We start from the raw sequence: 55,724 nt of genomic DNA, 5'->3' as shown, positions 1-55,724 counted from the left end.
GGCGGAGTCCTCCTTCGTCGGGTTCGACAACTTCACGGCCGCGTTCCGGGACGACGCCTTCCTCAACGCGGTCCGGCTGACGCTCGTCTTCACGTTCCTGTCGTCGATCATCGGCCAGAACACCCTGGGGCTCGCCCTGGCGGCGCTCATGCAGCGCGCCTCGAAGCCGGTCCGTACGGCCACGGGTGCCGTGGTCGTCACGGCGTGGGTGCTGCCCGAGGTCGTCGCGGGGTTCCTGCTCTACGCGTTCTTCCGCCGGGAGGGCACGCTCAACGCGATCCTCGACTGGCTCCAACTGCCACGGCAGAACTGGCTGTTCACGCTGCCGATCCTCGCCGTGTCGTTCGCGAACGTGTGGCGCGGCACGGCCTTCTCGATGCTGGTCTACTCGGCGGCGCTCTCCGAGATCCCGAAGGAGATCACGGAGGCCGCCGAGGTCGACGGCGCCAACGCCGGGCAGCGCCTGTGGCACGTCATCCTGCCGATGATCCGCCGCTCCATCGGGACGAACCTGATGCTCAACACGTTGCAGACGCTGTCCGTCTTCGGGCTGATCTGGGTGATGACGCGCGGCGGGCCCGGCAACCACAGTCAGACGCTGCCCCTGTTCATGTACGAGCAGGCGTTCCAGAAGAGCATGATCGGCTACGGCACGGCGGTAGCCCTGCTCCTTCTCGTGGTCGGCTCCCTGTTCTCGCTGGTCTACATGCGCCTGCTGCGCTCGGAGGCCTGAATGAGCCGCCGCCGCACCCGGGACCGGCTCACCGCCGATGTGGCCCTGTCCCTCGTCGCCTGTGCCTTCGCGCTGCCGCTCGCCTGGGTCGTCCTGTCGTCCCTCGACGCCGACGCGAACCTCAAGGTGAAGGTCCCGGCGCACGCGACGCTGGACAACTTCGACGCGGTCCTGAAACCGGACATCACCTTCACCCCGCTGCTGAACAGCCTGATCCTGTGCGGCGGCGCGACGGCCCTCACGGTCGTCTGCGCGGCGCTCGCCGCGTATCCGCTGTCCCGGTACCGCTCGCGCCTGAACAATCCGTACCTGACGACGATCCTCTTCGCGACGTGCCTGCCGATCACGGCGATCATGGTCCCGGTCTACGCGCTGTTCGTGCAGGTGGATCTGATCGACACGATGGCGGGCACCATCTACTTCTTCGCCGCGTCCCAACTCCCTTTCGCCGTCTGGCTGATGAAGAACTTCATGGACGGCGTGCCGAAGGAGCTGGAGGAGGCGGCGTGGACCGACGGCGCGGGCACCTTCCAGTCCCTGGTGCGGATCGTGCTGCCGCTGATGGGTCCGGGTGTCGCCGTCGTCACGGTGTTCTGCTTCGCCATGATGTGGGGCAACTTCTTCGTCCCCTTCATGCTGCTGCTCTCCCCCGACCAGATGCCGGCGTCGGTCAGCATCAACGACTTCTTCGGCAACCGGGGCACGGTCGTCTACGGCCAGCTCGCGGCGTTCTCGATCATCTACTCGACGCCGGTGATCCTGTTGTACGTGCTCGTCTCGCGCCGCTTCGGCGGGGGCTTCGCCCTCGGCGGCGCGGTCAAGGGATGAGGCCGCCGGGGCCCGTGCGCTCCCCCGTATTTTCCTACGACATGTGACGTATCACGAACGCACCGTAGCCAAGCGGCGCGTTCCCCCCTACTTTGTGCCCGTGCAGCACACCGCCGCGGCGCATCAGCCCACCCCGCCCTTCAACGCCCCTGCCGCCCGCCGCCTCCGCGAGGCGCTCGGGATGGCACCCGGCCATGTCGCGTACGGCATGCGCGCGTCCTACGGGCTCGCGCACATAACCCCCGAGACGATCATCGCCTGGGAGCGCGGCGACGCGGCGCCCCTGGCGAGTGAGCTGACCGCGCTCGCCGGGGCGCTGTGGTGTTCGCCGGGTGAGCTCATCGGCGTACCGCGGACCCTGCGGGAGCACCGGCTCTCGCTCGGCCTCGCCCCCGAGGACGTGGCGCGCGAGGTCGGCGTCGAGATCCACGCGTACCTGCGGATGGAGGAGACCGGCGAGTGGCGGGGCAACGACCGCCAGTCGAGCGCGCTCGCCGGGGCGCTACGGCTCGCGCCCCGCGCGTTCACGACGGTGACCGGCCGGGACGGACCGCTGACGGAGCTGCTGCGCAGCGCGGCGACCACGCGCTGGCAGGCGTACGTACGACCGCTGACGCGGCTCGTGCCGGTGCAGCGGCGCGAGGCGGAGGACGTGCTGCACGAGATGCACCTGGAGTACCAGGCGCTGATGACGTCCACGCTGAGCTGGGGCGGCGGCGCCTCGGCCGGGTCCGGGGACGCGGGGCGGGACTTCCTGGAGCGGATCCTGGACGAGTTCTGGTCCAGGATCCGCAACCCGTAGGTCCTGGAGGACGGCCCTAGAAGACCGACTCGGCCTCGTCCATCCGGTCCTTCGGGACCGTCTTCAGCTCGGTGACCGCGTCGGCGAGCGGCACCATGGTGATGTCGGTGCCGCGCAGCGCGGTCATCTTGCCGAACTCGCCGCGGTGGGCGGCCTCCACGGCGTGCCAGCCGAAGCGGGTGGCGAGCACCCTGTCGTACGCGGTGGGGGTGCCGCCGCGCTGCACGTGGCCGAGGATGACGGGCCGCGCCTCCTTGCCGAGGCGGGACTCCAGCTCGTAGGCGAGGGCGGTGCCGATGCCCTGGAACCGCTCGTGGCCGAACTGGTCGATGGCGCCCTTGCCGTAGTCCATGGTGCCGTCGGCGGGGTGCGCGCCCTCGGCGACGCAGATGACGGCGAACTTCTTGCCGCGGGCGAACCGCTCCTCGATCATCTTGACCAGGTCGGCCGGGTCGAAGGGGCGCTCGGGCAGGCAGATGCCGTGGGCGCCGCCGGCCATGCCGGACTCCAGGGCGATCCAGCCCGCGTGCCGGCCCATGACCTCGACGACCATCACGCGCTGGTGGGACTCGGCGGTCGTCTTGAGGCGGTCCATGGCCTCGGTGGCGACGCCGACGGCGGTGTCGAAGCCGAAGGTGCGGTCGGTGGAGGAGATGTCGTTGTCGATGGTCTTCGGCACGCCGACGACGGGCAGGCCCGCGTCGGAGAGCATCCGGGCCGCGGTGAGCGTGCCCTCGCCGCCGATCGGGATGAGGACGTCGAAGCCGGCCGCCTCGGTGAGCTGCTTGACGTTCTCGCAGGCCGCGCGGAACTTGTCGCGCTCCAGACGGGACGAGCCGAGGATGGTGCCGCCGCGGGCGAGTATGCCGCTGACCGCGTTGAGGTCGAGGGGGCGGTGGCGGCCGTCGAGCAGTCCGGCGTAGCCGTCCTCGAAGCCGATCACCTCGTCGCCGTAGTGCGTGACGGCTCGGTGCACGACCGACCGGATCACTGCGTTCAGTCCAGGGCAGTCGCCGCCTGCGGTCAGAACTCCGATACGCATCGTGCTGTGTCTCCTGCTCGCTGCCGGTACGTGTGAGCCACTGCGATTCTTCCACGCTCCGGGAGGAGTCGCGTTCGCGCCCCGTCGGGCCGGGGCGCTTCGGCATGCTGTCCGAGGGCACTTGGACCGTGCTGGACAGGGCCTTCGGCCGGGGCGCGGCTTACCCATCGCCGGAGGTATTGTCAAGAGGGCAGGGCTTTCATTACGGCCATTTTTTTCGGCCGTCCGCCGAGGACCACGTCCATCGAGGACCACGAGGGAAACGGAGAGCACGCGTGACGCGCAGCGTGTACGTGACCGGGATCGACCGGGGCGACGGCCGCCAGGTCGTCGAGCTGGGAGTCATGGAGCTCCTGACCCGCCAGGTCGACCGGGTGGGCGTGTTCCGCCCGCTCGTCCACGACGGCCCCGACCGCCTCTTCGACCTGCTGCGGGCCCGCTACCGCCTCTCCCAGGACCCGGCGAGCGTCTACGGCCTCGGCTACCACGAGGCCGCCGCGATCCAGGCCGAACAGGGCACCGACGAGCTGCTGTCGCGCCTTGTCGACCGGTTCCACGCGGTGGCCAAGGACTACGACGTGGTGCTGGTCCTCGGCACCGACTTCGCCGACACCCAGCTCCCCGACGAGCTGGCGCTCAACGCCCGCCTCGCGAACGAGTTCGGCGCGTCCGTGCTGCCCGTCGTCGGCGGCAGGAAGCAGACCGCGGAGTCGGTGGGCGCCGAGGTCCGCAACGCCTACCGCGCCTACGACGGCCTGGGCTGCGACGTCCTCGCGATGATCGCCAACCGGGTCGCCGCCGAGGACCGCGACACGATCCACGAGCAGCTCGCCGCCCACGTCCCGGTGCCCGCCTTCGTCCTGCCCGACGAGCCCGCGCTCTCCGCGCCGACCGTCGCGCAGATCACCCACGCCCTCGGCGGCACGGTGCTGCTCGGCGACGACTCGGGGCTCGCCCGCGACGCCCTGGACTTCGTCTTCGGCGGTGCCATGCTGCCGAACTTCCTGAACGCCCTGACCCCGGGCTGCATGGTCGTCACCCCCGGCGACCGCGCGGACCTGGTCGTCGGCTCGCTCGCCGCGCACAGCGCCGGGACCCCGCCCATCGCGGGCGTGCTGCTCACCCTGAACGAGCGGCCCGGCGAGGAGATCCTGAAGCTCGCCGACCGGCTCGCGCCGGGCACCCCGGTCGTCGCCGTGTCCGGCGGCTCGTTCCCGACGGCGGCCGAACTCTTCGCCCTGGAGGGCAAGCTGAACGCGGCGACGCCCCGTAAGGCCGAGACGGCCCTCGGCCTCTTCGAGCGGTACGTCGACACGGCCGGGCTGCTCCGCACCATCCAGGCACCGGCCAGCGACCGCGTCACGCCGATGATGTTCGAGCACAAGCTCCTGGAGCGGGCCCGCGCCGACAAGCGCCGCGTCGTGCTGCCCGAGGGCACCGAGGAGCGGGTGCTGCGCGCCGCCGAGGTCCTGCTGCGCCGCGGCGTCTGCGACCTGACCCTGCTCGGGCCGGTCGAGCAGATCCGCAAGAAGGCCGCCGACCTGGGCGTCGACCTCGCCGACACCGAACTCATCGACCCGCAGACCAGCGAGTTGCGGGACCGGTTCGCCGCCGCGTACGCGGAGCTGCGCGCCCACAAGGGCGTCACGGTGGAGCTGGCGCACGACGTGGTCGCCGACGTGAACTACTTCGGCACGCTGATGGTCAGGGAGGGCCTGGCCGACGGCATGGTGTCGGGGTCCGTGCACTCCACGGCCGCCACCATCCGGCCCGCCTTCGAAATCATCAAGACCAAGCCGGACGCCGCGATCGTCAGCTCCGTCTTCTTCATGTGCCTGGCCGACAAGGTCCTCGTCTACGGCGACTGCGCCGTCAACCCGGACCCTGACGCCCGCCAGCTCGCCGACATCGCCATGCAGTCCGCGGTCACCGCCGCCCAGTTCGGGGTCGACCCGCGCATCGCGATGCTGTCGTACTCGACGGGCACCTCCGGCTCCGGCGCCGACGTCGACAAGGTCCGCGAGGCCACCGAGCTGGTCCGCGAGGTGCGCGGCGACCTGAGGATCGAGGGGCCGATCCAGTACGACGCCGCGGTCGAGCCGAGCGTCGCGGCCACCAAACTGCCCGGCTCCGAGGTCGCGGGCCAGGCCAGCGTGCTGATCTTCCCCGACCTCAACACCGGCAACAACACGTACAAGGCCGTGCAGCGCTCGGCCGGGGCGATCGCCGTGGGCCCGGTCCTCCAGGGCCTGCGCAAGCCGGTCAACGACCTGTCGCGCGGCGCGCTCGTGCAGGACATCGTGAACACGGTCGCCATCACGGCGATCCAGGCCCAGACGCCGGCCACCTGAACCCTCGTACCCGACGAAAAGGCATTGCTTCCGTGACCGCGACCCGAGTCCTCGTCCTCAACTCCGGCTCCTCGTCGGTGAAGTACCAGCTCCTCGACATGCGCGACGGCACCCGGCTGGCCGCCGGTCTCGTCGAGCGCATCGGTGAGGAGACCTCACGCCTCAAGCACACGCCGCTGAGCGGCGGGGACGAGGAGCCCCGCGAGCAGAGCCGGCCGATCGCCGACCACGAGGAGGCCCTGCGGGCGGTCGCCGACGAGCTGGCCCAGGACGGCCTCGGTCTCGACTCGCCCGAGCTGGCCGCGATCGGCCACCGCGTGGTCCACGGCGGACTGTTCTTCAGCGAGCCGACCGTCATCGACGACGCCGTGCTCAAGGAGGTGGAGCGGCTCATCCCGGTGGCGCCGCTGCACAACCCGGCGAACCTGACCGGCATCCGTACGGCGATGGCGCTGCGCCCCGACCTGCCGCAGGTCGCGGTCTTCGACACGGCGTTCCACACGACGATGCCGGAGTCCGCGGCGCGCTACGCGATCGACGTGAAGACCGCCGACGAGCACCGCATCCGGCGCTACGGCTTCCACGGCACCTCGCACGCGTACGTGTCGCGCAAGACGGCCGAGCTGCTCGGCAAGGAGCCCGAGGAGGTCAACGTCATCGTCCTGCACCTGGGCAACGGCGCCTCGGCGTCCGCGGTGCGCGGCGGCCGGTGCGTGGACACCTCCATGGGGCTCACGCCACTGGAGGGCCTGGTGATGGGTACCCGTTCAGGAGACGTCGACCCGGCCGTCATCTTCCATCTGATGCGGGTGGGCAACATGTCCGCGGACGAGATCGACGTCCTTCTCAACAAGAAGAGCGGTCTGATCGGTCTGTGCGGCGACAACGACATGCGGGAGATACGGCGCCGCGTCGACGAGGGTGACGAGGAGGCGCGGCTCGCCTTCGACATCTACATCCACCGCCTGAAGAAGTACATCGGCGCCTATTACGCGGTGCTCGGCCGGGTGGACGCGATCGCGTTCACCGCGGGGGTCGGTGAGAACGCGGCGCCGGTGCGGGAGGCCGCGGTCGCGGGCCTGGAGGAGCTGGGTCTCGCGGTCGACGGCGAACTGAATTCCGTACGTTCCGACGAAGCCCGGATCATCTCGCCCGAGTACGCCCGGGTCGCCGTCGCGGTGGTCCCCACCGATGAGGAGCTGGAGATCGCGCAGCAGACCTACGCTCTGGTCGCCGGGCCGGAGAATCGCAACGCCTGAGCACCCGCCCGCCCATTTGTAGATTCCACCAGACGGAATATTCCGTAGCGAAACAAACCGATAGGATCGCCCCCATGCGCCGTTCCAAAATCGTCTGCACGCTGGGCCCCGCCGTCGACTCCGAAGAGCAGCTCGTCTCGCTGATCGAAGCCGGTATGAATGTGGCCCGCTTCAACTTCAGCCACGGCACGCACGCCGAGCACCAGGGTCGTTACGACCGGGTCCGCGCCGCTGCCCAGAAGACCGGCCGCGCGGTGGGCGTCCTCGCCGACCTCCAGGGCCCGAAGATCCGCCTGGAGACCTTCGCCGAGGGCCCCGTCGAGCTGGTGCGCGGTGACGAGTTCACCATCACCACCGAGGACGTGCCCGGTGACAAGTCGATCTGCGGCACCACCTACAAGGGGCTGCCGGGCGACGTCTCCAAGGGCGACCAGATCCTGATCAACGACGGCAACGTCGAGCTGCGCGTCGTCGAGGTCGACGGCCCGCGCGTGAAGACGATCGTCGTCGAGGGCGGCGTCATCTCCGACCACAAGGGCATCAACCTGCCCGGCGCGGCCGTCAACGTCCCGGCCCTGTCCGAGAAGGACATCGAGGACCTGCGCTTCGCCCTGCGGATGGGCTGCGACATGGTCGCCCTGTCCTTCGTGCGCGACGCCGGCGACGTGAAGGACGTCCACAAGGTGATGGACGAGGAGGGCCGCCGGGTCCCCGTCATCGCCAAGGTGGAGAAGCCGCAGGCCGTCGCCAACATGGAGGGCGTCGTCGCGGCGTTCGACGCCGTGATGGTGGCCCGTGGCGACCTCGCCGTGGAGTACCCGCTCGAAAAGGTCCCGATGGTGCAGAAGCGCCTCGTGGAGATGTGCCGCCGCAACGCCAAGCCGGTGATCGTCGCGACCCAGATGATGGAGTCGATGATCACCAACTCGCGCCCGACGCGCGCCGAGGCGTCCGACGTCGCCAACGCGATCCTGGACGGTGCCGACGCGGTCATGCTGTCCGCCGAGTCGTCCGTGGGCGCGTACCCGATCGAGACCGTCAAGACGATGTCGAAGATCGTCACGGCGGCCGAGGAGGAGCTGCTCTCCAAAGGCCTCCAGCCGCTCGTGCCGGGCAAGAAGCCGCGCACGCAGGGCGGTTCGGTGGCCCGTGCCGCCGCCGAGATCGCCGACTTCCTGGACGGCAAGGCGCTGGTCGCCTTCACGCAGTCCGGCGACACGGCCCGCCGCCTCTCCCGCTACCGCGCGGCCCAGCCGATCCTGGCGTTCACCACGGACGAGAACACCCGCAACCAGCTCTCGCTGAGCTGGGGCGTCGACTCCTACGTCGTGCCGCACGTGGACTCCACGGACGCCATGGTCGAGCTGGTCGACGCCGAGCTGATCAAGCTCAGCCGCTTCAACGACGGCGACACCGTGGTCATCACGGCCGGTTCGCCCCCCGGCGTCCCCGGCACCACCAACATGGTGCGGGTGCACCACCTGGGCGGCGTCGACCGCGCCTGACGGACCCGGTGAGGAACACGCGCCGAGGGCGCCCCCTGTACGAGACAGGGGGCGCCCTCGGTTTCTTGCTGTGCGGCTCCCGGAACGGGTTCTGGGGGATGCGCGGCTAGCTGTCCTCGATGGTGGACCGCAGACCGGGCACGTGCAGGTTCCCGCCGAACTGCGCGGCCTGCGTGACCTTCACGTTCGTGAAGTACAGGATCGGCAGGTTGATCGGCGGCGGGTTGTCGGCGTTGAACGTCGCGGGGATGAGCCCGAGCAGATTGCCCGACAGCTCCTCCGTGTACATGGTCGTCTTGCCGCCCGTGATGGTGGACGTGGAGCCCTTGTCCGAGCGGATGTGGAAGTCCTTGCCGTTCGGGCCGGGGGCGATCTGGTGCAGATCCCCGATGTCCGTCCCGTTGGAGATGACGTACTTCATGACGCGCTTGGTGGTGCCGTCGGCCATCTTGACGTCCACGAGGCCCTGGTAGTCCGCGCCCTTGAGCAGCAGCGAACTGGCCTCCAGCTTCCACGACTTGTTGGGCAGCCGGACCGGGGTCTGCTCGTCGGCGCCCTCGGCGTCGGTGGCGACCGGGCAGTCCTCGGGGACCCCACTGGCGCTCGGGGACGGGGTCGCCGTCTCCTGCGCCTCCTTCGCGGCGTCCTCGGCGTCCTTGACCGTGTCCCCGGCCTTGTCCGTGGCGTCCTTGGCGGTGTCGCCGACGCCGTCGACGGTGTCCTTGACGGCGGATCCGAGGTCCTTGGGCCCCTTGGCGTCCTTGGTGCCCTCGGAGTCCTGGGGGTCCGTGGCACCGGTCGAGCCCTTGGTCGCGGACGGCGCTGCCGAGGCCGACGCCGACGGGCTCGGAGTCGGGGTGGCCGACTCCTTGTCCTTCGGCGTGAGCAGGTCCTTGAGCGCGTCGCCGACACCCAGCGGGTCGAGCGGGTTCCTGGTCGCGGACGCGGAGGGGGACGGCGTGGCGGTGTCCTGAGCCGCGTCGCTGTCCTTGGTTTCCGTGCTCTCCTTGGTCCCCGCGGACGTGGAGGGCGACTTCGTCGCGGAGGCCGTTGGCTTGGGCGTGGCTTCGTCCTTGCCCTCGCCCTTGTCCGGGGAGGCGGAGGCGGAAGGCGACGGCGTACCGGTCTCCCCGGCCTTGCCCTTGTCCGCGCCCTTGTCGTCGGCGGTCGACTTGCCGTCCTTGGCGTCGCGCTCCGCCTGGACCGCATCGGCGCACGCCTTGTAGTCGTCCACCGAGAACTTGGTGGGGTTGTCCTTGGCCGACGCGAGCGTGGGCGTCAGCCCCATCCCCATCAGTACGGCGGTAGGCATGGCCGCGATGGCCACCGCCTTGCCCGCGGGCATGTGCAGCCTGGTGAAAAGATGCTTTCTCGGTGCTGCATGCCGCGGCCCGGTTCTCGCACGGGACTCCCCCGCGGAGTCCTCGTGGTGCACCTCGTCAGCCGGCACGGTGCCTCCCGTTCGTCCCGTTGTCCGGGCTCGTCCCTGACTCGTCGTGGTGTGCGCCCGCGACCCGGTAGGTGGCACCCATGGTGGGCGGCACACCGGCCGCGTCCTTCGGCTCGGCATCGGCGGCGTCCGCCGTCGGCGCCTTCTCCTGTGGCTTGACCGGGGCCCAGGAGACGGCGAGCGCGCCGCCTACCAGGGCCAGCAGAAAGCCGATGACGAATCCGCCGAAGTTGGAGACGACAAGGGAGACCAGGGCGAGCAGGATCGCCGCGACGCCCGCGAAGACGCGGGACTGGTACTGGAACCACATCGTGAGGCCGAGCACGACGAGCAGGACACCGATGATCAGCGAACCGGCACCGGCCGTGGTGGCCATCCGGATCGTCATCGTGCCGAGCGTCAGGTTCGCGTACGGGAAGTACATGATCGGGATGCCGCCGAGCACGGTCAAGAGGCCTGCCCAGAAGGGGCGTTGCCCGCGCCACGTGCGGAACGTCCGGCGTGCGTGGCCGAACCTGTCGCCCATTCCTGCTTGCGCTTCGGCGCTCATGTCGTACAGCTCCTCAGGACTGGCGTTTTGTTCGGTGGTGATGTGCGCGCTCCGGGCACGGGGACCTCGGCCGAATCATGCGGACCGTGCCCCCGCGCCCTTGCGTGAGACGCGTTACGGCTGAGGGATCGCTAGGCGGTGAGGCCTAGAAGCACTCGATGCCCTTGCCGCTGCCCCTGTGCAGGCTCATGTTCAGCCCGTTGAGCTTGAACGTGCCGGCACTCGTCGCCCAGGCCGTCTGTTCGACGCCCTTCAGGTTGGCGTGCGTCGCCTCCTGGGCGAAGCCGTTCGGGTCGGACTGCTCCTTGCCGCCCTTCATGCCGGGGCCCTTGCTGGAGGACCCGGCGGCGACACCGATGTTGATGTCACTGAACTCGGCATCCGCCTTGAGCTGCGCGACGTCGATGTAGATCGTGTCGGCGTGCGCCGGCTTACCGCCGCCACCGGCCTTCAGCTTCAGCGTGACATCACCGAGACCCGGCACGTGCGTCACCACGGACTGGCACATGTTGGTGAGGTCGGCCGAGTTGAACGCGGAGACCGAGACCGGGTGAGGGGTCCCGTTCTTCTCCGCGTCGATGGCGCCGTACTGGATCATGCCGTCCGCGTCGAGCTCGTCGACCTTCACCTTGAACGACTGACCCGACACACTGAACGATGCCGCAAGCGCACCCTGCGAGAGGGCGACACCTATCGCGGCAGTAGCCGCGACGCTCGGCACCATGACTACGGCGAACCGCTTCCATCTGGTTCCACCACGAGTCACGGAATTCATGACTTTCCTCCTTCTCGGACGTACATCTCCGGCCCTGACTGCCCCTTAAGGCGGCTCAGCCGGGCAGGGATGGGAGAAGTGCTACGTCCTCGGGAAGGAGAGCGCCCGTATCGGAGGCGCGCTTCCGCACCTTTTGATCACCGGCGATCACCCCCGAGCGACAACCACTGGTCGCACCTGAACCGTCACGCGCAACCTGCTGGACAGGCTCAACCAAAAATGGCCGAGACCCCCCTGTCCCAGACCGACGGCGCTCCCCAAGGCTTCACCGCCGACCTGCCCGGTGGGGACCCACGAACCTTCACTGTCCGAGTGGCTGTCGGACGGTGGGGAGTGGACCGAGCGTGCCCGATCGTGGTGCATTCACGGCGCTCGCACAAGAGGGATCGTTACTCACGGGTAACGGACGGATAACCGAACCACGACCGCCCGACATCGGACGGCAACACAGGGTGCCCCCGACACTGCCCTTAAGGTGGTTGATTCAGGTACAAAGCCGGGCAGAAGACAGCCATCGACTTACTACAAGTAACAGCGGCCGCGTTTACCAAGTTTTGGTAAAGCGCAGCCGCTGTGCGTCCCTCAGGACCGAATTTTCACCCCGGCACCACAGCGCGTGGCGTTCAGGAACAGGTCATCAAACGGTCACTATCGGCTCAGAAGAGGACCCGGGCCAGTGCCGTACGCGCGGTGGTCACCCGGGGGTCGTCGGCGCCGACGATCTCGAACAGCTCCAGGAGCCTGACCCGGGCCGCGGTCCTGTCGTCACCCGCCGTGCGCGCCACGGTGTCGACAAGTCGGCCGAAAGCGTCCTGGACATGGCCGCCCACCAGGTCCAGGTCGGCGGCGGCGATCTGCGCCGTCACGTCACCGGGCTTCTCCGCGGCGTCCTTGCGGACCGCCTGCGGGTCCAGACCCTGCACACGCTGGAGCAACTGGGCCTGGGCGAGACCGGCCTTGGCCTCCGTGTTCGCGGGGTCGTCGGAGAGGACGTTCTTGTAGGCCTGGACGGCGCCTGCGAGGTCGCCCGCGTCCAGGGCCCTGACCGCCGCTTCGAGGAGCGCGTCGTAGGGACCGGCCGGGGCCTCCGCCGCCGGAGCGGCGCCCTGCGCGTCGGCGTCGACGGTGATGCCGGTGAGGCCGAAGCGCTCCTCGGCGACCTGGATCAACTGGTCGAGGGTGCCGCGGATCTGGGCCTCGGGGGCCGCGCCCTGGAAGAGGGGCAGCGCCTGTCCGGCGACGACGGCGAAGACCGCCGGAATCCCCTGGACCCCGAACTGCTGCATCAACATCTGGTTGGCGTCTACGTCGATCTTGGCGAGCACGAAGCGGCCGGCGTACTCGGCGGTGAGGCGCTCGAGCAGCGGGCTGAGCTGCTTGCAGGGCTCGCACCACTCGGCCCAGAAGTCGATGACGACGGGCACTTCGGTGGAGCGCTGAAGCACTTCGCGCTCGAAGTCCGCCTCATTGACGTCGATGACGAGGCTCGACGGGGGGACGGCCCCGCCGCCACCCTGGCGGGCCGCTTCGGCACGCGCCTGCTCCGCCTTGGCCTTGGCCTCCTGGGCCGCCTTCACCGCGGCGAGATCGACGACTCCGCTCATGGACATGTTCCGTGGCTGCATGCGTGCATTCTCCCCCTTCCGCGGTCGGTTGTGGGCCGGGTCCCCTCCGTCGCCTCCCGCCGGATTGCGAGACGCAAAAAGAGACACGGAGCGGGCCCGGCCCGATACTTCATCCTGATGCGGTACCGGGTCCCCACCCGGCACCAGTGGTTGCCGCTCGTCGTGGCCGCCCGGGGTGCAGAACCGAGTCGGCGTACGAGATCGAGCTTTCGCTACGAGTCGTAGCGTAACTCTCCGGGGCGGTGCGCTGGGAAGCGCCCCCGAGTGATCTGCCTCACCCGCGCCATGTTCCCTACCGGCCGGTATGGTCGATGACCATGCAGAGCCGCACGCCGTCGTCCCCGCCAGGCCGACTCGGCCGGCCGCGGTCCGCCGCGGCGGACGAGGCGATCCTGGAGGCCACGCGTGCGGCGCTGGTGGATCTCGGCTGGTCGAAGCTGACGCTGGGCGACGTGGCGATGCGGGCCGGTGTCGCGAAGACGACGCTGTACCGGCGCTGGGCGGGCAAGAACGAGCTCGTGGTGGACGCGGTCGCGGTCCTCTTCGACGAACTCGAACTGCCCGACAGAGGTTCCCTCGCCGCCGACATCGAGGGCGTGGTGCTCCAGTTCGCGGCGATCCTGGACCGTCCTGAGACGAAGACGGCGCTGATGGCGGTGGTCGCCGAGTCCACCCGGGACGCCCCGCTGCGCGAGCGGATCCGCACCTCGATCGTGGACCGGCAGAAACGTCTCGTCCTGGAGGGCAGGGCCCGCGCCGAACTACGCGGCGAGCTGCCGGTGGCACCGGACCCGCGGGTCGCGGCGGCGACGGCCGACCTGATCTTCGACGTGGCGGCGGGCGCGGTGGTGCACCGCACGCTGGTGAGCGCGGAGCCGGTGGACGGGGAGTGGGTCCGTCGGTTCACGGCGTTGCTGCTGGGGGGGTTGGCGGCGGCGTCGGGCTGACGCCTGTACCTCGTTCGTGTCAGCACGCCGCACGGCACCGTCGAACTCGTAGTCATCTCTTGCTTGCCGGGCCCGCTCAAGATCGAGGGATGCCCACCACATGCAGAACCGAAGCGACAAGGAGTCAGAGGAGGTTGCCTGACTCCATCGGTAGGTCATCCGGCCATGGACCGTCGTACAGCGACTCCCGGTCTCCCATGAGTGCGTGTTCCGCTTCGCGCCAGTCCGGGGGGCTGGCGACGACGAAGCTGTCGTCGTCAGGGGCCAGCATCCAGGTGTAGGCCTCGTCGTCCGGCTTCAGTCCATGCCGCTCGCTCAGCATCGCGAACTGCTCGGGGCCCGCGCGTCGGATGTGCACACCGTTTCTGTAATAGGGCGTCAGGAGCATCAGCCTGACGTGGCCGATGTGCACGTCGATCTGGGTCGAGATCCCGTCCATCAACTCCGCCGGGCTGCTAAGGAACAGCTGCCGGTGGGTTGTGGTGAAACCGACCACGCGGAACAGCCTGCCGAGACGCATGAATTCCGTCATACCGTAGATCTTCGACGCGGAGTACGGGAATCAAGCTGGAGCAGGCAGGAAGGGGCACTCACAAAACGTGAACGCGGTGCCGCCGGCCTCTGCTCATGGGGTGTGGGCCGGCCGGCGGGCGTAGTGCCGGACCGGGCGAGCACCCGCGACGCACCGGCACACACATTCGTACCCGCTCTCGGCGAACGTCTCAGAACCCCGCCGGCTCCGTATAGACCCCCCACTCCTCGCGGAGCACCCCGCAGATCTCACCCAGCGTCGCCTCGGCCCGCACCGCCTCCAGCATCGGGCCGATCATGTTCGACCCGCCGCGGGCCGCGGCCAGCATCCGGTCCAGCGCGGAGCGCACCGCTGCGTCGTCCCGGGCCGCCTTGCGGGCGGCTAGCACCCGGACCTGCTCGCGCTCCACCTCGTGGCTGACCCGCAGGATCTCCAGGTCGCCGGTGACGGAGCCGTGGTGGACGTTGACGCCGACGACCCGCTTGTCGCCCTTCTCCAGGGACTTCTGGTACTGGAAGGCGGACTCGGCGATCTCACCGGTGAACCAGCCGTCCTCGATGCCGCGCAGGATGCCGGAGGTCATCGGGCCGATGGGGTGCTGTCCGTCGGGGTGGGCGCGCAGGCCGCGCTCCTTGATCTGGTCGAAGATCTTCTCGGCGTCGGCCTCGATGCGGTCCGTGAGCTGTTCGATGTACCAGGATCCGCCCAGGGGGTCGGCGACGTTGGCGACGCCGGTCTCCTCCATCAGTACCTGCTGGGTGCGCAGCGCGATCTCGGCGGCCTGTTCGCTGGGCAGGGCGAGGGTCTCGTCGAGGGCGTTGGTGTGCAGGGAGTTGGTGCCGCCGAGTACGGCGGCGAGGGCCTCGACCGCGGTGCGTACGACGTTGTTGTACGGCTGCTGGGCGGTCAGGGAGACGCCGGCGGTCTGGGTGTGGAAGCGCAGCCACTGCGCCTTGTCGGTCCGCGCCCCGTAGACGTCGCGCATCCAGCGGGCCCAGATCCGGCGGGCCGCGCGGAACTTGGCGATCTCCTCGAAGAAGTCGAGGTGCGCGTCGAAGAAGAAGCTGAGGCCGGGTGCGAAGACGTCCACGTCGAGGCCGCGCGCGAGGCCCAGTTCGACGTAGCCGAACCCGTCGGCGAGGGTGTACGCCAGCTCCTGCGCGGCCGTGGAGCCGGCCTCGCGGATGTGGTAGCCGGAGACCGACAGCGGCTTGTACGCGGGGATGGCCGCGGCGCAGTGCTCCATCAGGTCGCCGATCAGGCGCAGATGCGGCTCGGGCTGGAACAGCCACTCCTTCTGCGCGATGTACTCCTTGAAGATGTCGGTCTGGAGCGTGCCGTTGAGGACGCCCGGGTCGACGCCCTGGCGCTCCGCCGCGACGAGGTACATGCAGAAGACGGGGACCGCGGGGCCGCTGATCGTCATGGAGGTGGTGACGTCGCCGAGCGGGATGTCCTTGAACAGGACCTCCATGTCGGCGGCGGAGTCGATGGCGACGCCGCAGTGCCCGACCTCGCCGAGCGAGCGCAGGTCGTCGGAGTCGCGGCCCATGAGCGTCGGCATGTCGAAGGCGACGGAGAGCCCGCCACCGCCCGCGGCCATGATCATCTTGTAGCGCTCGTTGGTCTGCTCGGCGTTGCCGAACCCGGCGAACTGGCGGATGGTCCAGGTGCGCCCCCGGTACCCGGTCGGGTGGAGGCCGCGCGTGAACGGATACTCGCCGGGCCAGCCGATCCGCTCGAACCCCTCGTACGTGTCCCCGGGCCGCGGCCCGTAGACCGGCTCGACCGGGTCCCCGGAGAGCGTCGTGAAGTCGGCGTCCCGCTTCCGGGCGGCGTCGTACCGGGCCTGCCAGCGACGGCGGCCCTCTGCGATGGCGTCAGCGTCCATGCTTCCCATGCCACCAATTTACTTGGACGTCCTAGTAAATGTCGATGGCGAACCGCTCACACCTCGTGCGAGCGGTGGGTGATACGCCTGCGCTACGCCTGGGCGAACTTCCTGCCGTCGTCGGCGACCCGGGCGTCCAGCTCCGCGGAGACCTTGCGCTCCACGAAGAACGCGGCGGTCGGGATGGTGCCCGCGACGAGGACCCAGATCTGCTTGCCGACCGGCCACTTCGCCTTGGACCCGAGGTCGAAGGCGAACACCAGGTAGATGACGTAGAGCCAGCCGTGCGCGATGGCGATCACGCGGGTGATGTCATCGGCGCCGTCCATCTTGAACGCGTACTTGGCGATCATGCCGAGACACAGGAGAACCAGGAGGACACCGGTCACGTAGGCCATGACGCGATAGCGGGTCAGCACGCTCTTCTTCATAGGTCGAGCGTAACCGCCCGTTTTGCGCGATCTTCAGGCGGCCCCGGGAGGGGTCACTCCTCCTCGAAGTCCTGCGCCGCCACCCGTAGCGGGCGCAGCATCGCGAAGATCTCGGCGCATTCCTCCGCGTCGTAGACCCCGAGCCCGAAGTCCATGGCCATCAGGTCGCGGGTCGCCGATTCGACGACCTCGCGGCCCTTCTCGGTGATGGTGGCCAGCGTGCCGCGGCCGTCGTTGGGGTTGGGGCGTTTGTCGACGAGGCCCGAGCGGACCAGCCGGTCGACCGTGTTCGTCACCGAGGTGGGGTGCACCATCAGGCGCTCGCCGATCTTCGACATGGGCAGCTCGCCCGCCTTGGAGAACGTGAGCAGCACCAGCGCCTCGTAGCGCGCGAAGGTCAGTCCGTACGGCTTGACGACGGCGTCGACCTCGGCGAGGAGGATCTGGTGCGCGCGCATGATCGAGGTGATCGCGCCCATGGAGGGCACGGACCCCCAGCGCTGCTTCCAGAGTTCGTCGGCGCGGGCGATCGGATCGAAGGCAAGACTGAGCGGCTTCGGCACGTCCTCGACCTTACCGGCCGGTCATATGCTGGTCAGCACCGTCTCGCTCTTTGGCCGGTCCGCCCCTCACCACGCGGCTCGGGGCAGCCCGCGGGCGTTCGGCTCAGCCCTCGGCGAGGTAGCGCTCCACCGTCGCCGGCTTCGAGGTGAGGCCGTCGGTGACGCCGGGCCTGATGTCGGCCTTCAGGACCAGGGAGACGCGCGGCGCCCGCGCCTCGACCGCCGCGACGGCGCGCCGGACGACGTCCATGACCTCGTCCCACTCGCCCTCGACAGAGGTGAACATCGCGTCGGTGCGGTGCGGCAGACCGGAGTCGCGGACCACGCGGACCGCGTCGGCCACGTACTCGCCCACGTCCTCGCCGACGCCGAGCGGGGTGACGGAGAAGGCGACGATCACGCGTTCACGATCCCTTCCTGGCGGGCGCGGGCGGCGATCACCGCGTCGACCGCGCTGTCGGCCTCGCGCTTGAGCCTGCGCTCGGCGAAGAAGCCGCCGGTGGGCAGGACGGAGAGGACGAAGTAGAGGGCGGCCCGGCCGAAGCTCCACTTCGTACGGTTCCAGGCGTCCAGCCAGAAGACGACGTAGAGCACGAAGAGGACGCCGTGCACCGCGCCCATCACCGGGACCGCGTTGAACTCGGTCGTCCGCTTCAGCACCGAGCAGACGAGCAGCAGGAGGAAGGAGACGGCCTCCGGCGCGGAGACGAGGCGGAGGCGGCGGAGGGCGGAGGCGGTCTTGATGTCCACGGGGCACCTTCGGCAGAAGCGACGGGCGGGCAGTGAGGTGTGCGGTGGCGCACGCGTTGATCTTGTGAACGTACGCACAAGCGTTTCTCATTGTGGCATCGCCGCCCGCGAAGCCTGTCGGCGGGCTCCCCGGGCCGGTTACCTTCGATCCGTGGCAACGTTCCGGCTCCAGGGCAGCAAGATGCTCGCCGTCTCCATGACCGGCGACAGTGTGAAGGCGAAGAACGGGTCGATGGTCGCGTACGACGGCCGGATGGCGTTCAAGAAGCTGAGCGGCGGGGGTGAGGGGATACGCGGGATGGTGACGCGCCGCGTCACCGGCGAGCAGATGGTGGTGATGGAGGTGAAGGGGCAGGGGACCTGCTGGTTCGCCGACCGGGCCAGTGAGATCAACCTGGTCGAGCTGCGCGGCGACAAGCTCTACGTCGAGTCGAGCAATCTGCTGTGCACGGACGCCGCGCTGCGCACGGGCACGAGCTTCACCGGTATGCGCGGCGCCTCGCAGGGCAACGGGCTGTTCACGACGACCGTGGAGGGGCACGGGCAGGCGGCGATCATGAGCGACGGCCCGGCCGTGGTGCTCCGGGTCAGCCGTGAGTACCCGCTCACCGTCGACCCGGGCGCGTACATCGCGCACCAGGGCAGCCTGCGCCAGTCGTTCCAGTCGGGTGTCACCTTCCGTACGTTTTTCGGGGAGGGCGGCGGCGAGGCGTTCCAGATCCGGTTCGAGGGCGACGGGCTCGTCTACGTGCAGCCCAGTGAGCGCACCACGATCGCCGGGGATGTGTGAGATGCCACCGTCGAACTTCCGTGAGATCAACTCGAAGATGATCGAGGCGACCGTCCTTCCCGGGCAGCGGCTCTACAGCCAGCGCGGCGCGATGCTCGCGTACAAGGGGGACGTCTCCTTCACGCCCAATGTGCAGGGCGGGCAGGGCGGGGTGATGTCCATGCTCGGGCGGCGCGTGGCCAACGAGGCGACACCGCTGATGACCGTCGAGGGCAGCGGGACCGTGCTGTTCGGGCACGGCGGGCACCACGTGCAGGTGATCACGCTGGCGGGCGACACCCTGTACGTGGAGGCGGACCGGCTGCTCGCCTTCGACGGGACGCTCCAGCAGGGGACGATGTTCATGGGCGCGCAGGGCGGCGTCATGGGCATGGTCCGCGGTCAGGTCACCGGGCAGGGGCTGTTCACGACGACGCTCAAGGGGCACGGGTCGGTGGCGGTGATGGCGCACGGAGGTGTCGTCGAGCTGCCGATCACACCGCAGAGCCCGGTGCACGTCGATCCTCAGGCGTACGTCGCCCACCACGGCGACGTCCGCAACAAGCTGTCCACGGCGCTGGGCTGGCGGGACATGGTGGGCCGCGGCAGCGGCGAGGCGTTCCAGTTGGAGCTGAGCGGCAGCGGCGCGGTGTACGTCCAGGCCTCGGAGGAGAAGCTGTGAGCGGCCCTGTGGTCTTCGACCCCCTGACGTTGCCGGTCGACGACAACGTCAACCCGTACACCTTCTGTGTGGAACTCAAGAGCAGTCAGTGGTTCCTCCAGAAGGGCAAGATGATCGCCTACTACGGGCGGATGGAGTTCAACGGCGTCGGGCACGGCCGGCTCGACCGGCTCGTGCGCACCTCGTTCCACTCGCCGCTGCACGCGAGCGACTGGGTGGTGGCGGAGGGCAGCGGCAAGATGCTGCTCGCGGACCGGGCCTTCGACGTGAACTCGTACGACCTGGATGACGGCAATCTGACCATCCGAGCGGGCAATCTGCTCGCTTTTCAGCCAACTCTCGCTCTGAAGCAGTCGATCGTGCCGGGCTTTCTGACACTTATTGGCACCGGCAAATTCGTCGCCGCTTCAAACGGTCCGGTGGTCTTCATGGAACCGCCCGTCCGCGTCGACCCGCAGGCGCTGGTCGGCTGGGCGGACTGCCCGTCGCCGTGCCACCACTACGACCACGCGTACCTGACCGGGGTGATCGGCGGTCTACGTGCGATGACGGGGGTCGGCGGGGTCTCCGGGGAGGAGCATCAGTTCGAGTTCGTGGGCGCCGGGACGGTGCTGCTCCAGTCCAGCGAGGCGCTGATGCCGGAGCGGACGACGGGTGACGTGCCTCACCAGGCAGGCGTTCCGGGTGGCGGGCAGAGCGCGGGCGCGGGCCAGCCACCGGCACCGCGTCTTCCCGGACAGCTCGGAGACCTCCAGCGTCGCTTCGGGCTGTGAGCGGTAGTCTGCGGAGTGTGACGTCGAACGCGTGACCCCTTTTGCGCGATGCATGAGTGCACCGGGGTGTGAGGTGTCACAACCCCCACATTCGTTCACCTTTCAACTTCTTAGGTAGAATCGATTCCATGGAGACCGAAACGGCCACGCGGTGGCTGACCGCCGAGGAACAGTGCGCCTGGCGCACCCACCTGGAGGTCAACAGGCTGCTGAACTACCAACTGGAGAAGGATCTTCAGCCCTTCGGCCTGACGATGAACGACTACGAGATCCTGGTGAACCTCTCCGAGGCCGATGAGCACCGGATGCGGATGAGCGACCTGGCCGCGGCGACCCTGCAGTCCAAGAGCCGGCTCTCGCACCAGATCACCCGCATGGAGAACGCGGGTTTCGTGCGCCGCGAGAACTGCGAGTCGGACCGGCGCGGCCTCTACACCGTGCTCACCGACTTCGGTCTGGAGACCATGCAGAAGGTCGCCCCGCACCATGTGGCGTCCGTGCGCAGCCACTTCGTCGATCTCGTCACACCGGAGGACCTGGGCAACCTCAAGAAGGCCCTCACACCCATCGCCGACCACCTGCGTTCGCAGCGCGGCAAACCGTGACACCTGCGAATCCCACGGGTCACGGAGGACCGCCGACCTTCTCCGCGTCCCCCTGCTACCGCACTGTTTTGCCCAACTGAGCGGCGGGCAGCCCGAGTTCGAACAGGGCCCCGCCGCCGGGCGCGGCACGCACGGTCAACGTGCCGCCGTGCCGCACAGCCACGTCCCGGGCGATGGCGAGGCCCAGACCGGCCCCGCCGCCGTCCCGGGAGCGTGCGTCGTCGAGCCGGACGAACCGCTCGAAGATCCGCTCCCGCTCGCTCTCCGGTACGCCGTCCCCGTCGTCGGCGACAGCCAGGACCACCCGGCCGCCCGCCGCCTCCGGGGCCACCGTGACCCGGACGCCGCCACGGGCGTGCCGCTGCGCGTTGTCCACCAGATTGCCGAGCACCCGCGCCAACTGCCCCCGTGAGCCGGTGACATGGGCGCCGCCCCGCGTCCGCACGGCGACCGGGTGCGGATCGCCGGTCCGCTGCGACAGCTCCTCGCGGACCAGCGCGGCGAGATCGACCTCGGCCCCGCCCGGCTTCTCCCCCGCGTCGAGACGGGCGAGGAGCAGCAGATCAGCGGCCAGTTCCTGCAACCGTACGGTGTCCTCGACGGCGCCCGGCACGTCCAGCAGCTCCGGGTGCGCGGCGCCGACCTCGAGCTGGGTGCGCAGGCTCGCGATCGGGCTGCGCAGCTCGTGCGAGGCGTCCGCGACGAACCGGCGCTGGCGCTCCACGGACGCCTCCAGGGCCGCGAGGGTCTCGTTCGTCGTCCGCGCGAGCCGGGCCACCTCGTCGTGCGTGTCCGGTTCCGGCACCCGGCGCGCCAGGTCCTGGGAGGCGGTGACGGCGGCCATCTCGGCGCGGATGCCCTCGACGGGCCGCAGCGCGCGCCGCGTGACCAGCCAGGTGACACCGCCGACGACCACGAGCAGCACCGGGAACCCGATCAGCATGGCGGTCAACGCCGAGGACACGGCGCCCTGTTCGGCGGTGAGGGGGGCGCCCGCGTGGACGGTCAGCTCGCCGTACGGGGTGTCCTCCACCTCGACGGCGGCGAAGCGGTAGTCGGCGCTGTCGCCGTCGACGGTCGCGCTGCCCGCGCTGTAGTCGGTCGCGTCGGACACCTTGCCGCGCTCCCCCGCGCCGTCGTCCCCGTCGTCGTCGGCGGCGGCCTCGACCGGCTTGACCGTCTGCGTGCCGGTTCCGTCGATCCGCTCCAAATCCTCGGAGGCCGCCAGCAGTCTGCCGTCCTCGTCGACGACCTGCACCGGCCGGTCCTCGTCGTCCAGGTCGAGGGCGTCCGGGGCCGTCCCGGTCGCCAGCGACGTGGCCACGCGGCGCGCGCCCGCGTCGGCCGCGCTGCCCGCCTGCCCGGTGAGGTTGGTGCGCAGGGCGAGCAGCACGGCGGTGCCGGCCGCGACGAGGGCGACCGCGACGACGAGGGTGGCGGCGAGCGCCGCGCGGGCCCGTACCGAGCCGAGGGCCCGTCCCACCCGCCTCACCTGGGGAGCTCAAGGCGGTATCCGGCGCCGCGCACGGTGCGGATGAGGGAGGCGTCGAGCTTGCGGCGCAGGGCGCTGACGTAGACCTCGACGATGTTCGGATCGCCCTCGTAGGCGAAGTCCCACACGTGCTCCAGGATGTCGCCCTTGGACACGACCTCACCGGCGCGCAGCACGAGCTGTTCCAGGACGGAGAACTCCTTGGCGGTCAGGGCGATGTCGCCGTGTTCGGCGTGGGTGACCCGGCGGGCCGCGGTGTCCACCTCGTACGGTCCCAGGGTGTGCAGCGGCGAGGCTTCGCGCGCGCGGCCACGGCGCCGCAGCAGGGCCTTCACGCGGGCGACGAGGACGACGTAGGAGAAGGGCTTCGTCAGGTAGTCGTCGGCGCCCGTGTCGAGCCCCTCGGCCTCGTCGTACTCGCCGTCCTTCGCGGTGAGCATGAGGATCGGCACGTCCTCGCCGGCGGCGCGCAGGGCGGCGCAGACGCGGTAGCCGTTCATGCCCGGCAGCATGATGTCGAGGACGACCAGGTCGTACGTTCCCTCACTCGCGCGGTGCAGCCCTTCCAGGCCGTCATGGACGACATCCACGGCGTAGCCCTCGGCGGTGAGGCCCTTGGCCAGCGACAGGGCGAGCCGCTTTTCGTCCTCGACAATCAGCAAGCGCATGCCGACAAGGGTGGCAGGTCGAACCTGAAGTCTTCTTCAGGCTTCTTCAGCGGGGCTTCAGGGTCGCTCGGGCAGGTTGGTTCCCGTCGGACCACGAACGACGCCGGATCCACGGACGGAGAACCTCATGAAGCGCCGTACGACCACCATCGCCGCCATCGCCGCCGTCGCCCTGCTGGGCGCGGGCACCGCCACCACGGTGGCCGTCGCCGAGAGCGACCCGTCGGGCCCGGCCGCCTCGCAGTCGAGCGTGCGGGTGAAGGACGACGGCGACAGCGACGCGCGGGAGAACGCGGCCGAGGCGAAGGGCGCGAAGATCAGGGCCGAGGACGCGATCGCCGCCGCCCTGAAGCACACGCCGGGCACCGCGACCGGCGCCGACCTCGACTCCGACGACGGCGCCCTGGTCTGGGAGGTCGACGTCGTCAGCGGCGGCGACACCTGGCACGACGTCGACGTCGACCCCGGCACGGGCAAGGTCCTCGGCTCGCACACCGAGAAGGCCGACGGCGACGACGCCGATGCCGCGGCGCGGGTGTCCGCCGCGCTGAAGAACGCCCCGACGTCCGCGGGGGCCGCGGCCCGCGCCGCGGCCGACAAGGGGACGGTGACCTCGGTGGACGCGGACGACGACGGCGCGGTCGGTGCCTGGGAGGTCGAGACGACCTCGGCCGACGGCAAGCAGCGGGACTGGCACGTCGACCTCCGGTCGGGCGCGGTGACGGTGGACCGCTCCGCGGACGACGAGGGTGACGACGGCGACGACGACTGAGCCGTCCCGAGGCTCATTCCGCGCAGCGAACACCGGTGGGGCTCGACGGTGCGACGGGTGCGGGCCGCGGTGCCCGCCGCACCGTCGTCGCCAGCCCCGCCAGCAGGGGGGCCGTCGCCGCCGCCGCGAAGCAGACGGACAGCGGGAGATGGCCCACCAGGAGCCCCACCCCGGCCGTGCCGCCCGAACTCCCCGCGTTCACGGCGGTGTTGACCCAGGCGCCCGCCTGGGTGCGCAGGCCCGGGTCCACCGCCTCGTCCGCGATGAGGTACGCGGTCGTCAGGGCGGGCGCGACGAACAGGCCCACGCACGCCACGGCCGCCGCGAGGGCGAGCAGCCCGGGGGCGAGGGCCGCGGCGCCCAGGGCGGCCGCGAGGCCGAAGGTCAGCAGGGTCAGCCGGGAGCGCGCGGGGATCCGCCACTCGACGGCGCCGTTGACGAGCCCGCCCACCGCGCTGCCCGCCGACAGGGCCGCGAGGATCCAGGCGGCCGTGTCGGCCCGCCCGCGGTCCCCGGCGAAGGCGAGCACGAGCAGATCGGTCGCGCCGAGGGCGACGCCGACCCCGAGCGTCACGGCCACGGGGTGCCCGATCCGGCCCACGACCCGGGCTCGTTCCCGGCGCCGAGGGCCCTCCAGAACCACCGACCCCACCGGGGGCGAGGCCACGAACACCAGCGTCCCGACCGCGACGAGCCCGGCGCTCAGGGCGACCCCGAGCGCGGCCGGCGCGCCCAGGACGAGCACGCCGACGAGCAGCGGCCCGGAGACGAACAGCAGCTCCTCGGCGACTCCATCGAGGCTGTAGGCGCGCTGCAACAGCCGCTTGTCGGGCAGCAGCCGGGACCACACCGCCCGCATCGTCGGGCCCAGCGGCGGGGTCGCGGCCCCGGCGCACAGGGCCAGGGCGACGAGCAGCCACCCGGGCGCCCCGGGCCGCCAGGTCACGGCGGCGACCACCCCGAGCAGGGCGGCGTACCCCAGGGCCATCGGGGTCAGGGCGCGGCGCGGACCGTACCGGTCGACGAACCGGGCGCGCAGCGGCGACAGGAGGACACTGGCGGCGCCGAACACCGCCATGACGGTGCCCGCGACGGCGTAGGAGCCGGTGGTGGCCTCGGCCGCGAGCATCAGGGAGAGGGAGACGGTCCCGTACGACAGCCTGCCGAGCAGGGCGGCGCCAAAGGTGCGCAGGGCATACGGGGTCCGCAGGACAGCGGCGTACATGATGGGTTTCCTCCGGGCGTGCGAAAGAGCTCGACGGGGCGTGGACGCACCGGAGTTCTATGCACGGAGGAAGGTCATGCCGGACACGGTAGCAGCGGCACAGGAGTCCCGGAAGTGCGCGGCGGAAGCCCGGCCCACTCGGCTCCCGGTGGCTCAGCTCCCGGTGACTCCCTCCACCAGTTCGTCGGCGGCCCGGTAGGGATCGAGCTCTCCGGCCACGATCCGCTCGGCCAGCGCGCCGAGGCGCCGGTCCCCCGACAGGTCGCCGATGCGCTCGCGCAGCGCGGTCACCGCGATCGTCTCGACCTCGCGGGCGGCGCGGGCCGCGCGGCGCTCGGCCAGGACCCCGCGCTCCTCCATCCACGCCCGGTGCTTCTCCAGCGCCTCGACGACCTCGTCGACGCCCTCGCCGCGCGCCGCGACGGTCTTCACGATCGGGGGGCGCCAGTCGCCGGGGGCGCGGGCCTCGCCGAGGCCCAGCATGTGGTTCAGCTCGCGGGCGGTGGCGTCGGCGCCGTCCCGGTCGGCCTTGTTGACCACGTAGACGTCGCCGATCTCCAGGATCCCGGCCTTGGCCGCCTGGATGCCGTCGCCCATGCCGGGGGCGAGCAGGACGACGCTGGTGTCGGCCTGGGAGGCGATCTCCACCTCGGACTGGCCCACGCCGACGGTCTCCACCAGGACGATGTCGCAGCCGGCCGCGTCCAGGACCCGGATCGCCTGCGGCGCGGCCCAGGCGAGACCGCCGAGGTGGCCGCGCGTGGCCATGGAGCGGATGTAGACGCCCGGGTCGGAGGCGTGCTCCGACATCCGCACGCGGTCGCCGAGGAGCGCGCCGCCGCTGAACGGGGAGGACGGGTCGACGGCCAGGACGCCGACCCGCTTCCCGGCCCGCCGGTACGCGCTGACCAGCGCCGACGTCGATGTGGACTTGCCGACGCCGGGCGATCCGGTGAGTCCGACCACGTACGCGTTCCCGGTCAGCGGGGCGAGGGCGGCCATGACGTCACGCAGGTGCGGGGACGCCCCCTCCACCAGGGAGATCAGCCGGGCCACGGCGCGCGGCCTGCCCTCTCTCGCCTGGGCGACCAGCGTGGGGACGTCCTGCATCACAGCTCCGTTCACTCAGGCTCGTAGGACTCGTACGGACCGACGTGGGTTACGCCTTGGGGACCCGGACGACCAGCGCGTCGCCCTGGCCGCCGCCGCCGCACAGCGCCGCCGCGCCGACCCCGCCGCCGCGCCGCTTCAGCTCCAGGGCGAGGTGCAGCACGATACGGGCGCCGGACATGCCGATGGGGTGGCCGAGGGCGATCGCGCCGCCGTTGACGTTCACCTTGTCGGCGGAGACGCCGAGGTCCTTCATCGACTGCACGGCGACGGCCGCGAACGCCTCGTTGATCTCGATGAGGTCGAGGTCGGCGACGTCCAGGCCCTCCTTCTTCAGGGCGTGCCGGATCGCGTTCGAGGGCTGCGACTGGAGCGAGTTGTCCGGGCCCGCCACATTGCCGTGCGCGCCGATCTCGGCGATCCACTCCAGGCCGAGCTCCTGCGCCTTGGTCTTGCTCATCACGACCACGGCGGCGGCGCCGTCCGAGATCTGCGACGAGGTGCCGGCGGTGATCGTGCCGTTCTTGTCGAACGCGGGGCGCAGCTTGGCCAGCGACTCGGCCGTGGTCTCGGGGCGGATGCCCTCGTCCTTGCTGAACAGGACCGGGTCGCCCTTGCGCTGCGGGATCTCGACGGGCGTGATCTCGGCCTCGTACAGGCCGTTCTTCTGCGCGGCGGCGGCCCGCTGGTGGGAGAGGGCGGCGATCTCGTCCTGCTCGGGGCGGGCGATGCCGAGGCGGGTGTTGTGCTTCTCCGTCGAGGCGCCCATGGGGATGTTCTCGAAGGAGTCGGTCAGGCCGTCGTACGCCATCGCGTCGAGCATCTCGACGGCGCCGTACTTGTAGCCCTCGCGCGACTTGGGCAGCAGGTGCGGGGCGTTGGTCATGGACTCCTGGCCGCCGGCGACGACGATGTCGAACTCGCCGGCGCGGATGAGCTGGTCGGCGAGGGCGATCGCGTCGAGGCCCGAGAGACAGACCTTGTTGATCGTGAGCGCCGGCACGTTCATCGGGATGCCCGCCTTGACGGCGGCCTGGCGTGCCGGGATCTGCCCTGCCCCGGCCTGGAGCACCTGCCCCATGATCACGTACTGCACCTGGTCGCCACCGATACCCGCACGGTCGAGGGCGGCCTTGATCGCGAATCCGCCGAGATCCGCGCCGGAGAAGGACTTCAGCGAGCCGAGGAGCCGGCCCATGGGCGTTCGCGCGCCCGCGACGATCACTGAGGTGGTACCGGTCGTTCCAGACATGAGGCACGGCCCCTTGAGGGATAGGGAGTGAACGAGGGTTTACCCGAATGTACTGAGCGGTAAGCCGCACGTCATCGCCCGGCGAGTGTGATCGCGCGCACGTTGCGTAACCACCGTGGACCGCGCTGCACTTACAGCATGCTGACGCGAATCGACCACATCGGGATCGCCTGCCACGACCTCGACACGACCGTCGAGTTCTACCGGGCCACGTACGGCTTCGAGGTGTTCCACACCGAGGTCAACGAGGAGCAGGGCGTGCGCGAGGCCATGCTCAAGATCAACGGAACGAGTGACGGGGGCGCCTCCTACCTCCAGCTCCTCGAACCCACCCGCGAGGACTCCGCGGTGGGCAAGTGGCTGGCCAAGAACGGTGAGGGGGTGCATCACATCGCCTTCGGGACCGCCGACGTCGACGCGGACGCCGCGGACATCAGGGGCAAGGGCGTACGCGTCCTGTACGACGAGCCGCGACGGGGCTCGATGGGGTCGCGCATCACGTTCCTGCATCCCAAGGACTGCCACGGTGTGCTGACCGAACTCGTCACCGCGGCCACCGGGGAGACGGCGGAGCACTGACCTTCACATACTTGGGGCCGGTAGGGTTGGGGGGTGGCTGTCGCGTGCACACGGGACGACGGGGCAGCCGCGGGCCGGGGTCCGGGTATCGGGGGACAAGGGTCGGGGCAGTCGGGCTGGCCGTGGGCAAGCCCGGGGCGCCGCCGTTCTCGATCTGACACCATTCCCCGGGAGCCCCCGTTCGGCGGACGGACGGGGCTCGTAAGGAAGTACTTGCGACCAGGGGACGGATGGGACCGCGCAGTGCGGGGCTACGAGAGCCAGGACGGCCACAAGCCGGCTGAGACCGACCATCTCTCGCGGTTCGAAGCCGAGATGGACCGGCTGAAGACCGAGCGGGAGAAGGCCGTCCAGCACGCCGAGGACCTGGGCTACCAGGTGGAGGTGTTGCGCGCCAAGCTGCACGAGGCGCGGCGCAGCCTCGCGACCCGGCCTGCCTATGACGGGGCGGACATCGGCTACCAGGCCGAGCAGTTGCTCCGCAATGCCCAGATCCAGGCCGAGCAGTTGCGCGCCGACGCCGAGCGCGAGCTGCGGGAGGCCCGCGCGCAGACGCAGCGCATCCTCCAGGAGCACGCGGAGCAGCAGTCCCGGCTCCAGGCCGAGCTGCACGCGGAGGCGGTCAGCCGGCGCCAGCAGCTCGACCAGGAGCTGGCCGAGCGCCGCCGCACGGTCGAGAACCACGTCAACGAGAACGTGCAGTGGGCCGAGCAGTTGCGCGCCCGCACCGAGCAGCAGGCCCGCCGCCTCCTCGACGAGTCGCGCGGTGAGGCGGACCAGACGCTGGCCGCCGCCCGCGCCGAGGCCGAGCGGGTCGCCGCGGAGGCGCGCAGGCGGCTGGCCGACGAGGCGGAGAACGCGAGCGCCCAGGCGCAGGCGATCCTGGCCCGCGCCCGCCAGGACGCCGAGCGGCTGCTGAACGCGGCCTCCACGCAGGCGCAGGAGGCCACCGACCACGCCGAGCGGCTGCGCTCGACGACGACCGCCGAGTCGGACGCCGCCCGCCGCCAGGCCACCGAGCTGAGCCGCGCCGCCGAGCAGCGCATCAGCGAGGCCGACACCGCGCTGCGCGAGGCCCGCGCCGAGGCCGAGAAGGTGCTGAGCGAGGCCAAGGAGGCCGCGGCCAAGCAGCTCGCGAACGCCGAATCGGCCAACGAGCAGCGCACGCGTACGGCCAAGGAGCAGGTGGCCCGCCTCGTCGCGGAGGCCACCAAGGAGGCCGAGGCCACCAAGTCGGAGGCCGAGCAGCTCGTCTCCACCGCACGCGCCGAGGCCGAGCAGTTGATCGCGGAGGCCAAGGAGAAGGCCCGCACGGTCACGGCGGAGGAGACGGCGGGCCAGCTCGCGAAGGCCGCCAGGACCGCCGAGGACGTGCTCAACAAGGCGTCCGAGGAAGCGAAGTCGACGACGAAGGCCGCCACCGAGGAGGCCGAGCGCATCCGCGCCGAGGCCGAGGCGGAGGCGGACCGGCTGCGGGCCGAGGCGCACGACATCGCCGAGCAGCTCAAGGGCACGGCGAAGGACGACACCAAGGAGTACCGCGCCAAGACGGTCGAGCTCCAGGAGGAGGCGCGGCGGCTGCGCGGCGAGGCCGAGCAGTTGCGTGCCGAGGCCGTCGAGGAGGGTGACCGGATCCGGGCCGAGGCCCGGCGTGAGGCCGTCCAGCAGATCGAGGAGGCGGCGAAGACCGCCGAGGAGGTGCTGTCCAAGGCGCGCGCGGACGGGGACGAGCTGCGGACCGCGGCGACCGCCGAGAGCGAGCGGGTGCGCACCGAGGCCATCGAGCGGGCCACGGCGCTGCGCAAGCAGGCCGAGGAGACGCTGGAGCGCACGCGCGAGGAGGCCGAGCGGTACCGCGCCGAGGCCGAGGAGCAGGCGGAGAGCGTCCGGACCGAGGCGGAGCGTGCCGCGCAGGCCCTGAAGGACGAGACCGAGCGCGCCCTGAGCGCCCGGCAGGACGAGGCGGCCCGCGAGCTGACCCGGCTGCACACCGAGGCCGAGGAGCGTCTGACCGCGGCCGAGACGGCGCTGGACGACGCGCGCGCCGAGGCCGACCGGCTGCGCAAGGAGGCCGCCGACGAGAGCGAGCGCCTCAGGTCCGAGGCGGCCGAGCGCGTACGCACGCTGCGGGCGCAGGCCGAGACGGAGGCCGAGCGGCTGCGCACGGAGGCCGCGGCGGACGCCTCGACGACGCGTTCCGAGGCGGAGAACATCGCGGTGCGGCTGCGCTCCGACGCCGCCGCCGAGGCCGAGCGCCTCAAGACGGAGGCGCAGGAGTCCGCCGACCGCATCCGTTCCGAGGCGCAGAACGCGGCGGAGCGCATCGCCACGGAGGCCGCCGAGACGCTGGCCGCCGCGCAGGAGGAGGCCGCTCGGCGCCGCCGCGAGGCCGAGGAGACGCTCGGGAGCGCGCGCCAGGAGGCCGACCAGGAGCGCGAGCGGGCCCGCGAGCAGAGCGAGGAGCTGCTCGCGGTGGCGCGGGCCCGGGTCGACGAGGCGCAGGCCGAGGCGAACCGGCTCGTCGAGGAGGCGGACCGCCGGGCGACCGAGATGGTGTCGGCCGCCGAGCAGACCGCGCAGCAGGTGCGCGACTCCGTGGCCGGGCTCCAGGAGCAGGCGCAGGAGGAGATCGCGGGGCTGCGCAGCGCCGCCGAGCACGCGGCGGAGCGCACGAAGCAGGAGGCGCAGGAGGAGGCCGACCGGGTCCGCTCCGACGCCCACGCCGAGCGCGAGCGCGCCACCGAGGACGCCCATCGCGTGCGTGGTGAGGCGAGCGCCGAGGCGGAGGCCGCCAAGTCCCTCGCGGAGCGCACGGTCGCGGAGGCCATCGCCGAGTCGGAGCGGCTGCGCACGGAGGCGTCCGAGCACGCCCAGCGGGTGCGTACGGAGGTCTCGGATCTACGGACGGCCGCCGATCAGGACGCGTCCCGTACGCGTGCGGAGGCGCGCGAGGACGCGAACCGGATCCGGTCGGACGCGGCGGCGCAGGCCGACACGCTGATCACCGAGGCCACCGCCGAGGCCGAGCGCCTGACGACGGAGACGAACGCGGAGGCGGAGCGCGTCCGCGCCGAGTCCACGGCGAAGGCCGAGGAGCTGGTCGCCGCGGCGACCGCGGAGGCCGAGCGGCTGCACGCCGAGTCGACCGCCGCCGCCGAGCGGTTGGCCGACGACACGCGGGCCGAGGCCGAGCGGTTGCGGGCCGAGTCCGTCGCGCAGGCCGAGAAGCTGATCTCGGACGCGACCGGCGACGCGGAGCGGCTGCGCGCCGAGGCGGCCGAGACGGTCGGCTCCGCGCAGCAGCACGCCGAGCGGATCCGCGTCGAGGCCGAGCGGGTCAAGGCGGAGGCGGCGGCGGAGGCCGAGCGGGTGACGGCCGCCGCGCGGGAGGAGTCCGAGCGCACCCTGGACGAGGCCCGCAAGGACGCCAACAAGCGGCGTACGGAGGCCGCGGAGCAGGTCGACAAGCTCATCACGGAGTCCGCCATGGAGGCGGAGAAGCTGACGCGCGAGGCGCAGGAGGCGGCGCAGAAGACGACCGCCGACGCCGAGGCGCAGGCCGACACGATGGTCGGCGCGGCCCGCCAGGAGGCCGAGCGGCTCGTCTCCGAGGGCACGATCGAGGGCAACGCGCGCGTGGAGAAGGCGCGTACGGACGCGGACGAGTTGCTGGTCGGTGCCCGCCGGGACGCGACGCAGATCCGGCAGCGCGCCGAGGAGCTGCGCGACCGCATCACGACCGAGATCGAGGAGTTGCACGAGCACGCCAGGCGCGAGTCGGCGGAGGCCATGAAGAACGCGGGCGAGCGGTGCGACGCCCTGGTCAAGGCGGCGGAGGAGCAGCTCGCGGAGGCGCAGGCCAAGGCGAAGGAGCTGCTGAACGACGCCAATTCCGAGGCCAGCAAGGTGCGTATCGCCGCGGTGAAAAAGGCCGAGGGTCTACTCAAGGAGGCCGAGCAGAAAAAGGCCGAGCTCACGCGCGAGGCGGAAAAGATCAAGGCCGACGCGGTGGCGGAGTCCACGGCCATGATCGAAAAGGGCCGGCGGGAGCTCGACGTCCTGGTCCGGCGCCGCGAGGACATCAATGCCGAGATTTCGCGTGTCCAGGACGTGCTGGAGGCGTTGGAAAGCTTTGAGACGCCGTCCGGCAACGGGGGCAAGGACGGTGGCGTCAAGGCGGGCGCCACAGCGGGGGCCACACGTTCGGGTGGCAAGGGGGCGGAAGGCTAGCCAGGAAGACGATCGTTGTGCTTCGCACGGACCTTCGAGTCGGTATCTGGCAAGCACTCCGCCGTTACGCCACTCAAAAGGAGTGTCATTCTCCAGATCAAACAGGCATCTGCTCGATGACACGCCGCCCGGACCCCTAGGATTCCCTCTATCACCTCACCGGTCTCATTCGACAGGAACCCCATGAGCGACACTTCCCCCTACGGCTTCGAGCTTGTGCGGCGTGGGTACGACCGCGCTCAGGTGGACGAACGCATCTCGAAGCTCGTCTCCGACCGTGACAGCGCTCTGGCCCGTATCACTGCTCTGGAAAAGCGCATCGAGGAACTCCACCTCGAGACGCAGAACGCCCAGGCGCAGGTGAACGACGCGGAGCCGTCGTACGCCGGCCTCGGCGCGCGCGTCGAGAAGATCCTCCGCCTCGCCGAGGAGGAGGCGAAGGACCTGCGCGAGGAGGCCCGCCGGGCCGCCGAGCAGCACCGTGAGCTGGCCGAGTCCGCGGCCCAGCAGGTGCGCAACGACGCGGAGTCGTTCGCCGCCGAGCGCAAGGCCAAGGCCGAGGACGAGGGCGTCCGGATCGTCGAGAAGGCCAAGGGCGAGGCGACCACGCTGCGCTCCGAGGCCCAGAAGGACGCGCAGCAGAAGCGTGAGGAGGCGGACGCCCTCTTCGAGGAGACCCGCGCCAAGGCCGCCCAGGCCGCCGCCGACTTCGAGACGAACCTGGCCAAGCGCCGGGAGCAGTCCGAGCGCGACCTGGCGTCCCGTCAGGCCAAGGCCGAGAAGCGTCTCGCGGAGATCGAGCACCGGGCCGAGCAGTTGCGCCTGGAGGCCGAGAAGCTGCGTACCGACGCCGAGCGCCGGGCCCGCCAGACGGTGGAGACGGCCCAGCGTCAGGCCGAGGACATCGTGGCGGACGCCAACGCGAAGGCGGACCGTATCCGCAGCGAATCGGAGCGCGAGCTCGCGGCGCTGACGAACCGTCGCGACTCGATCAACGCTCAGCTCACGAACGTGCGCGAGATGCTGGCGACGCTCACCGGTGCCGCGGTCGCCGCCGCCGGTACGCCGGCCGAGGACGAGCCGATCTCCCGGGGCGTGCCCGCGCAGCAGTCCCGCTGAGGCGAACCGTCTCCTCAGGACGACGAAGCCCCCTGCCGTGTCCGAGTGGCAGGGGGCTTTCGCGCGCCCTACCGTGACCGCATGATCGAGCTTGAGGGGCTGACCAAGCGGTACGGCGAGAAGACGGCCGTCGACGACCTGACCTTCTCCGTGCGCCCGGGCATCGTGACGGGCTTCCTCGGGCCGAACGGCGCGGGCAAGTCGACCACCATGCGCATGATGCTCGGTCTCGACAACCCGTCCGCCGGCACGGTCCGTATCGACGGCAAGCACTACGCCCAGCTCAGGAACCCCCTCAAACACATCGGTGCGCTCCTGGACGCGAAGGCGATGCACGGTGGTCGCAGCGCCTACAACCATCTCCTCTGTCTGGCGCAGTCGAACGGGATCCCCCGGAGCCGGGTGCACGAGGTCCTGGACACGGTCGGTCTGACGAGCGTGGCGAAGAAGAAGGCCAAGGGCTTCTCGCTCGGCATGGGCCAGCGGCTCGGCATCGCGGGCGCGCTCCTCGGCGACCCCCGGATCCTGATGTTCGACGAGCCGGTCAACGGGCTCGACCCCGAGGGCATCCACTGGATCCGCAACCTCATGAAGTCCCTCGCGTCGGCCGGACGTACGGTCTTCGTCTCCTCGCACCTGATGAGCGAGATGGCGCTCACCGCCGACCATCTGGTGGTCATCGGCCAGGGCCGCCTCCTCGCCGACACGTCCATGGCGGACTTCATCCGGCAGAACTCACGCGCGTACGTCCGGCTGCGCTCACCCCAGCGCGAACGCCTCCTGGACGTGCTCCACGAGGCGAGGATCACGGTCGTCGAGGCGGGCAACGGCACGCTGGAGGTCGACGGGCACTCCGCCGAGGAGGTGGGCGAGCTGGCCGCGGAGCACCACATCGTCCTGCACGAACTCAGCCCGCAGCAGGCCTCGCTGGAGGAGGCGTTCATGCAACTGACGGCGGAGTCGGTCGAGTACCACGCGCATTCCGAGACCTCAGGCCCCCAGTGGGGCACCACCGGGAAGGGGGCCTGAGATGGCCGTGGCCCAGGTCCTCCGGTCGGAGTGGACCAAGATCAGATCGGTCAACTCCACGGCCCTGACCCTCAGCCTCGCCGTCGTCGTCTCCGTCGGTCTCGGCATGCTGATCAGCGCCCTGTCGAAGAACGAGTTCAAGAACCTCTCCGCCGAGGACAAGCTGACCTTCGACGCGACCTTCACCTCGTTCGCCGGTCTCACCCTCGGGCAGCTCGCCCTCGTGGTCTTCGGGGTCCTGGTGGTGGCGAGCGAGTACAGCACGGGCATGATCCGCACCTCGCTGGCCGCGGTCCCGCAGCGCGCCACGTTCCTCTTCTCCAAGGTCGCGGTCGCCGCGCTGCTCGCCCTCGCCACCGCCCTCGTCACCAGCTTCGCCGCGTTCTTCCTCGGCCAGTGGATGCTCGGCACCCACCACACCGACCTGGGCGCCCCCAACGTGCTGCGCGCGGTCATCGGCGCCGCCCTCTACATGACCCTGATGGCGATGTTCGCCATGGGTGTCGCGGCGATCCTGCGCTCCCCCATGCTCTCCCTCGGCATCCTCATGCCGTTCCTCTTCCTGGTCTCCCCCATCCTCGGCAACGTCTCGGCGACGAAGAAGGTGGCCCAGTACTTCCCCGACCAGGCGGGCTCGAAGATCATGCAGGTCGTGCCCCCGCCGGGCGACGACGCCCCGTACGGGCCCTGGGGCGGCCTCGTGATCCTGGTGGTGTGGGTGGTGGCGGCGCTGCTCGTCGGCTACGCGCTGCTGAGGAAGCGCGACGCCTGAGACCGGGCCGGCGCGGGGCCCTCGGGCCCCGCCGATCCCTTTACCCACTCTTGGCCGGAACCGTCAGCCTCCGGATATCCTCCTAACCCTTACGGGGGCGTGCGCCACGACGTCCTGAACCTTTCAGAAACTTCCGATGGGTGCGGAGAATGATCGAGGCAGTCGGCCTGACGAAGCGCTACGGCGCCAAGACAGCCGTGTACAACCTTTCCTTCCAGGTGCGGCCGGGGACCGTCACCGGCTTCCTCGGACCCAACGGTTCGGGCAAGTCGACGACGATGCGCATGATCCTCGGCCTCGACCGGCCGACCACCGGACATGTGACCATCGGCGGCTACCCGTACAACAAGCTGCCCAACGCCCCGCGCCAGGTCGGCGCCCTGCTCGACGCGAAGGCGATGCACGGCGGCCGGGCCGCCCGCAGCCATCTGCTGTGCCTGGCGCAGCTCGCCGGCATCCCGGCCCGCCGCGTCGACGAGGTGCTCGGCGTCGTGGGCCTCCAGGACGTCGCGAAGCGGCGCTCCAAGGGCTTCTCGCTCGGTATGGGGCAGCGGCTCGGCATCGCGGCGGCGCTCCTCGGCGACCCGCAGGTCCTGCTCTTCGACGAGCCGGTCAACGGACTGGACCCCGAGGGCATCCTCTGGGTCAGGAACCTGATGCGATCGCTCGCCGCCGAGGGCCGCACCGTCTTCGTCTCCTCGCACCTGATGAGCGAGATGGCGCTGACCGCGGAGCACCTCATCGTCATCGGGCGCGGGCAACTGCTCGCCGACATGAGCGTCAAGGACTTCATCTCGCACAACTCGGCCGACTTCGCCCGGGTCCGCACCCCCGACTCCGAGCCGCAGCAGCGCGAGAAGCTGACGGCCGCGCTGACCGAGGCCGGCGGCCAGGTGCTGCCCGAGCAGGACGGCGGGCTGCGCGTCACCGGTCTGCCGCTGCCGCGCATCAGCGACCTGGCGCACGAGGCGGACGTCCGGCTGTGGGAGCTGTCGCCGCACCAGGCCTCGCTGGAGGAGGCGTACATGCGGATGACGCAGGGCGCCGTCGACTACCGCTCGACCACCGACCAGCTCGCGGGCTTCCAGCAGCCCCTGCCGCCCGGCGTGCTGCCGCCGCAGCCGCTGCCGGTGGCCGGACAGGGCCAGCCGGGCTGGTACGCCCCGCCGCCGCCCCACGCGCAGCCCCCGCAGGCGCCGCCGGTGCACAACCCGTACGCGGCAGCGCCCCCGCAGCAGCCGCCCACCGCCGCCGCCCCGACGATGGACAAGGACGCCCGATGAGTACGCCGACCACGCCGAGCACACCCTACGCCGCTCCGCAGCAGCCCCCGGCGGCGCACGACCGCCCGGCGGGCCCCGGCGCGTACACCTCGCCGATCCCCGTGCGCCGGGCCCACCTCGGTGACGCGCTGGCCTCGGAGTGGACGAAGATCCGCTCCGTGCGCTCGACGATGTGGACGCTCGGCGTGATGGTCCTGCTGATGGCGGGCATCGGTCTGGCCTCGGCGGCGATCATCGCCTCGTCCGACACCGAGCAGCCCCGTCCCGAGGAGGCGCTGAGCTTCGGTTTCTTCGGCGTGCTCCTCTCGACGATCTGCGTGATCACGCTCGGCGTCCTGACCATCGCGTCGGAGTACGGCACCGGCATGATCCGCACGACGATGACGGCCTGCTCCAGCCGCAACCGGGTGCTCGCCGCCAAGGCCATCGTCTTCTTCGCGCTGGTCCTCGTGCTGACCACCGTGCTCGCGGCGCTGGTGGGCGCGCTCCAGCTCGGCATCCTGGGCATCGACTCGCCCCGTGGTTCGCAGTGGTTCAAGGCGACCGTCGGCGTCGGTCTGTTCGTCGCCCTGCTCGGCCTGGTCGGGCTCGCCGTCGGCACGCTCGTACGGCACTCGGCGGGCGCCATCACCATCATGATCGGCATCGTGCTGCTGCCGCTCGTCCTCGCGATGTTCATGTTCTCGGACTCGCTCAAGGACGTTCAGCAGGCCCTCTTCGAGTACTCCATCCCCAGCCAGCTCGCCGTGCTCTACGACACCTCGGTGGCCGGCGGGTCGGGCCCGTCCGGCTGGGACCCGCTGTGGATCATGGGCCTGATCGCGGCGGTGGCGCTCGGCGGCGCCTTCCTCACGCTCAACAACCGCGACGTGTAGACGTACGGGCGCACAGAGCGGGCCCGCTCAGTACCGCGGCGCGCTCCGGGACCGCTGCACCCTCGTGGTGCGGCGGTCCTTCGCGTTCCAGCACGCCTTGTGCCAGTGCCGCCGGTCGTCCACGCCGCCGTACTCCGGCCACGCCACGACGTGCGCGACACCGGACGGGATCCCCTGGTCGCAGCCCGGGCAGCGGTACGTCTTGCCGGCCGCGCTCGCGCCCGCCACGTTCCGTACGCTCCACTCCTCGCCCTGCCAGCTCTCGGTGGACTGGAATCCGCCGTAGCGCCGCCCCTCGTCCTCGGTGCTGCCTGCGGACCATCCGCCGGCCTTGGGGCGGTTGCGACGCGGGGACACGGCTCACCTCACGAGGACTGTGTACGGGGAGGGGGTTCCCGTCCAGCGTACGCCGAAGGGACCGGGGTACACGCCCGTCACCGCCTCCATGCGCTTTGTCAAGGTTCTCCGGAAAATCTGCCAATCTGCACGCTCAGCCGTGCCTTTGGCACTTGTCACCCGTTAATGCCCTCAGGGGGAGTACCCGCGTCGGCGCCAAGAAAGGCAGGAGTGCGATGCGTGTAGGAACGTTTGTACTGGCCGCTCAGTTCCCGGGCCAGGGGCAGGGGGAGGCGCTGCACCGGGCGGTGCGGTCGGCCGAGGTCGCCGAGGAGGCGGGCCTGGACTCGGCATGGCTCGCCGAACATCACTTCGTGCCGTACGGGACGTGCCCGTCGGCGATCACGCTGGCCGCGCTGCTGCTCGGCCGCACCCGCACCCTGCGGGTCGGCACGGCGGTGAGCGTGCTGCCGACGGCGCATCCGGTGGCCCTGGGCGAGCAGGCCGCCCTGCTGCACCTCACCTCGGGCGGGCGGTTCTCGCTCGGCGTGGGACGCGGCGGGCCCTGGGTCGACCTGGAGGTCTTCGGCGCGGGCCTCGAAGCGTACGAGCAGGGCTTCCCCGGCTCCCTCGACCTGCTGCTGCGCTGGCTGCGCGAGCCCCGGGTGGCGGGCGACGGCGGGCGGTTCGCCTTCCGCGAGGTGCCGGTCGTGCCGCGCCCCGCCGAGGCGATCGGCGAGGCGGATCCGGCGGGCCCCGAGGTCGTCGTGGCCTGTACGTCGCCGGGGAGCGTGCGGCTCGCCGCCGAGCGGGGCCTGCCGATGCTCCTCGGCATGCACATCGGCGACGAGGAGAAGGCGGGCATGGTCGACCTCTGGCGGCGCTCCGCGCGAGAGGCCGGGCACCCCGGCGCCGAGGCGGCCTCGACGGCCCATGTCTCCGCCGGTGTCGCCCAGATCGGCGACCGCCCCGCGGAGGCCAGGGAGGCGCTCCTGAAGGCGATGCCGGGCTGGTTGAAGCAGGGCCTGGACGCGCATGTGACGGTGGACGGGCGCGCGCGGGCCATGCGGGACCCTCTCGCCTACACGGAGCTGCTGTGCGACCTGCATCCGGTCGGTACGCCTCGGATGTGCGCGGACCGGCTCGCGGCCACGGCCGAGCGGACCGGCATCACCCGCTTCGCGCTCCTCGTCGAAGGCTCCGGCGACCTCGCGACGACCGAGGAGAACGTGCGGCGGCTCGGCGCGGAGGTGCTCCCGGCACTCCCCCGGCTCGGCTGAGGCCGACGGATCCCGCCCCACCGTGCCTGTCGGCCCGTACTGATGCACCTCCCGCGTACGGGACGACAGGCATTCCGGTTCAGCCGTCAGCAGTCACGGAGTTCGGGTGACTGGTTGAGCAACTGATTGCGGGCCGAGGTGAAGCGGGCCAGCGTCTCGTCCACCGACGGGTCCTGCGGGAACACCGCGACCCGGTGGCAGTTCTGGAACGCCAGCCGTACACCGAAGTGCCGCTGGAGCGCACCACGTATCGCGTCACTCGCGAGCGCACGCAGTAGCTGTCCACGCGCCTGCTCGTCCGGCGGCGGCGTCTGGTTGTCGGCGAACTCGCCGCCGTCAACCTTCAACTGGGCCACCAGGGAGCTGACCATCTCCCATGCGTAAGGCAGGGAGGTCCGGACGCAGTCGACGAATTCCGCTTCGTCGACCTCGCCTCGCTCGGCCTGTGCCAACAGTGCCGGTGAGACGTCGAGCGACATGGGTTCTCCTCTCGCACCCCCAAGGGAGCGGGGGTTGACGGACAGACCAGGAGCCCACGGACGTACGGCCATTGAACACGCAGCGTGCACGCGCCGCGACCTCCTGCTTCTACGGTAAGCAACGCATCCGGGCGGCAACAGGGCGTGGAGCGCACGGTTCGCACACAACCGGCCAATAACGAACGGGGGAGTTCTGGGGCGAATCGCGTGCACCCGTGGGCGTCGAGTAGCGTTGCCGACCATGCGTCTTGTCATCGCCCGCTGCTCCGTGGATTACGCGGGCAGGCTCACCGCCCATCTCCCTCTCGCCCCCCGCCTGATCCTCGTGAAGGCGGACGGCAGCGTCTCCATCCATGCGGACGACCGGGCCTACAAGCCCCTCAACTGGATGTCGCCCCCGTGCACCCTCAAGGAGGGGACCGGGGACGAGGCCGGCACCTGGACCGTCATCAACAAAGCGGGCGAGAAACTGATCATCACGATGGAGGAGATCCTGCACGACTCCTCGCACGAGCTGGGCGTCGATCCGGGCCTCATCAAGGACGGCGTGGAAGCACACCTTCAGGAGCTGCTCGCCGACCGTATCGACACGCTCGGCGAGGGCTACACGCTGATCCGCCGCGAGTACATGACGGCGATCGGCCCGGTCGACATCCTGTGCCGTGACGCCGACGGGCAGACCGTCGCCGTCGAGATCAAGCGCCGCGGTGAGATCGACGGCGTCGAGCAACTCACGCGCTATCTGGAGCTGTTGAACCGCGACCCGCACCTCGCGCCGGTCCGCGGCATCTTCGCCGCCCAGGAGATCAAGCCGCAGGCGCGGGTGCTGGCGACGGACCGCGGCATCGGCTGCGCCGTCCTCGACTACAACGCCCTGCGCGGCATCGAGGACGACAAGCTCCGCCTGTTCTGACCCGTCCCGGCGCTCCCCTACATCACGGCGCCGCCGCCCCCGGTCCCGCTCGCGCTCACGCTCGGGGAGTTCGCCGCACCGCTACTCACCGGCGCGCCGCTGACAGGGCTGCCGGCCGAGGTGGACGTGCCCGGTGAGGTCGCCGGCGGAGACGCCGGCGGCGGGGACGAGACCGGCGGGTCGGGGCTCTCCGGCGGCTTGGGGGACGTCGACGGCTTGCTGGTGGGCGGCTTCGGCGACGTCGGGGGCCTGCTGGTCGGGGGCTTGGACGTCGTCGGCTTGCCGGGCGACTTCGTCGGGTCGTCCGGCGTCCCGGAACCGCTCGGGGAGTCCGAAGGCCCGCCGCTGCCGCTGCCACTGGCCGACGGTGCCGGATCGTCCGAGGTGCCCGGGATGCCGTCCACGCCGGGATCGGTCGGCCCGGGCAGCGCGCCACCGCCACCGCCGCCCGCGTCACCCTGCTCGGCCTCCTCGGCGCCGAGGCCCCCGCTGTTCTCCCCCGCCGTCGCCGACGGGTTCGTGCCCACCTTGTCGGAGGACGGGTCATCGTTGCCGGACATGGCGCCGAGCGTCACGACCGTGCCGAGCACCGCCACGAGCAGCGCACCGGCACCGGCCGCGACCAGGTTGCGCCGGGTGCCGCTGACGATCGACCTCCGGGTGGGCGCCTTGCCGCCGAGCACCGTCGGGGCGGGCACGGGCGAACCCTGCCGGGTCACCACCGTGTCCGGCTCGCGCGGCGGCTCGGGCAGGGCGAACGCGGCCGGGACGCCTCCGGGCGGCGACGCCGACTCCTCGTACATCGCGTCCGGGACTTCCTCACCGGCCGGTGTGCGCCCGCCGGGCAGGGCGCCGCCCGAGCGGTCAGCGACGAGCGCGAGGGCCCGGCGTCCGGCGATCGTGCCCCGCTTGTCGGCGAGGGCGCCGCGCAGGCCGATGGAGGCCTCCAGCTCGGCGCGGGCCCGGTCGAGGTGCCCGCCGAGCAGCGCGAGGATGCCCAACTCGTGGTGGAAGTAGGCCTCTTCGGATACGTCACCGGCGAGCCGGGCCGCTTCCTGGCCCGAGCGCAGGGCGCGCTCCCAGGCGCCGCGAACCAGCCCGGCGGCGAAGGCGGGCGCGGCCGCGCGGGCCAACTCCACGGAGGCGCTGGTCTCCTCCTCGGCGGGCGGCGTCGTCACCGGGACGAGGACGGAGAGCGCGGCGAGCACGGCGTCGGCCTCGGCGGCGACCCGCTCGGGCCCGACGGAGGGGTGCCCGGCCCACCAGGCGTAGTGCCGGGCGGCGGTGTGGGCGTACTCGACGGTGTCGTCGCCGTATCCAGCGGCCTCCAACTGCACCTGTACGCCGGACGCGAGGCGGTAGTGGCTGCCGACCGGGGTGACGAGGGCGCAGGAGACGAGTTCGGCGAGGGCCGCGTCGGCGTGCGTGTCCCCGACGAGCGCGGGCAGGTGCGCCTGGTGCGGGAGTTCACCGCCGAGCGCGACGGCGAACCGCAGGGTGGCGCGGGCCGATTCGCTCAGCCGGGACGCGAGCAGCGCGGCGGGCGCGGCGGCGTCGGCGAGCGAGGGCAGCGGTATGTCGGGGGCGTCCTCGGCGTCGAGGGCCGCGTCGACCGGATCGGCCTCCGCCCCTTCGTGGGTGCCGAAGGCGTCGAAGGCGCCCTGGTCGGCGCGGAGCACGTCGCGCTGCCGCAGCAGGGCTCCGGCCTGCGCGAACCGCAGCGGCAGCCCCTCGGACTCGAACCAGAGGTCACCGGCCCACTGCGCCTCCTCGTCGGTGAGGACGCGGCCGACGGCGCGCTCCAGGAGTTCCAGGCTGCTGCCGCGGCCGAGCCCGCCGAGGAAGACCTCCTCCACCTGGGAGTCGGCGGACGGCGCGGCGACCTCGGGCGTCGCCGCCAGCAGGAAGGCGCACTCGGGTGTCGCGTCGAGGAGTTCTTCGAGTGCGGCGCCGCCGAACTCCAGGTCGTCGAGGACGACGACGGCGCCGATCTCGTGGACGAGTTCGAGCAGCAGGGCGCGGTCGGGGCGGTACAGCGGCGCGTCGTACACGGCGCCGAACAGCTCGTACAGGAGGTCGTCGGCCGTGCGCCGGTGGCCGGACAGGCGGACGACGCCGTCGGGCGCGATCTCGGCGCAGTCCTCGGCGATCCGGTCGAGGAGCACGGTGCGTCCGGCGCCGGACGGCCCGGTGAGGCGGACGGAACGGCCGCGCGCGAGGAGGCGGACGAGGCGCTCGCGCTCCTCCTGGCGCTCCAGGAGCGGCAGCCGGGGCAGCGTGGGCCCCGGCGGCAGCGGCGGCTGGGCCGCGCGCGCGAGCTCGGCGCGCTCCGTGGCGTCGTACTTGACGGGCCTGCCGGGGCGCTCTCCGGGCGGGCAGGGTTCGATCTCGCTGCCGTCGACCGGGTTGACGGTGAGCAGGTAGTCGCCGGAGACGAGCTGCACGGTGCGGGCGAGCGCGGGCGACGGCTGGCCGAAGTCGGGTGTGAGCGGATCGCGCGGCGGTCGCTGGCGGCCACTGCCGGCGGACATGTCCTCGCGCCGGTCCTGGCTGAAATCTTCCGGTCCCCGGTTGTTCGGGTCCATGGTCAAAGCCCCCCAAAAGCGTGGTGCGCCGCTTGCCCCTCCCGGCCTGTGCACACTGCGCTGTCGCTTCTGGTCCGGTGCCCGCGTGGCGGGTTCGTCATTATCGCGGGCGACCGAACCCTAGACCTTGGCACAGTATCTATGAACAGTCGGGGTCCCGCGCCGTCCGAGACGTCACAGTCTCGTGAGGATTGTGGGCACTTCCCACAGGAATGAATGGTTCATACCCGGGGCAGCGACTCGACGCCGATGCCGCCCTCGATGGCCAGGATGCGGTGCAGCCGGGTGGCGACCAGCAGGCGCTGCATCTGGGGCGGCACCCCGCGCAGCACGAGCCGGCGCCCGCAGCGGCCGGCGCGCCGGTGGGCGCCCATGATGACGCCGAGACCGGTCGCGTCCCACGAATCGAGTTCGGACAGGTCGAGCACGAGGTCGCCGAGGCCGGTGTCGACGGCGGTGTGCAGGACCGTACGGGCGTCCGCCGCGCTGCGGACGTCGAGGCGGCCCCCGACGACCAGCTCGGCGTGGTCGCCCCTGATGTGCATATGCGCTCCCCGTGAAAGGCAGAAGGGTTCGGGTACTCAGGTCATCGCTCAGGTGATCTGGGTATGTCACTGGAACTGACTCACTGGTACCGACTCACTGAGACTGACTCACTGGAACTGACTGGACCGGAGGGCCAGAAGTTGCCGTCTGTAAGCGAACCGATACCCAATTCACCCTGACGGGTGACATGGCGTCAGAGCGCGCCTCAGGCGTGCTTGTAGAAGCCCTGCCCGCTCTTGCGCCCGATGTCACCAGCGTCAACCATCCGGCGCATCAGCTCCGGAGGGGCGAACTTCTCGTCCTGGGACTCGGTGTAGATGTTGCCGGTCGCGTGCAGCAGGATGTCGACGCCCGTGAGGTCGGCGGTGGCCAGCGGTCCCATGGCGTGGCCGAAGCCGAGCTTGCAGGCGGTGTCGATGTCCTCGGCGGTGGCGACGCCCGACTCGTACAGCTTCGCGGCCTCGACGACGAGGGCGGAGATGAGCCGGGTGGTCACGAAACCGGCCACGTCGCGGTTGACGACGATGCAGGTCTTGCCGACGGACTCGGCGAACTCCCGCGTGGTGGCGAGGGTTTCGTCGCTCGTCTTGTAGCCGCGCACGAGTTCGCAGAGCTGCATCATCGGGACCGGCGAGAAGAAGTGCGCCCCGACGACGCGCTCGGGGTGCTCGGTGACCGCCGCGATCTTGGTGATCGGGATGGCGGAGGTGTTGGAGGCGAGCACGGCGTCGGCGCGCACGATCTTGTCGAGCGCGCGGAAGATCTCGTGCTTGACCTCCAGCTTCTCGAAGACGGCCTCGACGACGATGTCGGCGTCGGCGACCGCGTCGAGATCGGTGGTCGTGGTGATGCGGGCGAGCGCGGCCTCGGCGTCCTCGGCCGTCAGCCTGCCCTTGCCCACGAACTTGTCGTACGACGCCTTTATGCCGTCGGTGCCACGGGTGAGGGCTTCGTCGGTGACGTCGCGCAGGACGACGTCCCAGCCCGCCTGGGCGGAGACCTGGGCGATGCCGGACCCCATGAGACCGGCTCCGATGACGGCGAGCTTCCCTGCCACGTGCGACTCCCTCTTACCGCTTACCGCGTACCCACGTACGGCGCGACCGCTGTTCACATTGCTCTTTTGCGGACCCTAGCGTCCGTGAGGGGCGGTGTGACCGCTAAGAGATGCGCGTCACGTCTCGAATGACGGACATCACACCGGTGCGGGCCCGTAAGGCGTCATCAGGCGTCGCGTACGGCGTAGTTGAGCACCTTCTCGCTCAGCAGTTCCTCGATGTCGTCGAGGACGCCGAGCATCTGCCGGGAGACCTCGGCCGGTGTGCCGCCCGCGAGCATGCGGCGGCCGATGGTCGCCATCACGGTCTGGTGGACCCAGCCGATCTGACCGGCGATCAGGTCGGGCAGCGGGTCGTCGGCGTCGGCGCCGGTCTCCTGGCGCAGTGTGTCGGTGAGGTTGTCGTGGACCTCCTGCTGGATGGCCCACAGGCGGGAGCGGAGCGCCGGGGCGCCGTGGACGACGCGCATGAAGTCGCTGTAGCCGTCCATCAGGCCGACGCGCGGCGAGACGGCCTCGATCTCCTCGCGCAGCTCCCGCAGGACGGCGGCGGCGGCCGACTCGCCCGGGCCGCGGCCCCGCACCCAGCGGGACATGCGGTCGACGACGCCCTTGGAGCGGTCGAGGAACAGGTCCTCCTTGGCCGGGAAGTAGTTGTAGACGGTGTTCACGGAGACGTCCGCGGCGTGCGCGACCTCCGCGACGGTCACCGCGTCGAAGCCGCGCTCCAGGAAGAGTCCGGTCGCCACATCCGAGATGTACTGCCTGGTCCGGCGCTTCTTGCGCTCTCTGAGCCCTTCGGCCGGCCCTTCCGCCGACTCCTTCGCCTGTCCCTGTGCCATGGGCCGATCCTAGCCATTCGGTGGCCCTTCTGAAATTTTGGTGACGTTGCAAAATTTCAGTGACTCTGTTTTTCTGGCGGGCATGGCAGTCATCAGCGCGTCCGGCCTCGCCCGGACCTTCCCCACGAAGCAGGGCCCGGTGGACGCCGTCCGCGGCATCGACCTGCGCGTCGAGCCCGGCGAGATCCTCGGCTTCCTCGGCCCGAACGGCGCGGGCAAGACCACGACCCTGCGGATGCTCACGACCCTGCTGCCGCCGACCGGGGGCGCGGCGACCGTCGCGGGCCACGATCTGGTGAGCGACCCGGCCGGGGTCCGGCGCTCCGTCGGTTACGTGGCCCAGTCCGGCGGCGTCGACCCGTCCGTCTCCGTCCGCGAGGAACTGCTCACCCAGGGCCGCCTCTACCGCCTGACGAAGGCGCGGGCGCGCGACCGCGCCGAGGAACTGGCGGCCGACCTCGGCCTCACCGGCCTGCTGGACCGCAGGACCGCCGCGCTCTCCGGCGGCCAGCGGCGCCGCCTCGACATCGCCCTCGGGCCCACACACCGCCCGCAGGTGCTCTTCCTCGACGAGCCGACGACCGGGCTCGACCCCGGCAGCCGTGCCGACCTGTGGGAGCTGGTGCGCGGGCTGCGCGCCGCGCACGGCACGACCGTCTTCCTCACCACGCACTATCTCGACGAGGCCGACGCGCTCGCGGACCGGATCGTCGTCGTGGACAAGGGGGTCGTGGCGGCCGAGGGCACGCCGAGCGCGCTCAAGCTCGCGTACGGCGGCTCGATCGACGCGACGCTCCAGGACACCTTCCTGGCGATCACCGGACGCGGCCCCGCGCCCGTGGACCCGGCCCCGGTGGCGGTGTGAGCACGATGAAGGACCTTCTCTCCGACACCCGCCTGATCTTCGGGCGCTACGCCCGGCAGACGCTCTCCTCCCGGTTCCAGATGCTCTTCGGCATCCTGACGCCGCTGCTGTACCTGCTGTTCTTCGGACCGCTCCTGACCGATCTGCCGCTGAGCGCGACGGGCAGCTCCTGGCAGGTCCTGGTCCCGGGCCTGCTGCTCCAACTCGGCCTGTTCGGCGCCTCGTTCAGCGGCTTCGGGATCATCCTGGAGAAGAACCTCGGCGTCGTGGAGCGGATGCGCGTCACCCCCGTCAGCCGGCTCGCGCTGCTGCTCGGCCGGGCCTTGCGGGACACCGCCCTCTTCCTCTTCCAGGCGGTCCTGCTGGTGCTGGCCGCGCTGGTGATGGGGTTGCGGGCGCCGCTCGCCGGGGTGCTGATCGGCTTCGGTTTCGTGGCGCTGCTGACGGTCTCGCTCGCGTCGCTGTCGTACGCGCTCGCCCTCAAGGTCCACACCCCGCAGGAGTTCGGGCCGGTCGTCAACGCAGTCACCGTGCCGTCGATGCTGCTGTCCGGGCTGGTGCTGCCGATGGCGCTCGCCCCCGGCTGGCTCGACGCGCTCTCGCACGTGATGCCGGTCCGCTATCTGGTGGACGCGATGCGGGACGCGTACGTCGGCCGGTACGCGACGGCGCACATGCTGTACGGGTCCCTGGCCGCGCTCGCCTTCGCCGCGCTCGCCGTGACGGTGGGCACACGTGTCTTCCGCGCCGCCGGAGGGTAACTACGCTGGCCGCATGGTCAATCTGACGCGCATCTACACCCGTACCGGGGACCAGGGCACCACGGCCCTCGGGGACATGAGCCGCACCGCCAAGACGGATCTGCGGATCTCGGCGTACGCGGACGCCAACGAGGCCAACGCGGTGATCGGCACCGCCATCGCGCTCGGCGGTCTCGACGAGGAGGTCGTCAAGGTACTCACCCGCGTCCAGAACGACCTCTTCGACGTCGGCGCCGACCTGTCGACGCCCGTGGTCGAGAACCCCGCGTACCCGCCGCTGCGCGTGGAGCAGTTCTACGTCGACAAGCTGGAGGCGGACTGCGACCGCTTCAACGCGGAGCTGGAGAAGCTGCGGTCGTTCATCCTGCCCGGCGGCACGGCGGGCGCGGCGCTGCTGCACCAGGCGTGCACGGTGGTGCGGCGGGCGGAGCGCTCGACGTGGGCGGCGCTCGACGTGCACGGCGAGACGATGAACCCGCTGACGGCGACGTACCTCAACCGCCTCTCCGACCTCCTGTTCATCCTGGCGCGCACGGCCAACAAGGAGGTCGGGGACGTGTTGTGGGTGCCGGGCGGGGAGCGTTAGGAGACGTCCGCCGGCGCCTTCTTCGGGAAGACCGTGTAGCTCAGCGCGATGACCAGGTTGAGGGCGATCACGAACAGCATCCTCTGCTGCCACGCGGTGAGGGACCCGGTCTCCCCGTCCCCGTCGACGTACCAGATGGCGCCCTGCAACAGGGCGATGGCGATGAGCGAGGCGAGGGTCCACAGCCCGGCGAGCCGCCACTCGTGCAGCGCGCGGGGCATCCCGTACCGGGGCGTCGACGGAGGCGGGCCGCCCGCGAAGCGGTGGGCGACGCGGACGTCCACCCACCTGACGGTGTAGTGGCCGAGCGCGACGGAGTACCCGATGTAGACGGCGGCCAGGCCGTGTTTCCAGTCGGGTGCGGCGCCGTTCCTCAGGTCGACGGCCGTGGCCACGAACAGGACCACCTCCAGGAGCGGCTCGCACAGCAGCACCGCGAGGCTCGCACGCGGCATCCTGGCCCAGTACCGCAGGGCGAGACCGGCCGCCAGCAGCACCCAGAAGCCGACCTCGCAGAGCACGATCAGCGTGACGATCACGGTGGACCCCTTCCGTCTCCGGCCTCTTCCGCCTCCCTCCAGGGTCACCGCCGTCCGCCGCGTGATCGTCGTCGCCAGTGACGACGTGCGGCTGCATCCTTCGATGTAGCGGGCGCCCGCCCGGCTTCGTCCCGCGGCACCATGCCGGGCCCGCGCGCTCCGTGTTGGATGGACCCATGCGCCTTTCGCCGCCCCGCCCGCACCGCGACGACGTCCGGATCGCCGCAGTGGGGCTGCTGGGCGGCCTCGCGCTGTGGGGCATCGGGCTCGGCATGAACACCGGGCGGCTGCTGGACGGCGCGTGGCTGCTCGTCCCGCTCGTCGCCATGTCCGCCCTGGAGCTGCTGCGCCGGGCCCGGCCGCGGTTCGCGCTGGCGGCGGGCACGCTCGTCCTGGGCGCCGACCAGCTCACCCAGGGCAGTCTGGCGACGGTGCTGATGTTCACCGACGTGATGTACGCCGCCGCGCTGTACGGGACACCGGCCGCGGCCCGACGGCTGCCGGTCTCCACCGGCCTGATCACGGTCGCCACCACGCTCGGCTTCCTCGCCTGGTGGCGGCAGCCGGAGGCGGTCCTGGTGGGCGTCATGACCGGGCTCGTCGCGTTCGGTCCCGCGGCGACGGGCGCCCTCGTCCGCAACCACCGCGACCGGGCCGCCGAGGAGCGGCTGCGGGCCGAACAGACCGCGCTGCTCGCCGAGATGGACCGGGCGCAGGCGGTGACGGCGGAGCGCGCGCGGATGGCCCGCGAGCTGCACGACATGGTGGCCAACCACCTGTCGGCCATCGCCATCCACTCCACGGCGGCCCTCTCCATCGACGAGCCGGCCACGACACGCACCGCCCTGGAGACGATCCGGGAGAACAGCGTCGACGGGCTCGCCGAGATGCGCCGCCTCATCGGCATCCTGCGGGACTCCAGCGGCGACACCGAGCCGGTCGCCGCCCCCTCCCTCGACGGCCTCGGCGCGCTGGTCGAACAGGCCCGCACGAACGGTCTCGACGTCGGCCTGACCCTGACCGGGCCCACCGGCGACCTGCCCGCACCCGTCGGACTAGCCGCCTACCGCATCGTCCAGGAGTCCCTGACGAACGCGCTGAAGCATGCCTCGACGGGCCGCGTCACGGTCGCTGTCGAGCGCACGGGCGAGCGGATCGAGGTGCGCGTGCTCAGCCCCTACGGGGACCGGGACGGGCCGCGCGCGCCCGGTTCCGGCGCCGGGCTCGTCGGCATGCGGGAGCGTACGGCGCTGCTCGGCGGCGCGTTCGAGGCGGGCCCCGAGGAAGCCTCGCCGTGCACCAAGGTCTGGCGGGTCCTCGCCACTCTGCCCCTCGACACCCCGACCCCCTCACCCGAAGGAGAGCCCGCGTGATCCGAGTGCTCGTCGCCGAGGACCAGTCCGCCGTACGGGCCGGACTCGTCCTCATCCTGAACAGCGCGCCCGACATCGAGGTCGTCGGCGAGGCGGAGGACGGCGAGCAGGCCGTGGACCGGGCCCGCGCGCTCCGGCCCGACGTGGTGCTGATGGACGTGCAGATGCCGCGTCTCGACGGGGTCTCGGCCACCCGGGCGGTGGTCGGCGAGGGGCTCGCGGACGTCCTCGTCCTGACCACGTTCGATCTCGACGAGTACGTCTTCGGCGCGCTGCGGGCCGGGGCGGCGGGGTTCCTCCTGAAGAACACCGACGCGAAGGACCTCATCGCGGGGGTGCGGACGGTCGCGCGGGGCGAGGGTCTGATCGCGCCGGCCGTGACACGCCGGCTGATCGCGGAGTTCGCGGCGGGCGCGGACCGGTCGCAACCGCGGCCCGCTCCCCCGGCGTTGGCGACGCTGACGCGGCGCGAGCGGGAAGTGCTCGGCCGGCTCGGCGAGGGGCTGTCCAACGCGGAGATCGCGGCACGTCTCGACATGGCCGAGGCCACGGTGAAGACGCACGTCAGCCGCCTGCTCGGGAAGCTGGAGCTACGCAGCCGGGTGCAAGCGGCGATGCTCGCGCAGGAGTTGGGGCTGTAGCGCTCGGGGTGCCGTGGGGAAGGTTGGCCGAAACCGTTAATTGGTTTAGACCTTGACCGATGGTCCAGACCTTTCTATTCTCGCCGCACTGCGGTGAGCACACCCCCCACCCCGGTGCTCACGGGCGTCGCAGGGTTCCGTCCCCCGTCAGCGAACCCAGGACCACCGAGGAGCACTCGATGCGCTCAAGTGACGTACCCCGTCCACGACTCCGGCACAGAACCACCGCCGCGCTGACCACGCTGCTGCTGCCCGCCGCCGCCCTGGTCGGTCTCGCCACCCCGTCCCACGCCGCCGCCGAGGCCACCGCGGTCACGGCCACGTACGCCAAGACCCAGGACTGGGGCAACGGCTTCGAGGGCAAATGGACGATCAAGAACTCCGGCAGCACGACGGTGAGTTCGTGGGCCGTCGAGTGGGACTTCCCCACGGGGACGAAGGTGACCTCCGCCTGGGACGCCACCGTCACCAACTCCGCGAACCACTGGACCGGCAAGAACCTCTCCTGGAACGGGACGCTCGCCCCCGGCGCCTCGATCTCCTTCGGCTTCAACGGCTCCGGCACCGGCGCCCCCACCGGCTGCAAGATCAACGGCGCGTCCTGCGACGGCGGTGACATACCCGGTGACGCGGCCCCCTCGGCGCCCGGCACCCCGACCGCCTCCGCCATCACCGACACCTCGGCCAAGCTCTCCTGGTCGGCCGCCACCGACGACAAGGGCGTCAAGAACTACGACGTCCTGCGCGACGGCGCCAAGGTCGCCACGGTCACCGGCACCACGTACACGGACAGCGGCCTCACCGCGGGCACCGACTACTCGTACACGGTCCAGGCCCGCGACACCGCCGACCAGACGGGCCCGGTCTCCGGCGCCGTGAAGGTCCACACCACCGGCGGCGGCACCGACCCCGGCAACCCCGGCACCGGTGACAAGGTCAAGCTCGGGTACTTCACCGACTGGGGCGTCTACGGCCGCCAGTACTACCCGAAGAACCTGGAGACCTCCGGCTCGGCCGCCAAGGTCACCCACATCAACTACGCCTTCGGCAACGTCCAGGGCGGCAAGTGCACCATGGGCGACGCCTACGCCGACACGGACATGGCCTACACGGCCGCGAACTCCGTCTCCGGCCAGGCCGACACCTGGGACCAGCCGCTGCGCGGCGCCTTCAACCAGCTCCGCCAGCTCAAGGCCAAGCACCCGAACCTGAAGATCCTGTGGTCCTTCGGCGGCTGGACCTGGTCCGGCGGCTTCACGGAGGCCGCGAAGAACCCGGCCGCGTTCGCCGAGTCCTGCTACAACCTGGTCGAGGACCCGCGCTGGGCCGATGTCTTCGACGGCATCGACATCGACTGGGAGTACCCGAACGCCTGCGGCCTGACCTGCGACACCTCCGGGCCCGCCGCGCTGAAGGGGCTCACCTCGGCGCTGCGCGCCAAGTTCGGCACGAAGAACCTGGTCACCGCCGCCATCACCGCCGACGGCTCGGCGGGCGGCAAGATCGAGAAGACCGACTACGCGGGCGCGGCCCAGTCCCTCGACTGGTACAACGTCATGACCTACGACTTCTTCGGCGCCTGGGAGGCCAAGGGCCCGACCGCCCCGCACTCCCCGCTCACCTCGTACTCCGGCATCCCGCAGCAGGGCTTCACCTCGGCCGACGCCATCGCCAAACTGAAGGCGCAGGGCGTCCCCTCGGCCAAGCTGCTGCTCGGCATCGGCTTCTACGGACGCGGCTGGACCGGCGTCACGCAGAAGGAGCCGGGCGGCACGGCGACGGGTCCGGCGGCCGGCACGTACGAGCAGGGCATCGAGGACTACAAGGTCCTCAAGACCAAGTGCCCCTCGAACGGCACGATCGCCGGTACGGCCTACGCGCACTGCGGCTCGGACTGGTGGTCCTACGACACCCCGGCCACGATCACCTCGAAGATGAGCTGGGCCAAGACGCAGGGTCTGGGCGGCGCGTTCTTCTGGGAGTTCTCCGGCGACACGTCCAACGGTGAACTGGTGACCGCGATCGACTCCGGCCTGAAGTAGGCACGGCCCCCTCAAAGACCGAAGCCGGGCTGGTGGGAACGCCCCCCACCAGCTCGGCTTCTTCCATGTTCACGCCACCTGATGTCAGGCCACGTTGACCCGCTGGCCGGGCGGGGCCGCCTCCAGCCACGCCAGGAAGCCGGTCAGGGCGTCCTCGCTCATCGCCAGTTCGAGCCGGGTCCCCCGGTGCGTACAGGCGAGGACGATCGCGTCCGACAGCAGGGCGAGCTCCTCCTCGCCCTCCGGAGCGCGCCGCCCGGTGACCTCGATGGCGGCCCGCTCAAGGACGCGCTTGGGGCGCGGCGCGTAAGAGAAGACGCGGAACCACTCGATCCGGTCACCGTTGTAGCGGGCGATGCCGTAACCCCAGCCCTTGCCCGCGGTGTCCGGGTCGTCAGGTCCCGGCGCGTCCCACCGCAGCGAGCAGTCGAACGTCCCGCCCGAGCGCTGGATCAGCCGGCGCCGCAGCCCGAAGACAAAGAGCCCCAGCAGTACGAGTACGACGACCGCGACTACGCACAGCACGAGAACGAGGACCATCTGCACCGACCTCCTCGCTTCTCGACAGATCCAAACGCCAGATAACGGAAAAGCAAAAACAGTTGTAGATCGCCTCAGCCGCGACCCGGTCCGGAGAGGGCATCTCCGGCCTGGGCCGCGGCTGAGTCGGGTCTACGGGCTCGCTGGGGTCAGCGGGCCGCCACCGCGCGCAGTCGGACGTCGGCACGACGCTCGGCGGACGCGTCGGCGTCCGACTGAGCGCGCTCCAGCGCCCGCTCCGCTCGCTGGACATCGATCTCGTCCGACAGTTCGGCGATCTCGGCCAGCAGCGACAGCTTGTTGTCCGCGAACGAGATGAAGCCGCCGTGGACAGCCGCCACGACCGTTCCACCGTCGCTCGTACGGATCGTCACCGGGCCCGACTCCAGCACACCGAGCAGCGGCTGGTGACCGGGCATGACGCCGATGTCGCCGGACGTGGTACGCGCGACGACCAGGGTGGCCTCGCCGGACCAGACACTGCGGTCCGCGGCGACGAGCTCGACGTGCAGCTCAGCAGCCAAGGTGGGCTCCTCGGGTCACCACCCGGCGACACTCGCCACCGGGTGTTGGTCAAAGTCTAGTGGGCGTACGACGGGGGGCGGGGCACCCGCCCCCCGTCGGGAAGTCACGACGTGCTGTCAGGACTTCAGGAGACGCCGAGCTCCTTGGCGTTCTTCTTCAGGTCCTCGATACCACCGCAGAGGAAGAAGGCCTGCTCCGGGAAGTGGTCGTAGTCACCGTCGATGATCGCGTTGAAGGCCGTGATCGACTCGTCCAGCGGCACGTCCGACCCGTCGACGCCGGTGAACTGCTTGGCGACGTGGGTGTTCTGGGACAGGAAGCGCTCCACGCGACGGGCGCGGTGGACGGTGAGCTTGTCCTCCTCGCCGAGCTCGTCGATACCGAGGATCGCGATGATGTCCTGGAGGTCCTTGTACTTCTGCAGCACCGTCTTGACGCGCATGGCGGTGTTGTAGTGGTCCGCCGCGATGTAGCGGGGGTCCAGGATGCGGGACGTGGAGTCCAGCGGGTCCACGGCCGGGTAGATGCCCTTCTCGGAGATCGGACGGGAGAGCACCGTCGTCGCGTCGAGGTGGGCGAAGGTCGTCGCCGGGGCCGGGTCGGTCAGGTCGTCCGCGGGCACGTAGATGGCCTGCATGGACGTGATCGAGTGACCACGGGTCGACGTGATGCGCTCCTGGAGGAGACCCATCTCGTCGGCCAGGTTCGGCTGGTAACCCACGGCCGAGGGCATCCGGCCCAGAAGGGTCGAGACCTCGGAACCGGCCTGCGTGAAGCGGAAGATGTTGTCGATGAAGAACAGCACGTCCTGCTTCTGCACATCGCGGAAGTACTCCGCCATGGTCAGACCCGCGAGGGCCACGCGCAGACGGGTGCCCGGCGGCTCGTCCATCTGACCGAAGACCAGCGCGGTCTTGTCGATGACGCCGGACTCGGCCATCTCCTCGATGAGGTCGTTGCCCTCACGAGTGCGCTCACCGACACCGGCGAACACGGAGACACCGTCGTGGTTGTTGGCGACGCGGTAGATCATCTCCTGGATGAGCACCGTCTTGCCGACACCGGCACCACCGAACAGACCGATCTTTCCACCCTTGACGTACGGGGTGAGGAGGTCGATGACCTTGACACCGGTCTCGAACATCTCGGTCTTCGACTCGAGCTCGTCGAAGTTCGGAGCCTTGCGGTGGATGCCCCAGCGCTCGCCCGTGTACTGCTCGTCGACGTTCAGGACCTCGCCGAGGGTGTTGAACACCTTGCCCTTGGTGAAGTCACCGACGGGGACGGTGATGGAGGCACCGGTGTCGGTCACCGAAGCCTGGCGGACCAGACCGTCGGTGGGCTGCATGGAGATGGCGCGGACCAGGCCGTCACCGAGGTGCTGGGCGACCTCGAGCGTCAGGACCTTCTTCTTGCCGTCCTCGGCCGGGTCGTTCACCTCGACGTGCAGGGCGTTGTAGATGTCCGGCATCGCGTCGACGGGGAACTCCACGTCGACGACCGGGCCGATGACCCGGGCGACGCGGCCCGTGGCCGTCGCGGTCTCAACAGTGGTCGTCATTACTTGTCACTCCCCGCGTTCGCGTCGGCCAGGGCGCTGGCGCCACCGACGATCTCGCTGATTTCCTGGGTGATTTCGGCCTGGCGGGCCGCGTTGGCAAGTCGGGAGAGCGTGTTGATCAGCTCTCCCGCGTTGTCGGTCGCCGACTTCATCGCGCGGCGCGTGGCGGCGTGCTTGGAGGCAGCCGACTGGAGCAGCGCGTTGTAGATACGGCTCTCGACGTAACGGGGCAGCAGGGCGTCGAGGACGTCCTCCGCCGACGGCTCGAAGTCGTACAGCGGAAGGATCTCGTCGCCCTTGGACGACGACTCCTGCGCCACCTCATCGAGGCTGAGCGGCAGCAGCCGGCTGTCGACCGCCGACTGCGTCATCATCGAGACGAACTCGGTGTAGACGATGTGGAGTTCGTCCACGCCGCCCTCCGCCGTCTCCTTCTCGATGGCCTCGATCAGCGGACCCGCGACCTTCTTGGCGTCCGCGTACGTGGGCTCGTCGGTGAAGCCCGACCACGACTCCACGACCTTGCGCTCGCGGAAGTTGTAGTGGGCCAGACCACGGCGGCCGACGATGTACGTGTCGACCTCCTTGCCCTCGGTCTCCAGGCGCGCCGTCAACTGCTCGGCGGCCTTGATCGCGTTGGAGTTGAAGGCGCCGGCCAGACCGCGGTCGCTCGTGAGGAGCAGTACCGCGACCCGGGTCGCCGTCTCTGCCTCGGTCGTCAGCGGGTGCTTGGTGGTCGACCCGGTCCCCACCGCCGTGACCGCGCGCGTGAGCTCGGTCGCGTACGGCGTGGAGGCCGCCACCTTGCGCTGCGCCTTGACGACGCGCGAGGCGGCGATCATCTCCATCGCCTTGGTGATCTTCTTGGTCGCGGTGACGGATCGGATGCGACGCTTGTAGACCCGGAGCTGGGCTCCCATGAGTCAGGTCCCTTCCTTACGTCACTTGGCGGCGGCCGGAGCGTCCTCGCCGAGAAGCTTCCCG

General features: G+C 70.8%; 55 protein-coding genes (2 of these 55 only partly in view). 27 read left to right on the top strand and 28 right to left on the bottom strand.

Going from position 1 to position 55,724, the window contains the following annotated elements; all coding sequences use genetic code 11:
- From ACIRF8_RS24020 to ACIRF8_RS24010, 3 genes are all read left to right on the top strand, one after another.
- Window positions 1–733, top strand: partial view of a carbohydrate ABC transporter permease gene (locus ACIRF8_RS24020; RefSeq protein ID WP_404217500.1) — the 3' portion only. 74 nt of this gene lie to the left of the window's left edge; the window shows 733 of its 807 coding nt (coding positions 75–807); the start codon falls outside the window, past its left edge; the stop codon is at window positions 731–733.
- The gene (locus tag ACIRF8_RS24015) at window positions 734–1,561 is read left to right on the top strand and encodes a carbohydrate ABC transporter permease (RefSeq protein WP_404217499.1); all 828 of its coding nucleotides are present in this window, start codon (window positions 734–736) and stop codon (window positions 1,559–1,561) included. It begins immediately after the preceding gene.
- A 100-nt stretch (window positions 1,562–1,661) separates the two neighbouring features.
- A complete protein-coding gene (locus ACIRF8_RS24010; protein WP_404217498.1) occupies window positions 1,662–2,363 on the top strand; it encodes a helix-turn-helix domain-containing protein in 702 nt (233 codons plus the stop codon).
- Window positions 2,364–2,379: 16 nt separating this feature from the next.
- On the opposite strand, the gene ACIRF8_RS24005 is transcribed toward ACIRF8_RS24010, so the two are convergent.
- Window positions 2,380–3,405, bottom strand: a complete 1,026-nt coding sequence (locus ACIRF8_RS24005) for a 6-phosphofructokinase (RefSeq protein WP_404217497.1) — start codon at window positions 3,403–3,405, stop codon at window positions 2,380–2,382.
- A 275-nt stretch (window positions 3,406–3,680) separates the two neighbouring features.
- Here ACIRF8_RS24005 and pta point away from each other — a divergent pair, with 275 nt between their 5' ends.
- The 3 genes from pta (at window position 3,681) to pyk (ending at window position 8,520) form a co-directional block, all read left to right on the top strand.
- Complete coding sequence (gene pta / locus ACIRF8_RS24000; protein ID WP_404217496.1) at window positions 3,681–5,756, top strand: phosphate acetyltransferase; 2,076 nt, start codon at window positions 3,681–3,683, stop codon at window positions 5,754–5,756.
- 32 nt (window positions 5,757–5,788) lie between these two features.
- A complete protein-coding gene (locus ACIRF8_RS23995; RefSeq protein WP_404217495.1) occupies window positions 5,789–7,015 on the top strand; it encodes an acetate kinase in 1,227 nt (408 codons plus the stop codon).
- A gap of 74 nt (window positions 7,016–7,089) precedes the next feature.
- Window positions 7,090–8,520: a pyruvate kinase gene (gene pyk / locus ACIRF8_RS23990; RefSeq protein WP_404217494.1), complete on the top strand. Its 1,431-nt coding sequence runs from the start codon at window positions 7,090–7,092 to the stop codon at window positions 8,518–8,520.
- Between the two features lie 106 nt (window positions 8,521–8,626).
- Here the strand turns inward: pyk and ACIRF8_RS23985 are convergent, their stop codons facing one another.
- From ACIRF8_RS23985 to ACIRF8_RS23970, 4 genes are all read right to left on the bottom strand, one after another.
- Window positions 8,627–9,865 (bottom strand): hypothetical protein, encoded by a 1,239-nt coding sequence (locus ACIRF8_RS23985; RefSeq protein WP_404217493.1) that lies wholly within the window; start codon window positions 9,863–9,865, stop codon window positions 8,627–8,629.
- A gap of 94 nt (window positions 9,866–9,959) precedes the next feature.
- Window positions 9,960–10,520: a DUF6114 domain-containing protein gene (locus ACIRF8_RS23980; RefSeq protein WP_404217492.1), complete on the bottom strand. Its 561-nt coding sequence runs from the start codon at window positions 10,518–10,520 to the stop codon at window positions 9,960–9,962.
- Window positions 10,521–10,665: 145 nt separating this feature from the next.
- Entirely contained in the window at window positions 10,666–11,295 is a 630-nt protein-coding gene (locus ACIRF8_RS23975; protein WP_404217490.1) for a DUF6230 family protein, read from the bottom strand.
- Between the two features lie 656 nt (window positions 11,296–11,951).
- Window positions 11,952–12,920 (bottom strand): tetratricopeptide repeat protein, encoded by a 969-nt coding sequence (locus ACIRF8_RS23970; RefSeq protein ID WP_404217489.1) that lies wholly within the window; start codon window positions 12,918–12,920, stop codon window positions 11,952–11,954.
- 317 nt (window positions 12,921–13,237) lie between these two features.
- On the opposite strand from ACIRF8_RS23970, the gene ACIRF8_RS23965 reads away from it, so the two are divergent.
- A complete protein-coding gene (locus tag ACIRF8_RS23965; protein WP_404217488.1) occupies window positions 13,238–13,867 on the top strand; it encodes a TetR/AcrR family transcriptional regulator in 630 nt (209 codons plus the stop codon).
- Between the two features lie 124 nt (window positions 13,868–13,991).
- On the opposite strand, the gene ACIRF8_RS23960 is transcribed toward ACIRF8_RS23965, so the two are convergent.
- The 6 genes from ACIRF8_RS23960 to ACIRF8_RS23935 form a co-directional block, all read right to left on the bottom strand.
- Window positions 13,992–14,399: a hypothetical protein gene (locus ACIRF8_RS23960; RefSeq protein WP_404217487.1), complete on the bottom strand. Its 408-nt coding sequence runs from the start codon at window positions 14,397–14,399 to the stop codon at window positions 13,992–13,994.
- 190 nt (window positions 14,400–14,589) lie between these two features.
- Window positions 14,590–16,290 (bottom strand): methylmalonyl-CoA mutase, encoded by a 1,701-nt coding sequence (locus ACIRF8_RS23955; protein ID WP_404217546.1) that lies wholly within the window; start codon window positions 16,288–16,290, stop codon window positions 14,590–14,592.
- A gap of 92 nt (window positions 16,291–16,382) precedes the next feature.
- On the bottom strand, window positions 16,383–16,721 hold the full coding sequence (locus ACIRF8_RS23950) for a DUF3817 domain-containing protein (protein ID WP_404217486.1): 339 nt from the start codon (window positions 16,719–16,721) through the stop codon (window positions 16,383–16,385).
- Window positions 16,722–16,774: 53 nt separating this feature from the next.
- Complete coding sequence (locus tag ACIRF8_RS23945) at window positions 16,775–17,284, bottom strand: MarR family winged helix-turn-helix transcriptional regulator (RefSeq protein WP_404217485.1); 510 nt, start codon at window positions 17,282–17,284, stop codon at window positions 16,775–16,777.
- A gap of 103 nt (window positions 17,285–17,387) precedes the next feature.
- Window positions 17,388–17,684 (bottom strand): MTH1187 family thiamine-binding protein, encoded by a 297-nt coding sequence (locus ACIRF8_RS23940; protein WP_404217484.1) that lies wholly within the window; start codon window positions 17,682–17,684, stop codon window positions 17,388–17,390.
- Window positions 17,681–18,034, bottom strand: coding sequence for a DUF3817 domain-containing protein (locus ACIRF8_RS23935; protein ID WP_404217483.1), 354 nt, complete (start codon window positions 18,032–18,034; stop codon window positions 17,681–17,683). The genes ACIRF8_RS23940 and ACIRF8_RS23935 overlap by 4 nt, the downstream gene beginning before the upstream one ends.
- Window positions 18,035–18,185: 151 nt before the next feature.
- Between ACIRF8_RS23935 and ACIRF8_RS23930 the strand changes: the two genes are divergently transcribed.
- The 4 genes from ACIRF8_RS23930 (at window position 18,186) to ACIRF8_RS23915 (ending at window position 20,863) form a co-directional block, all read left to right on the top strand.
- Complete coding sequence (locus ACIRF8_RS23930; RefSeq protein ID WP_404217482.1) at window positions 18,186–18,824, top strand: AIM24 family protein; 639 nt, start codon at window positions 18,186–18,188, stop codon at window positions 18,822–18,824.
- Window positions 18,817–19,485: an AIM24 family protein gene (locus tag ACIRF8_RS23925; protein WP_404217481.1), complete on the top strand. Its 669-nt coding sequence runs from the start codon at window positions 18,817–18,819 to the stop codon at window positions 19,483–19,485. The genes ACIRF8_RS23930 and ACIRF8_RS23925 overlap by 8 nt, the downstream gene beginning before the upstream one ends.
- Window positions 19,482–20,258, top strand: coding sequence for an AIM24 family protein (locus ACIRF8_RS23920; RefSeq protein ID WP_404217480.1), 777 nt, complete (start codon window positions 19,482–19,484; stop codon window positions 20,256–20,258). Before ACIRF8_RS23925 ends, ACIRF8_RS23920 begins: the two co-directional genes overlap by 4 nt.
- Before the next feature lie 128 nt (window positions 20,259–20,386).
- Window positions 20,387–20,863 (top strand): MarR family winged helix-turn-helix transcriptional regulator, encoded by a 477-nt coding sequence (locus ACIRF8_RS23915; RefSeq protein WP_404217478.1) that lies wholly within the window; start codon window positions 20,387–20,389, stop codon window positions 20,861–20,863.
- A 55-nt stretch (window positions 20,864–20,918) separates the two neighbouring features.
- Here ACIRF8_RS23915 and ACIRF8_RS23910 read toward each other — a convergent pair whose 3' ends face one another.
- A complete protein-coding gene (locus ACIRF8_RS23910) occupies window positions 20,919–22,346 on the bottom strand; it encodes an ATP-binding protein (protein WP_404217477.1) in 1,428 nt (475 codons plus the stop codon).
- A gap of 5 nt (window positions 22,347–22,351) precedes the next feature.
- Entirely contained in the window at window positions 22,352–23,023 is a 672-nt protein-coding gene (locus ACIRF8_RS23905; RefSeq protein ID WP_404217476.1) for a response regulator transcription factor, read from the bottom strand.
- A gap of 127 nt (window positions 23,024–23,150) precedes the next feature.
- Between ACIRF8_RS23905 and ACIRF8_RS23900 the strand changes: the two genes are divergently transcribed.
- Window positions 23,151–23,795 (top strand): PepSY domain-containing protein, encoded by a 645-nt coding sequence (locus ACIRF8_RS23900; RefSeq protein WP_404217475.1) that lies wholly within the window; start codon window positions 23,151–23,153, stop codon window positions 23,793–23,795.
- 13 nt (window positions 23,796–23,808) lie between these two features.
- On the opposite strand, the gene ACIRF8_RS23895 is transcribed toward ACIRF8_RS23900, so the two are convergent.
- From ACIRF8_RS23895 to ACIRF8_RS23885, 3 genes are all read right to left on the bottom strand, one after another.
- Complete coding sequence (locus tag ACIRF8_RS23895; protein WP_404217474.1) at window positions 23,809–25,020, bottom strand: MFS transporter; 1,212 nt, start codon at window positions 25,018–25,020, stop codon at window positions 23,809–23,811.
- 153 nt (window positions 25,021–25,173) lie between these two features.
- A complete protein-coding gene (gene meaB, locus ACIRF8_RS23890; RefSeq protein ID WP_404217473.1) occupies window positions 25,174–26,130 on the bottom strand; it encodes a methylmalonyl Co-A mutase-associated GTPase MeaB in 957 nt (318 codons plus the stop codon).
- A gap of 49 nt (window positions 26,131–26,179) precedes the next feature.
- On the bottom strand, window positions 26,180–27,382 hold the full coding sequence (locus ACIRF8_RS23885; RefSeq protein WP_404217472.1) for an acetyl-CoA C-acetyltransferase: 1,203 nt from the start codon (window positions 27,380–27,382) through the stop codon (window positions 26,180–26,182).
- Window positions 27,383–27,520: 138 nt separating this feature from the next.
- Here ACIRF8_RS23885 and mce point away from each other — a divergent pair, with 138 nt between their 5' ends.
- From mce to ACIRF8_RS23850, 7 genes are all read left to right on the top strand, one after another.
- Complete coding sequence (mce, locus tag ACIRF8_RS23880; protein ID WP_404217471.1) at window positions 27,521–27,961, top strand: methylmalonyl-CoA epimerase; 441 nt, start codon at window positions 27,521–27,523, stop codon at window positions 27,959–27,961.
- Between the two features lie 243 nt (window positions 27,962–28,204).
- Window positions 28,205–32,191: a polarized growth protein Scy gene (gene scy, locus ACIRF8_RS23875; RefSeq protein ID WP_404217470.1), complete on the top strand. Its 3,987-nt coding sequence runs from the start codon at window positions 28,205–28,207 to the stop codon at window positions 32,189–32,191.
- Window positions 32,192–32,374: 183 nt separating this feature from the next.
- Window positions 32,375–33,310: a cellulose-binding protein gene (locus tag ACIRF8_RS23870; RefSeq protein ID WP_404217469.1), complete on the top strand. Its 936-nt coding sequence runs from the start codon at window positions 32,375–32,377 to the stop codon at window positions 33,308–33,310.
- Between the two features lie 81 nt (window positions 33,311–33,391).
- A complete protein-coding gene (locus ACIRF8_RS23865; RefSeq protein ID WP_404217468.1) occupies window positions 33,392–34,339 on the top strand; it encodes an ABC transporter ATP-binding protein in 948 nt (315 codons plus the stop codon).
- A 1-nt stretch (window position 34,340) separates the two neighbouring features.
- A complete protein-coding gene (locus tag ACIRF8_RS23860; protein ID WP_404217466.1) occupies window positions 34,341–35,111 on the top strand; it encodes an ABC transporter permease subunit in 771 nt (256 codons plus the stop codon).
- Window positions 35,112–35,260: 149 nt separating this feature from the next.
- The gene (locus ACIRF8_RS23855) at window positions 35,261–36,394 is read left to right on the top strand and encodes an ABC transporter ATP-binding protein (RefSeq protein WP_404217465.1); all 1,134 of its coding nucleotides are present in this window, start codon (window positions 35,261–35,263) and stop codon (window positions 36,392–36,394) included.
- Window positions 36,391–37,269, top strand: coding sequence for an ABC transporter permease (locus ACIRF8_RS23850; protein WP_404217463.1), 879 nt, complete (start codon window positions 36,391–36,393; stop codon window positions 37,267–37,269). The genes ACIRF8_RS23855 and ACIRF8_RS23850 overlap by 4 nt, the downstream gene beginning before the upstream one ends.
- 27 nt (window positions 37,270–37,296) lie before the next feature.
- Here ACIRF8_RS23850 and ACIRF8_RS23845 read toward each other — a convergent pair whose 3' ends face one another.
- Window positions 37,297–37,626 carry an ATP/GTP-binding protein gene (locus tag ACIRF8_RS23845; protein WP_404217462.1) on the bottom strand — a complete coding sequence of 110 codons (330 nt, stop codon included), beginning with the start codon at window positions 37,624–37,626 and terminating at the stop codon, window positions 37,297–37,299.
- Window positions 37,627–37,841: 215 nt separating this feature from the next.
- Here ACIRF8_RS23845 and ACIRF8_RS23840 point away from each other — a divergent pair, with 215 nt between their 5' ends.
- Window positions 37,842–38,885, top strand: a complete 1,044-nt coding sequence (locus ACIRF8_RS23840) for an LLM class flavin-dependent oxidoreductase (RefSeq protein ID WP_404217460.1) — start codon at window positions 37,842–37,844, stop codon at window positions 38,883–38,885.
- 86 nt (window positions 38,886–38,971) lie between these two features.
- Here ACIRF8_RS23840 and ACIRF8_RS23835 read toward each other — a convergent pair whose 3' ends face one another.
- Complete coding sequence (locus tag ACIRF8_RS23835) at window positions 38,972–39,364, bottom strand: SCO5389 family protein (protein ID WP_404217458.1); 393 nt, start codon at window positions 39,362–39,364, stop codon at window positions 38,972–38,974.
- 241 nt (window positions 39,365–39,605) lie between these two features.
- On the opposite strand from ACIRF8_RS23835, the gene nucS reads away from it, so the two are divergent.
- Window positions 39,606–40,277: an endonuclease NucS gene (gene nucS / locus ACIRF8_RS23830; RefSeq protein ID WP_404217457.1), complete on the top strand. Its 672-nt coding sequence runs from the start codon at window positions 39,606–39,608 to the stop codon at window positions 40,275–40,277.
- A gap of 17 nt (window positions 40,278–40,294) precedes the next feature.
- Here nucS and ACIRF8_RS23825 read toward each other — a convergent pair whose 3' ends face one another.
- The 4 genes from ACIRF8_RS23825 to ACIRF8_RS23810 all read right to left on the bottom strand — a co-directional run bounded on the left by ACIRF8_RS23825 (window position 40,295) and on the right by ACIRF8_RS23810 (window position 45,307).
- On the bottom strand, window positions 40,295–42,862 hold the full coding sequence (locus ACIRF8_RS23825) for an ATP-binding protein (RefSeq protein ID WP_404217456.1): 2,568 nt from the start codon (window positions 42,860–42,862) through the stop codon (window positions 40,295–40,297).
- A gap of 221 nt (window positions 42,863–43,083) precedes the next feature.
- Window positions 43,084–43,407, bottom strand: a complete 324-nt coding sequence (locus tag ACIRF8_RS23820) for an STAS domain-containing protein (protein WP_404217455.1) — start codon at window positions 43,405–43,407, stop codon at window positions 43,084–43,086.
- Between the two features lie 206 nt (window positions 43,408–43,613).
- Window positions 43,614–44,465 (bottom strand): 3-hydroxyacyl-CoA dehydrogenase family protein, encoded by an 852-nt coding sequence (locus ACIRF8_RS23815; RefSeq protein WP_404217454.1) that lies wholly within the window; start codon window positions 44,463–44,465, stop codon window positions 43,614–43,616.
- 167 nt (window positions 44,466–44,632) lie between these two features.
- On the bottom strand, window positions 44,633–45,307 hold the full coding sequence (locus ACIRF8_RS23810; RefSeq protein WP_404217453.1) for a TetR/AcrR family transcriptional regulator: 675 nt from the start codon (window positions 45,305–45,307) through the stop codon (window positions 44,633–44,635).
- An 82-nt stretch (window positions 45,308–45,389) separates the two neighbouring features.
- Here ACIRF8_RS23810 and ACIRF8_RS23805 point away from each other — a divergent pair, with 82 nt between their 5' ends.
- Genes ACIRF8_RS23805 through ACIRF8_RS23795 form a run of 3 tightly spaced genes read left to right on the top strand, consistent with a single transcriptional unit; the run spans window position 45,390 to window position 47,519 of the window.
- Window positions 45,390–46,172: an ABC transporter ATP-binding protein gene (locus tag ACIRF8_RS23805; protein WP_404217452.1), complete on the top strand. Its 783-nt coding sequence runs from the start codon at window positions 45,390–45,392 to the stop codon at window positions 46,170–46,172.
- A 5-nt stretch (window positions 46,173–46,177) separates the two neighbouring features.
- Entirely contained in the window at window positions 46,178–46,933 is a 756-nt protein-coding gene (locus ACIRF8_RS23800) for an ABC transporter permease (protein WP_404217545.1), read from the top strand.
- 13 nt (window positions 46,934–46,946) lie between these two features.
- Window positions 46,947–47,519 (top strand): cob(I)yrinic acid a,c-diamide adenosyltransferase, encoded by a 573-nt coding sequence (locus ACIRF8_RS23795; RefSeq protein WP_404217451.1) that lies wholly within the window; start codon window positions 46,947–46,949, stop codon window positions 47,517–47,519.
- Here the strand turns inward: ACIRF8_RS23795 and ACIRF8_RS23790 are convergent.
- Window positions 47,516–48,058, bottom strand: a complete 543-nt coding sequence (locus ACIRF8_RS23790; RefSeq protein ID WP_404217450.1) for a hypothetical protein — start codon at window positions 48,056–48,058, stop codon at window positions 47,516–47,518. The two genes, ACIRF8_RS23795 and ACIRF8_RS23790, sit on opposite strands and share 4 nt — an antisense overlap.
- A 176-nt stretch (window positions 48,059–48,234) precedes the next feature.
- Between ACIRF8_RS23790 and ACIRF8_RS23785 the strand changes: the two genes are divergently transcribed.
- The 3 genes from ACIRF8_RS23785 (at window position 48,235) to ACIRF8_RS23775 (ending at window position 52,114) form a co-directional block, all read left to right on the top strand.
- Window positions 48,235–49,431, top strand: coding sequence for a sensor histidine kinase (locus ACIRF8_RS23785; RefSeq protein WP_404217449.1), 1,197 nt, complete (start codon window positions 48,235–48,237; stop codon window positions 49,429–49,431).
- Window positions 49,428–50,072, top strand: coding sequence for a response regulator (locus ACIRF8_RS23780; protein WP_404217448.1), 645 nt, complete (start codon window positions 49,428–49,430; stop codon window positions 50,070–50,072). The genes ACIRF8_RS23785 and ACIRF8_RS23780 overlap by 4 nt, the downstream gene beginning before the upstream one ends.
- 179 nt (window positions 50,073–50,251) lie before the next feature.
- Window positions 50,252–52,114 (top strand): glycosyl hydrolase family 18 protein, encoded by a 1,863-nt coding sequence (locus ACIRF8_RS23775; RefSeq protein WP_404217447.1) that lies wholly within the window; start codon window positions 50,252–50,254, stop codon window positions 52,112–52,114.
- Between the two features lie 84 nt (window positions 52,115–52,198).
- Here the strand turns inward: ACIRF8_RS23775 and ACIRF8_RS23770 are convergent, their stop codons facing one another.
- From ACIRF8_RS23770 to atpA, 5 genes are all read right to left on the bottom strand, one after another.
- Complete coding sequence (locus ACIRF8_RS23770; protein ID WP_404217446.1) at window positions 52,199–52,654, bottom strand: DUF2550 domain-containing protein; 456 nt, start codon at window positions 52,652–52,654, stop codon at window positions 52,199–52,201.
- 149 nt (window positions 52,655–52,803) lie between these two features.
- Window positions 52,804–53,178 (bottom strand): F0F1 ATP synthase subunit epsilon, encoded by a 375-nt coding sequence (locus ACIRF8_RS23765; protein ID WP_018535372.1) that lies wholly within the window; start codon window positions 53,176–53,178, stop codon window positions 52,804–52,806.
- A 125-nt stretch (window positions 53,179–53,303) separates the two neighbouring features.
- Entirely contained in the window at window positions 53,304–54,740 is a 1,437-nt protein-coding gene (atpD, locus tag ACIRF8_RS23760; RefSeq protein WP_404217445.1) for a F0F1 ATP synthase subunit beta, read from the bottom strand.
- A complete protein-coding gene (locus tag ACIRF8_RS23755) occupies window positions 54,740–55,660 on the bottom strand; it encodes a F0F1 ATP synthase subunit gamma (protein WP_404217444.1) in 921 nt (306 codons plus the stop codon). Before ACIRF8_RS23755 ends, atpD begins: the two co-directional genes overlap by 1 nt.
- A gap of 21 nt (window positions 55,661–55,681) precedes the next feature.
- On the bottom strand, window positions 55,682–55,724 hold the 3' end of the coding sequence (gene atpA / locus ACIRF8_RS23750) for a F0F1 ATP synthase subunit alpha (protein ID WP_404217443.1). 1,547 nt of this gene lie beyond the right edge of the window; the window shows 43 of its 1,590 coding nt (coding positions 1,548–1,590); its start codon lies beyond the right edge, outside the window; it ends in the stop codon at window positions 55,682–55,684.

The sequence above is a fragment of the Streptomyces sp. NPDC102406 genome (assembly GCF_044765725.1).
Lineage (GTDB): Bacteria > Actinomycetota > Actinomycetes > Streptomycetales > Streptomycetaceae > Streptomyces.
This window is presented reverse-complemented; position numbering and strand designations above follow the sequence as displayed.

Excerpts from the sequence above, each read along its gene's own strand:
- ACIRF8_RS24015 (WP_404217499.1), top strand. The coding sequence starts at position 734 with ATGAGCCGCCGCCGCACCCGGGACCGGCTCACCGCCGATGTGGCCCTG.
- ACIRF8_RS24005 (WP_404217497.1), bottom strand. The coding sequence starts at position 3,405 with ATGCGTATCGGAGTTCTGACCGCAGGCGGCGACTGCCCTGGACTGAAC.
- pyk (WP_404217494.1), top strand. The coding sequence starts at position 7,090 with ATGCGCCGTTCCAAAATCGTCTGCACGCTGGGCCCCGCCGTCGACTCC.
- ACIRF8_RS23985 (WP_404217493.1), bottom strand. The coding sequence starts at position 9,865 with ATGCCCGCGGGCAAGGCGGTGGCCATCGCGGCCATGCCTACCGCCGTA.
- ACIRF8_RS23980 (WP_404217492.1), bottom strand. The coding sequence starts at position 10,520 with ATGAGCGCCGAAGCGCAAGCAGGAATGGGCGACAGGTTCGGCCACGCA.
- ACIRF8_RS23975 (WP_404217490.1), bottom strand. The coding sequence starts at position 11,295 with ATGAATTCCGTGACTCGTGGTGGAACCAGATGGAAGCGGTTCGCCGTA.
- ACIRF8_RS23970 (WP_404217489.1), bottom strand. The coding sequence starts at position 12,920 with ATGCAGCCACGGAACATGTCCATGAGCGGAGTCGTCGATCTCGCCGCG.
- ACIRF8_RS23965 (WP_404217488.1), top strand. The coding sequence starts at position 13,238 with ATGCAGAGCCGCACGCCGTCGTCCCCGCCAGGCCGACTCGGCCGGCCG.
- ACIRF8_RS23960 (WP_404217487.1), bottom strand. The coding sequence starts at position 14,399 with ATGACGGAATTCATGCGTCTCGGCAGGCTGTTCCGCGTGGTCGGTTTC.
- ACIRF8_RS23955 (WP_404217546.1), bottom strand. The coding sequence starts at position 16,290 with ATGGACGCTGACGCCATCGCAGAGGGCCGCCGTCGCTGGCAGGCCCGG.
- ACIRF8_RS23950 (WP_404217486.1), bottom strand. The coding sequence starts at position 16,721 with ATGAAGAAGAGCGTGCTGACCCGCTATCGCGTCATGGCCTACGTGACC.
- ACIRF8_RS23925 (WP_404217481.1), top strand. The coding sequence starts at position 18,817 with ATGTGTGAGATGCCACCGTCGAACTTCCGTGAGATCAACTCGAAGATG.
- ACIRF8_RS23915 (WP_404217478.1), top strand. The coding sequence starts at position 20,387 with ATGGAGACCGAAACGGCCACGCGGTGGCTGACCGCCGAGGAACAGTGC.
- ACIRF8_RS23905 (WP_404217476.1), bottom strand. The coding sequence starts at position 23,023 with ATGCGCTTGCTGATTGTCGAGGACGAAAAGCGGCTCGCCCTGTCGCTG.
- ACIRF8_RS23900 (WP_404217475.1), top strand. The coding sequence starts at position 23,151 with ATGAAGCGCCGTACGACCACCATCGCCGCCATCGCCGCCGTCGCCCTG.
- ACIRF8_RS23895 (WP_404217474.1), bottom strand. The coding sequence starts at position 25,020 with ATGTACGCCGCTGTCCTGCGGACCCCGTATGCCCTGCGCACCTTTGGC.
- meaB (WP_404217473.1), bottom strand. The coding sequence starts at position 26,130 with ATGCAGGACGTCCCCACGCTGGTCGCCCAGGCGAGAGAGGGCAGGCCG.
- ACIRF8_RS23885 (WP_404217472.1), bottom strand. The coding sequence starts at position 27,382 with ATGTCTGGAACGACCGGTACCACCTCAGTGATCGTCGCGGGCGCGCGA.
- mce (WP_404217471.1), top strand. The coding sequence starts at position 27,521 with ATGCTGACGCGAATCGACCACATCGGGATCGCCTGCCACGACCTCGAC.
- ACIRF8_RS23870 (WP_404217469.1), top strand. The coding sequence starts at position 32,375 with ATGAGCGACACTTCCCCCTACGGCTTCGAGCTTGTGCGGCGTGGGTAC.
- ACIRF8_RS23865 (WP_404217468.1), top strand. The coding sequence starts at position 33,392 with ATGATCGAGCTTGAGGGGCTGACCAAGCGGTACGGCGAGAAGACGGCC.
- ACIRF8_RS23860 (WP_404217466.1), top strand. The coding sequence starts at position 34,341 with ATGGCCGTGGCCCAGGTCCTCCGGTCGGAGTGGACCAAGATCAGATCG.
- ACIRF8_RS23855 (WP_404217465.1), top strand. The coding sequence starts at position 35,261 with ATGATCGAGGCAGTCGGCCTGACGAAGCGCTACGGCGCCAAGACAGCC.
- ACIRF8_RS23850 (WP_404217463.1), top strand. The coding sequence starts at position 36,391 with ATGAGTACGCCGACCACGCCGAGCACACCCTACGCCGCTCCGCAGCAG.
- ACIRF8_RS23840 (WP_404217460.1), top strand. The coding sequence starts at position 37,842 with ATGCGTGTAGGAACGTTTGTACTGGCCGCTCAGTTCCCGGGCCAGGGG.
- ACIRF8_RS23835 (WP_404217458.1), bottom strand. The coding sequence starts at position 39,364 with ATGTCGCTCGACGTCTCACCGGCACTGTTGGCACAGGCCGAGCGAGGC.
- nucS (WP_404217457.1), top strand. The coding sequence starts at position 39,606 with ATGCGTCTTGTCATCGCCCGCTGCTCCGTGGATTACGCGGGCAGGCTC.
- ACIRF8_RS23825 (WP_404217456.1), bottom strand. The coding sequence starts at position 42,862 with ATGGACCCGAACAACCGGGGACCGGAAGATTTCAGCCAGGACCGGCGC.
- ACIRF8_RS23820 (WP_404217455.1), bottom strand. The coding sequence starts at position 43,407 with ATGCACATCAGGGGCGACCACGCCGAGCTGGTCGTCGGGGGCCGCCTC.
- ACIRF8_RS23810 (WP_404217453.1), bottom strand. The coding sequence starts at position 45,307 with ATGGCACAGGGACAGGCGAAGGAGTCGGCGGAAGGGCCGGCCGAAGGG.
- ACIRF8_RS23805 (WP_404217452.1), top strand. The coding sequence starts at position 45,390 with ATGGCAGTCATCAGCGCGTCCGGCCTCGCCCGGACCTTCCCCACGAAG.
- ACIRF8_RS23800 (WP_404217545.1), top strand. The coding sequence starts at position 46,178 with ATGAAGGACCTTCTCTCCGACACCCGCCTGATCTTCGGGCGCTACGCC.
- ACIRF8_RS23795 (WP_404217451.1), top strand. The coding sequence starts at position 46,947 with ATGGTCAATCTGACGCGCATCTACACCCGTACCGGGGACCAGGGCACC.
- ACIRF8_RS23785 (WP_404217449.1), top strand. The coding sequence starts at position 48,235 with ATGCGCCTTTCGCCGCCCCGCCCGCACCGCGACGACGTCCGGATCGCC.
- ACIRF8_RS23775 (WP_404217447.1), top strand. The coding sequence starts at position 50,252 with ATGCGCTCAAGTGACGTACCCCGTCCACGACTCCGGCACAGAACCACC.
- ACIRF8_RS23770 (WP_404217446.1), bottom strand. The coding sequence starts at position 52,654 with ATGGTCCTCGTTCTCGTGCTGTGCGTAGTCGCGGTCGTCGTACTCGTA.
- atpD (WP_404217445.1), bottom strand. The coding sequence starts at position 54,740 with ATGACGACCACTGTTGAGACCGCGACGGCCACGGGCCGCGTCGCCCGG.
- ACIRF8_RS23755 (WP_404217444.1), bottom strand. The coding sequence starts at position 55,660 with ATGGGAGCCCAGCTCCGGGTCTACAAGCGTCGCATCCGATCCGTCACC.